Raw genomic sequence first — 57,104 nt, 5'->3', positions numbered from 1 at the left:
GGACGTCGAGGTCGAACAGCCGCGGCCGCGCCTGGTTGCCGATGCGCAGCAGGTCGGCGAAGCCGCGGTTGACCAGCAGCAGCACGCGCTCGCCCTTGCGCTCCAGCAGCGCGTTGGTCGCGACGGTGGTGCCCATCTTCACCGCGTCGATCGCGCCTTCCGGCACCGCCGTGCCGGGCGGCAGGCCGAGCGTCTCCCGGATGCCGGCCACGGCGGCGTCGCGGTAGCGTTCCGGGTTCTCGGACAGCAGCTTGCGGGTGGTCAGGCGCCCCTCCGGGTCGCGCGCGACAATGTCGGTGAAGGTACCGCCGCGGTCGATCCAGAACTGCCAGCCGGCCATGAGCATCCCGTCCATGTTGAAGCGGGGCGGAGAATGCGAGCGCGGCCGCCCCAGGACAAGCGGGGCGTCAGGCGGGGGCGAAGCTGTCCGGCCGCGCCAGCGCCCAGGCGTCGGCGAAGCGGGCGTCCCTGGTGCCCTCAAGCAGCGCGCCCGGCGGCAGCAGCGGATAGAGCGCGGCGAAGCTCGCGACCTCATGGTCCGAGATGCGGCGGAACAGGTGCTCGCGACGCACCTGGGTCGGAGACTGCAGCCCCGCCGCGGCCAGCAGCTCGGCCAGGGCGTGCATCGTCTGGGCGTGGAAATTGTGCACCCGCGGCGCCTTGTCGGCGATGACCAGGGCGCGCGCCCGCACCGGGTCCTGCGTCGCGACGCCTGTCGGGCAGCGGTCCGTATGGCAGGACTGGGACTGGATGCAGCCCAGCGCGAACATGAAGCCGCGCGCCGCGTTGCACCAGTCGGCGCCGAGCGCCAACGCGCGCACCATGTCGAAGCCGGTCACGATCTTGCCGCTGGCGCCGATCCGGATGCGATCGCGCAGCCCCGTGCCGACCAGCGCGTTGTGCACGAAGTCCAGCCCCTCGCGCAGCGGCGTGCCGAGGTGGTCCATGAATTCGAGCGGCGCGGCGCCCGTGCCGCCCTCCTTGCCGTCCACCACGATGAAGTCGGGCGTGATGCCGGTTTCGAGCATCGCCTTGCAGATCGCGAGGAATTCCCAGCGATGGCCGATGCAGAGCTTGAAGCCCGCGGGCTTGCCGCCCGACAGGCGCCGCATCTCGGCGATCGTCTCGAGCAGCCCGACCGGCGTCGCGAAAACCGAATGGAAGGCGGGCGAGATGCAGTCCAACCCCATCGGCACGCCGCGCGTGGCCGAGATCTCGGCGCTCACCTTGGCGGCGGGCAGCACGCCGCCATGGCCGGGCTTGGCGCCCTGGCTGAGCTTCAGCTCGACCATCTTCACCTGCGGGTTGGCGGCGGTCGCGGCGAAGCGCTCGGCCGAAAAGCGGCCCTCCGCGTCGCGCGCGCCGAAATAGCCCGAGCCGATCTCCCAGATGATGTCGCCCCCCGGCGCCAGGTGGTGCGGGCTGAGCCCGCCCTCCCCCGTGTCGTGCGCGAAGCGGCCGCGCCGCGCGCCCTCGTTCAGGGCGCGGATGGCATTGGCGCTGAGCGAGCCGAAGCTCATGGCCGAGATGTTGAGCAGCGACGCCGAATAGGGCTGCGAGCAGCCCTGGCCCCCGATCATGACGCGGAAATCCGCCGGCGGGACGGGCCGCGCCGCGACCGAATGGTGCAGCCATTCGTAGCCGCGGTCATAGACGTCGTTCTGCGTGCCGAAGGGGCGCTTGTCGAGCTGCGTCTTGGCGCGCTGGTAGACCACGGCGCGCTGGTCGCGGCTGAAGGGTGTGCCCTTCTTCTCGTCCTCGAAGAAGTACTGGCGCATCTCGGGCCGGATGCTCTCGAGCAGGAAGCGCAGATGCGCCGAGATCGGGTAGTTGCGCAGCACCGCATGGCGCGTCTGCGTCAGGTCCCGCACGCCGAGTGCCGTGAGCCCGCCGAACAGGCCGAGGCCCGTGACCCACCACTCCGCCGCGCCCGGGCTGGCGCCGAGCAGCACCAGGCAGAGCGCCGCCGCCGCCGCCGAGAGGCTGAGCGGCAGGAAGCGCGGCGTCAGGGCGAGCTGCCAGGGCGGCATGGGCGGGACCTCCGATATTACAATGACGCTAGCGCAACGCCCGGCGCGCGCCATCCGTCCGTTTGCCCGGACCGTGCGCCAGGACACGCCTGACGCGCGCCGCCCGCCATGCTAGGAACCCGCGGATATGAGCTTCTGGGGCAAGATCCTGGGCAGCATGGCGGGCTTCGCCATGGGCGGGCCCTTCGGCGCGATGGTGGGCGCGGCGGTCGGCCACGCGGCCGACCAGGGCGCAATGCCGGGCGCCGGCCGCATCCCGCCCAATGCCGCCGACATGGTCCACATGCTGGGCGGCAAGGAGAACCTGTTCTCCTTTTCGATCGTCGTGCTGGCTGCCAAGCTCGCCAAGGCGGACGGGCCCGTGAAGCGCGCGGAGATCGAGGCCTTCCGCCAGATGTTCCGCGTGCCCGAGGAAAGCCTCCGCGACGTCGGCCGCCTGTTCGACCAGGCGCGCGAGAGCGCCGAGGGATGGGAGCCCTTCGCCGAGCGCCTCGGCGAGGTCTTCGCCGACAACAAGGCGATGCTCGAGGACGTGCTGGCGGCCCTGGTACGGATCGCGCGCGCCGACGGGCCGGTGACGACATCCGAAGGCGCCATGCTGCGCGGCATCCATGCGCGCTTCGGCCTGGACGCCGCGGCCTGGCAACGCGCCAAGGGCGGCACGCCGCGCGGCGTCAGCGCGCAGGACTTCGAGGACCCCTACCCCGTCCTCGGCCTGACGCGGGAAGCCTCCGACGAACAGGTGCGCGCGGCCTGGAAGCAGTTGATGCGGGAGAATCACCCGGACAGCCTCGCCTCCCGCGGGGTGCCGGAGGAATTCGTCAAGCGCGCCACGGCCAAGGTCGCGGACATCAACGCGGCGTGGGACCGGATCAAGCGGGAACGGAAGCTGTGACGGCGCGCAGGTCGGGGGGAGGGAACGCCCCCCGAGCCCCCCTCCTTCTTTGGATGCCTGCACTTCCGTGGTGACCGTCACGGAGGCACCCAGCCCCAATCACGACGCGCGGCCCGACGGCACGCCGGTCGACATGCTGGTGCTGCACTACACGGGCATGCGCACGGGGCAGGACGCGATCGACCGGCTGCGCGACCCGGCGGCCAAGGTGTCCTGCCACTATGTCGTCGAGGAAGATGGCCGCATCCTCCGCCTTGTGTCCGAGGACAGGCGCGCGGCCCATGCCGGCGTCTCCCACTGGCGCGGCCACACGGGGCTCAATGCGCGCTCCATCGGGATCGAGGTCGTCAACCCCGGCCACGAATGGGGCTACCGCGACTTCCCGGCGCTGCAGATGGCGGCAGTCTGCGACCTCTGCCTCGACATCCTGGCACGCCACCCGATCCCGGCGCGCAACGTCGTCGGCCACAGCGACATCGCGCCGGACCGCAAGCAGGACCCGGGGGAGTTGTTCGACTGGGAAGGCCTGGCGCGCAACGGCGTCGGCCTCTGGCCCGACGGCGAGCCGGCGCCGCCGCCGGAGGCCGCGACGCTGCCGCTGCTCGAGGCCATCGGCTACCGCACGGACCTGCCGCTGCCCGTGCTGGTCACGGCGTTCCAGCGCCACTGGCTGCCGCCGCGCGCAGTTGGCGTCGCCGATGCCGCCACCCGCGCCCGCATCGCGGCGGTGGCGGCACTCTGCGGATAGGGCGTTGCGCGCGCGGCCGACCTCGCGCACTTCATCGCCGCACAGCCGCATCTGCACGCGGCGCTTGCCGCGGTCGCCGCGCATGGCCCGCCATGCGCCTGGATCGGCGCCGGCCTCCTGCGCAACGCCGTCCGGGACGCGCTGACCGGCGGCGACCCAGGCGACACGCCCCGCGCGCCCGCCGCCGCCCTGCACTAGCATCCCTCCGGGCGACCAGCCCAAAGGGAGAGACAACGCCATGACCATCACCCGCCGGGCATTCGGGGGCTCGCTGCTCGCCGCCCCGGCCCTGCTTGGAACGTCCGGGCGCGCCCGCGCCCAGTCCGCCTTCCCGTCCCGCGCCGTGCGCATCGTCGTCCCCTATACGCCGGGCGGCGTCTCGGACATCACCGCCCGGCTGATTTCCGAACCGCTCGCTGCCGCCTGGGGCCAGCCCGTGCCGGTCGAGAACCGCGCCGGCGCGGATGGCGTGATCGGCACCGAGTTGGTGGCGCGTGCGCCGGCCGATGGCCACACGCTCGGCCTGGTCTCGGTCGGGCATCCGGTCAATGCCGCCTTCTACCGGCTGCCCTTCGACACGATGCGCGACTTCACCTTCGTGACGCAGACCACGGCGACGCCGCTCGTGCTCTGCGCGCCGCGTGCCTTCGCGCCGAACACGCCGGCGGAGCTGGTGGACCACGCCAGGCGCAACCCCGGCGTCACCTTCGCCGGCACCGGCGGCGTGGTGCGCCTGGCACCCGTGCTGTTCGCGCAGCGCACCAGCATCACGCTGGAATACGTGCCCTATCGCGGCAGCACCCAGGCGCATCCCGACCTGATCGCCAACCGCGTGAACATCATGTTCGACACGGTGCCGGCGGCGCTGCCGCACATCCAGGCGGGCACGCTGAAGGCGCTGGCCACCACCGGCGCGCAGCGCAGCCCGCAGCTACCCGACGTGCCGACCATGGCCGAGGCCCTGCTGCCAGGCTTCGAGGCCGCGACCTGGGGCATGATCATCGCGCCGGCAAACCTGCCGCCGGCAGTGCTGGCGAAACTCAATGCCGACATCCGCGCGGCGCTGCGCACGCCGGCGGTGATCGAGCGCCACCGCACGCTCGGCGCCGAGATCGTGTCCAACTCACCCGAGGAGATGCGCCGCTTCGTTCAGGCCGAGATGGAGAAGTGGGGCGCCGCCGCGGGCGCCGCCGGCATCCGCCCGCAATGACGCGAAGCACCCGCGCGCGGGCTTGACGGAGGGCCCCGCGCGGGCGCAGACGACCCCCGGCGTCAGACGGCTGGGCGGCCGCTGGCGCGGGAGCGATCCCGCGCTGGAGGAAAGTCCGGGCTCCACGGAACCACGGTGCCGGTCAACGACCGGCGGGGGCGACCCCAGGGAAAGTGCCACAGAGAACAGACCGCCGCGGCGTGGCTCCCCTCGGGGCGACACCCCGCGGCAAGGGTGAAACGGTGGGGTAAGAGCCCACCGCGCTTCCGGCAACGGCGGCGGCACGGCAAACCCCACCGGGAGCAAGGCCGAATAGGGGCGGACGGCGAGGTGCCTTCGGGCGCTGTCGCAGGGGCGGTTCCGCCCTTCCGCCCGGGTTGGCCGCGCGAAGCCCGCAGCGATGCGGGCTCCAGAGGAATGGCCGTCCGTGGCCGCAAGGCCACGACAGAACCCGGCTTACAGGCCGCCTGACGCCGCCCTTCCCCTGCCGGAAGGCGCAAAACATTCGCCTTTGCTCAGAACCCCATGCAGACTCATGCGGCAATTCCCTTGATTCACTATGTTTTCCTGAACGACCCCGAAAACGACACCAGCGTTTCTCCCTTGCTGTCCCGCGTTTTCCCATGTTATCCCATGTCATCCCGTGATGATCCCAGGACGCTCGGGGGGGCGAGCGGGATCAGGAGCGGGATGGTCGGGCGAGCCGGCGGGGTCGGGGGGCCTCGCCGGCCGCTGAACCGGAACGGAACAGCAGGTTGGACGCGGCGCGCGTGGCCGCACGCGGGGGGCGATGACCCGGTTCCTGGGCACGCACAATGTCAAGCTGGACAAGAAAGGCCGCATCTCGGTGCCTGCGCCCTTCCGCGCCCGGCTCGAGGCCCAGGGCAGCGCGCAGATCGTGCTGTTCCGCTCGTACCAGCTCGAGTGCATCGAATGCTGGCCGGAGCCCGCCTTCGAGCTGCTCGCCGAAAGCCATGACCGCCTCGACATCTTCTCGGCCGGCGCCAACGACCTCGGCGCCTCGCTGTTCGCCGGCGCGCAGTATGCGCGCCCGGATGCGGAAGGCCGCCTGGTGCTGCCACCCGACCTCGTGGCCGGGCTCGGCCTGGGGGAGGCCGTGACCATCCTCGGCGCCAACCGGTCCTTCCAGATCTGGGACAGCGCGCGCGCCGCGGCGCACCTGGCCGAGGCGCGCGAGCGCGCCCGCGCCGGCAACCTGACGCTGCCCGCCCCCCGCGCGCCGGGGGCTGCGCCATGACCGGCCACCTGCCCGTCATGCTGGCCGAGGTGCTGGCCACGCTGGCGCCGCGCGACGACGCCACCTACCTCGACTGCACCTTCGGCGGCGGCGGCTACGCGGCCGCGTTCCTCGACGCAGCCCCGCACTGCACGCTCTACGCCATGGACCGCGACCCCGACGCCATCGCCCGCGGCGCCGGCCTCGTCGCGCGCCATGCGCCGCGCCTGCACCTGATCAAGGGCCGCTTCGGCGACATGCTCGACCTCCTCGCCGCGCGCGGCGTCACCGCGCTCGACGGCGTGGTGATGGACCTCGGCGTCTCATCGTTCCAGCTCGACGAGGCCGGGCGCGGCTTCTCCTTCCGCGCCGACGGGCCGCTCGACATGCGGATGGAGAAGCAGGGGCCGTCCGCGGCGGACCTCGTGAACACGCTGCCCGAGGCCGAGCTCGCCGACATCCTGTTCCGCCTCGGCGAGGAACGCTTCTCCCGCCGCATCGCCAAGGCCATCGTCGCCCGCCGCGCCGAGCAGCCCTTCGCGACGACCGGCGACCTCGCCGCCCTGGTACGGAGCAAGGTGCCGCGCGACCCGTCCGGCATCGACGGCGCGACGCGGTCCTTCCAGGCGCTGCGCCTCGCGGTGAACGACGAGCTGGGCGAGGTCGAGCGTGGCCTCGCCGCCGCCGCGCGGCTGCTGGCACCCGGCGGGCGGCTGGTCGTGGTCGCCTTCCATTCGCTGGAAGACCGCATCGCCAAGCGCTTCATGGCCGAAGCGGCGGGCCGCGGCACCGGCGCCTCCCGCCACGACCCTGGCGCGCTGGCGGCGCGCAGGGCACCGGGGTTCCGCCTCCTGACCCCGCGCGCACTCCGCCCCGCCGAGGCTGAGACCGCCCACAACCCCCGCGCCCGTTCCGCCCGCCTGCGCGCGCTGGAACGGCTGGAGGAGGCCGCATGATCCGCCCCCTGACGCTGCTCAGCCTCGCCGCCGCCGCGGGCGCCGGCCTGTATCTCTACCAGGTCAAGCACGCGGTCTCGCAGCTCGACCGCGAACTGCGGGAGATCCACCGCCACACCGAGCAAGCGCGCGAGCGTACCCAGGTGCTGACCGCCGAATGGGCCCTGCTGAACGAGCCCGAGCGGCTGCGCCAGGTCGCGCAGCGGCATCTCTCGCTCGAGCCCATGGCGCCCGCGCAATTCGCGCGCATGGCCGAGATGCGCCAGCGCCTGCCCGCGGCGCGCGACTTCGCGGGCCCGCCCTCCTTCCTGCCGCCGGCCGCGTCAGCCGCGACGGCGCTGGCCGCCGCCACCCCGCGCGCGCCGGTGGCACCGGCTCCCGCGGCGCCTGCCGCCCTGGCCGTCGTGCAGCCGGCCCCGCCGGCCGCGGAAGACCCGACCCGCACGGCCGAGGCGCCGGCGCGCGCCGCGGAACCGGCCCTCCGCCACGCGGAACGCCCGGCCGAAGGGGTCGCCGAGCCTGCCGTCCCGCCCCGCCGCCTCGCCGCCGCCGCGCCGCCGCGCCCGGCACGGGCCCCCGAAGCGCCGGTCCGGCGCGCGGTGCATGTCCAGCCGGCCGAGCCTCCGCCCGCGGCGCGCCGCGTCGTTGCCGCCGCGCCGCCCTCCGCGTCGATCTTCGGCGGCGGCCTCGGCCTCGCGCCGCCGGTGCCGGTCGCGCGCGCCGCCACGCTGCCCGCCGGCAGCGGCCGCTAGCCCGGCCGCGGCGGATGCATCACATCCCGACGCCACCGCCGGTCCCGGCGCCGGAGCCGCATTCGCCCCCGGCGCATGCGCCGATGCTGCGCCGCCCCGCCGCGACCGGGACGGAGCCGGCACAGTTCCCGGTGGTGCGCGTCACGCAGCCGGACCTCGCGCGCCGCGCCATCCTCGAACGCACGCGCGGGCGCCTCGTGCTCGCCGCCCTCGGCTTCTCGGTGCTGTTCGGCGCGGTGGCGCTGAAGCTCGCCTTCGCCACCGTGCTGAACCCGACCGAGGCACGCCGCGCGGCCCTGCTGTCCCGCCCGCCCACGCCGCCGGCCGAGGCCGCCGTCTCCCGCGCCACCGTCATGGACCGCAACGGGGAGATGCTGGCCGTCACGCTGCCGCTGACCGCGCTCTACGCGAACCAGCGCCACATCCTGAACCCCGAGGAGGCAGCCGCGCGACTGCAGCGGATCCTGCCGCAGCTCGACCGGGAACGCCTCGTGCAGCGCCTCACGGGCGACCGGCAGTTCTCCTACATCGCCCGCGCGCTGACCCCGCGGGAAGTCGCGCAGGTCAATGCGCTCGGCATCCCGGGCCTCTATTTCGAGGAAGCCGAGCGCCGCTTCTTCCCGCAGGGCCGGACCGCCGCGCACATCATCGGCGGCGTCGACGTGGATGGCCACGGCATCGCCGGCGTCGAGCGCGCCTTCGACGAGCGCCTGCGCCGCGACGCCTCGCAGGAGTTGCGCCTTTCGCTCGACATCCGGGTGCAGATCGCGCTGCGCGAGAGCATCCAGCGCGCGATCACCGAGTTCAACGGCATCGGCGGCGCCGGCGTGGTGATGGACGTCCACACCTCAGAAGTGCTGGCGATGGTCAGCCTGCCCGACTACGACGCCAACGACGTCGGCGCCGCCACCGTGGACCAGCGCTTCAACCGCGCGACGGTCGGCGTCTACGAACCGGGCTCGACCTTCAAGCTGCTGACGGCGGCGATGGCACTGGAATACGGCACGGTGCAGCCCTGGGGCGGCTATGACGCGTCCCGCCCGATCCGCGTCGGCCGCTTCGAGATCAACGACTTCCGCGGCAAGAACCGCTGGCTCGCCCTGCCCGAGATCCTCGCCTATTCGTCCAACCTCGCCTCCGCGCACATGGCGGCCGCGGTCGGCGTCAACCGCCACCGCGACTTCATGGACCGCATGGGCATGACGCGGCGCATGGGCATCGAGGTGCCCGAGAGCGCCCTGCCGCTGGTGCCCGGCCAGCGCACCTGGCGTGAGCTCAACACCATGACGATCGGCTTCGGCCACGGCATCTCGGTCACACCGCTGCATGTCGCGACCGCCGGCGCCACCCTGGTCAATGGCGGCATCCTCCGCCAGCCGACCATCCTGGCGCAGCCGCCCGGCACGGCGCGCGAGGGCACGCGCGTGATCAGCGAGCGAACCTCGGACCTCGTGCGCCGCATGATGCGCCTGGTCGTGACCGCGGGCTCCGGCCGCAGCGCCGAGGTGCCCGGCTACTATGTCGGCGGCAAGACCGGCACGGCGCAGAAGACCGGCCCGCGCGGCGGCTACCTGCAGAACAAGCGCATCGCCGCCTTCATCGGCGCCTTCCCGATGCATGCGCCGCGCTACGCCATCTACGTCATGGTGGACGAGCCCAAGCCCAATGCGCGCAGCCACGGCTACGCGACCGCGGGCTGGGTCGCCGCGCCGGCGGCCGGCATGGTGGTGCAGCGTATCGCGCCGATCCTCGGCCTGATGCCGGAGCCGATGACGCCCGCGATCGAGCGTGCGCTGGCCATGCCGATGAACGGGCGCGGCATCCCGGGCCTCGCGCCCGCGCCTGCCGCGCGCCCCGCCGCGCCGGCCGAGGCTGCCCCCACCGCCGCCCCGCGCAGCCCCGGCTCGCAGCGGGAGGCGCGCCTTGCGCCTCGGTGACGTCATGCGCCGCGCGGGCCTCCCCGTCCCGGCAGGGAATGGCGACATCGCCGGGCTGACGGCCGACAGCCGCGCCGTGGCTCCTGGCATGGTCTTCGCCGCCCTGCCCGGTGCGCGCGCCGACGGCCGCGCCTTCATCGCCGATGCTGTCGCGCGCGGCGCCGCCGCCGTCATCGCGCCCGAGGGCACCGACTGGCCGCCCGGCGTGCCGGTGCGCCCCATGATCGCGAGCCCCGATCCGCGCCGGACGCTGGCGCTCATGGCCGCGGCCTTCCATGGCGCGCAGCCGCGCACCGTCGTCGCGGTCACCGGCACCAACGGCAAGACCAGCACGGTCGATTTCCTGCGCCAGATCTGGACCATGGGCGGGGAGCGCGCCGCCTCGCTCGGCACCCTTGGCCTGGTGGCGGAAGGCTTCCCGCCCGGCCCTTCGCTGACCACGCCCGACCCGGTGGCGCTGCACGCGACGCTGGCCGCGCTCGCCCGCGCGGGCGTGGCCGCGGCGGCGATGGAGGCGTCCTCGCACGGGATCGACCAGCGGCGGCTGGATGGCGTTGTGCTCGCCGCCGCCGGCTTCACGAACCTGACGCGCGACCACCTCGACTACCACGGCTCGATGGCGGCCTATCGCGCCGCGAAACTCCGGCTGTTCGACACGCTGCTGCCCGCCGGCGGCGCCGCCGCCGCCTGCACCGAGATGGACCCGGCCGTACTGGCCGCGCTGCGCGACGCGGCGCGCGCCCGCCGCCTGCGGCTGCTGACGGTGGGCGAGGGCGGCGAGGCGGTGCGCCTGCTCTCCGCGCGCCCCCTGCCCGACGGCCAGGCGCTGGAGGTCATGGCCTTCGGCGCGCGGCGCGACCTCCTGCTGCCGCTGCCGGGCCGCTTCCAGGCGGACAATGCGCTGCTGGCCGCGGCACTCGCGGTCGGCGCCGGCCTCCCGGCGGACCGCGCCTTCGCCGCCCTGCCGCGCCTGGCCGGCGTGCGCGGGCGGATGGAGCGCGCCGCGGTGCTGGCCAACGGCGCCACCGTCTATGTCGACTACGCGCACACCCCGGATGCGCTCGCGCGCCTGCTCGCCGCGCTTCGCCCGCACACGTCGGGACAACTGCACGTCCTGTTCGGCGCGGGCGGCGACCGCGACCCGGGCAAGCGCCCCCTGATGGGCCAGGCCGCAGCCGAGGGCGCCGACCGCGTCTGGATCACCGACGACAACCCGCGCAGCGAGGACCCGGCCGCGATCCGCGCCGCCGTGCTGGCCGGCGCGCCTGGTGCCATCGACGCCGGCACGCGGGAGGCGGCGATCGCCGCGGCGCTGGCCGCGCTCGGCCCGGGCGACGTGCTGGCCGTCGCCGGCAAGGGCCACGAGAGCGGCCAGGAAATCGCGGGCGTCGTTCATCCCTTCGACGATGTCGAGGTGGTGCGGCGCCTCGCGGGGGTCGGGCCATGAGCGCGCTCTGGACCTCGGCCGAGTTGCGCGCCGCGACCGGCGGCACGATCGGTCCCGAGGTCGAGGTGCTGGGCATCTCGATCGACACGCGCAGCCTGGCGCAGGGCGACCTGTTCGTGGCGCTGCGCGACACGCGCGACGGGCACGCCTTCGTGGCGGATGCGCTGGCGCGCAGCGCGGCGGCGGCGATGGTCGAGCGCGAACCGCCCGACATGCCCGAGGACGCGCCCCTGCTGCATGTGGGCGACACGCTGGCGGGGCTCGCGGCGCTCGGCGCGGCGGCGCGTGCCCGCACCGACGCCCATGTCGTCGCCGTCACCGGCTCGGTCGGCAAGACCACGACGAAGGAGATGCTGCGCGTGGCGCTGGCGGCCTTCGGCCCGACGCATGCCTCGGCCGCGTCCTTCAACAACCACTGGGGCGTGCCGGTCACGCTGGCGCGGATGCCGCGCGATGCGGCCTTCGCCGTCGTCGAGATGGGCATGAACAACCGGGGCGAGATCGCGCCGCTGTCGTCCCTCGCCCGCCCGCATGTCGGGCTCGTCACCAACATCGGCACCGCGCATATCGGGCACCTCGGCAGCGAGGAGGCGATCGCCGAGGAGAAGGGCGACATCATCGCCGGCATTGCACCCGGCGGCGTGCTGGTGCTGCCGGCCGACAGCCGCTTCGCCGCCCGCCTCGCGGCCCGCGCGCGGGAGGCGGGGCTCGAGGTCCTCTCGCATGGGGAGGCGGCGGGTGCCGATGCGCGCCTGCTCTCCTACCAGGGCGAGGCCGAGGGCGGCCGCGCGGAGATCATGCTCGCGGGGGAGCGGCTCGGCGTCACGCTCGCCGCGCCGGGGCGGCACGTCGCGCTCAATGCCTGCGCGGTGCTCGCGGTGGTGCATGCGTTGGGCCTCGCGCCGCGCAGCGCCGCGGCGGCGCTGCCCGCCTTCGGCGCGCCGGCGGGGCGCGGGCGGCGGTCGCGCATCCGGGTCGAGGGCGGCGAGGCGCTGCTGATCGACGATTCCTACAACGCCTCGCCGCCCTCGATCCGCGCCGGGCTCGCGGTGCTGGCGGCGCAGGCGGCGACGCGACGGATCGCGGCGCTGGGCGACATGCGCGAACTCGGCTCGGAGGCGCCGGCGATCCACGCCGCGCTCGCCCCCGATGCCGCCACGGCCTGCGACCTCGTCTTCACCTGCGGGGAGATGATGGAGCACCTCCATCGCGCCCTGCCGGAGGCGCGGCGCGGCGCGCATTGCCCGGACAGCGCGGCGCTCGCGCCCGTGCTGCGCGGCGCGCTCCGGCCGGGGGACGCGGTGCTGGTGAAGGGTTCGCTCGGATCGCGCATGGCGGTCGTGGTGCAGGCGCTGTGCGGGGAGAGCGGCTCGTGATCTACAATTTCCTCGTTCCGCTGGCCGACGAGTTCCAGCTCTTCAACCTGGCGCGCTACCACACCTTCCGCGCCGGCGCAGCCTGCCTGACGGCGCTGCTGATCTGCCTCGTGTTCGGCGCGCCCATCATCCGCTGGCTGCGATCCTTCCAGCGCGGCGGCCAGCCGATCCGCGACGACGGGCCCGAGCGCCACCTGATCGAGAAGAAGGGCACGCCCACCATGGGCGGCGTCATGATCCTGCTGGCGCTGGTGGTCTCGACGCTGCTCTGGGCGGACCTCACCTCCGGCATGGTCTGGGCGGTGCTGCTGCTGACTGTCGGCTACGGCGCGCTCGGCTTCGCGGACGACTGGCTGAAGGTGACCAAGCGGAACAGCAAGGGCGTCTCCGGGCGGATGAAGCTCGCGGTGCAGGCGGCGCTCGGCCTCGTGGTCGCGGTCTGGATCACCTGGCTGATGCCCGGGCCGCTCTCCACCACCCTCGCGCTGCCGGTCTTCAAGGAGGTGCTGGTTCCCTTCGGGCTGCTGTTCCCGCTGGTCGGCATGCTCGTGATGATGGGCTCCTCCAACGCCGTGAACTTGACCGACGGCCTGGACGGGCTCGCGATCGTTCCGGTGATGATCGCGGCGGCCGTCTTCGCGCTGATCGCGTATCTCGTCGGCAACCGCGTCTTCGCCGACTACCTCCAGCTGCACTACGTGCCGGGCACGGGCGAGCTCGCCGTCCTCGCCTCGGCGCTGATCGGCGCGGCGCTCGGCTTCCTCTGGTTCAACGCGCCGCCGGCGGCGGTGTTCATGGGCGACACCGGGTCGCTCGCTCTGGGCGGCGCGCTCGGCGCACTGGCGGTGGCGACGAAGCACGAGATCGTGCTCGCCATCGTGGGCGGGCTTTTCGTGGTCGAGACCGTCTCGGTCGTGATCCAGGTCTTCTGGTACAAGCGGACGGGCCGGCGCGTCTTCCTGATGGCGCCGCTGCACCACCACTTCGAGAAGAAGGGCTGGGCGGAGGCCACCATCGTCATCCGCTTCTGGATCATCGCGATGATCCTGGCGCTCGTCGGCCTCAGCACGCTGAAGATCCGATGACCCCGCCCCCACCGCCATTCACCCCCTTCCCCGGCGCGCGCATCGCGGTGGTCGGGCTCGGCCGCGCCGGGCTGCCCGCGGCGCTGCGGCTGCGCGACTGGGGCGCGGAGGTGACGGCCTGGGACGACGACCCGGCGCGGCGTGCCGAAGCCGAGGCCGCCGGCATCACGCTGCGCGACCCCGCCGCGGGGCGCCTCGCGGCCGATGCGCTGCTGCTCTCGCCCGGCATCCCGCACCGCCTGCCCACGGCGCACCCCGCGGCGGCGGCGGCGCAGGCGGCCGGCGTGCCCATCCTGTGCGATGCGGAATTCCTCTATCGCGCCGTCCTTGCCGCGCAATCCGGCGCCTGTTTCGTGGGCGTCACGGGCACGAACGGCAAGTCCACCACCACGGCGTTGATCGATCACATGCTGCACGCCGCCGGGCGCAGCGCCGAGGCCGGCGGCAATCTCGGTCCCGCCGCCCTCGGACTCAACATGTTGGGGTCGGACGGGGTCTACACCCTCGAAATGTCGTCCTACATGTTGGAGCGAATCGCCACGCTGCGCTTCAACGTGGCTGTGATGCTGAACATCAGCCCCGATCACCTCGACCGCCATGGCGACATGGCGGGCTACGCTGCTGCGAAGGCGAACATCTTCGCCCGGCAGACGGCCGAGGACGTGGCGGTGCTGGGCCAGGACGACCCGGTGACGCGCGGCATGGCGCCCCTGGTGGCGGCGCGCATCGTTCCGGTCTCGGGCCAGGTGCCGCAGCTAGGCGGCATCTGGGCGGAGGAACGGATGCTGCGCGACGACGGGGGCGCAATAATCGACCTCGACGCTGCGCGCACGCTGCCAGGCACGCACAACGCCCAGAACGCCGCCGCGGCCGCCGCAGCGGGCTTCGCCCTCGGCCTGTCGCGCGCCGAGATCGCGCAGGGCATCGCAACCTATCCCGGCCTGCCGCACCGGCAGGAAGTGGTGGGCACGACGCGGGGCGTGGCCTTCGTGAACGACAGCAAGGCGACCAATGCGGACAGCGCGGCGCGCGCCCTCGCCTCCTACGACCGCGTCGTCTGGATCGCGGGCGGCCAGGCGAAGGCCGGCGGCATCGAGAGCCTTTCGCCCTTCTTCCCGCGCATCGCGAAGGCCGTCCTGATCGGCCGCGACGCGCCCGCCTTCGCCGCGACGCTCGCCGCGCACGGCGTGCCGCACGAGGTGGCGGGAACACTCGACGCCGCGCTGCCTGCCGCCGCCGCCGCCGCCTTCGCGGGCGCGGCGCCGGTCGTGCTGCTCTCCCCGGCCGCGGCGTCCTTCGACCAGTTCACGGGCTTCGATGCGCGCGGCGACCGCTTCCGCGACCTCGCGCGCGCCATGATCGCGGGGGGGCGCGCCTGATGGCCCTGTCGCGCTCCGACACCTCCGTCCTCGGTCGCTGGTGGTGGACGGTCGACCGCTGGACGCTGGTCGCGCTGCTCGTGCTGGTGGGCTTCGGCTACGTGATGATGCTGGCGGCCTCGCCGGCGGTGGCCGAGCGCATCGGCGCCTCCTCCCGCCACATGTTCTTCATCAAGCAGGTCGCCTATCTCGGGCTGGCCACGCTGCTGATGGTGGCGGTCTCACTGCTGTCGGTGCGCGGCGTCCGGCGGCTCGCGCTGCTCGGCTTCGCGGCGGCGGTGGTGCTGACGGCGGCGACGCTGGTGGTCGGGACCGAAATCAAGGGCGCGCGGCGCTGGCTGCCGATCCCGGGCTTTTCGCTGCAGCCGTCCGAATTCCTGAAGCCCTTCTTCGCCGTCGTCGCCGCCTGGCTGATCGCCGAGGGCAAGATGCCGGGCTCGAAGGTCTGGGGCGCGTCGATCGCGGTCGTGCTGTTCGTGCTGGTCGCCGGCATCCTGAAGAGCCAGCCCGACATCGGCATGCTGCTTGTGGTCGCGGCGGTGTTCTTCGCGCAGTTCTTCGTCGCGGGGATGAACCTGTTCATCGTCGGTGCGGTGGGCGGGCTCGGCGTGCTCGGCGCGGTCGGGGCCTACATGATCTTCCCGCACGTGCAGTCGCGCGTGCACCGCTTCCTCGACCCGGAATCGGGCGATTCCTACCAGGTCAGCGTGGCGCTCGAGGCCTTCGCGAACGGCGGCCTGCTCGGCCGCGGCCCGGGCGAGGGCCGCGTCAAGAACGTGCTGCCCGACGCCCATGCCGACTTTGTCTTCGCCGTTGCGGCCGAGGAATACGGCATGGTCGTCTGCATGGTCATCATCGCGCTGTTCGCCTTCGTGGTGGTGCGCGGGCTGATGCGGCTGCTGGGCGAAAGCGACCTGTTTGTCATGCTGGCCGGCACCGGGCTGCTCACGCAGTTCGGCCTGCAGGCCTTCGTCAACATGGGCTCGACCCTGCACCTCATTCCGACCAAGGGCATGACGCTGCCCTTCGTGTCCTATGGCGGCTCCTCGGTCCTCGCGATCGCGGTCGGGATGGGGATGCTGCTGGCGCTGACGCGCCGGCGCACCGGCGCGCGCGCCGAGGACGGGCAGGCGGCGCCGGCCTCGGCGGTCGCCGCCGGGGGGCTCGGGTGAGGGGCCCGGCCGTGCATCCGATCGTCATCGCCGCCGGCGGCACCGGCGGGCACCTTTTCCCGGCCGAGGCGCTGGCGGCGGAACTGCTGCGCCGCGGGGAACGCATCGCGCTGATGACCGATGCACGGTCGGCCGCCTATGACAGCTCCGCCTTCGCCAATGCGGAACGCTTCGTGCTGCGCGGCGCGGGCCTGTCCGGGCGCGGCGCGAAGGGCGCGCTGACGGGCGCCGCGGCGCTGGTGGCCGGCACCGTGCAGGCGCGCCGGCACCTGGCCGCGCTGCGACCCTCGGCCGTGGTCGGGTTCGGAGGCTATGCCTCCTTCCCGCCGCTCGCGGCGGCACGGATGATGGGTGCGTCGCGCCGGCCCGCCATCGTGCTGCATGAGCAGAACGCGGTGCTCGGCCGCGCCAACCGGCTGATGGCGCGCGTGGCGGACCTGCTGGCGCTGTCCTTCGAGGGCACGGCGAAGGTGCCCGACGGCGCGCGGGTCGCGGTCGTCGGCAACCCGGTGCGGCCGGCGCTGGCCGCGCTGGCCCGGGAGCCCTATCCCACGCCGATCGAGGGCGGCGCGCTCCGCCTGCTCGTCACCGGCGGCAGCCAGGGGGCGCGCATCTTTGCCGATGTCGTGCCGGCCGCCATCGCCGCCCTGCCCGAAGCGATCCGTGCCCGGCTGCTGGTCACGCAGCAATGCCGGGCGGAGGACCTCGCGCGCACCGAGGCAGCCTACCGCGCCGCGGGCGTCGTGGCGGACCTCGCACCCTTCTTCCCCGACATCGCGGGACGGCTCGCCACCGCACACCTGGTCGTCGCGCGCGCCGGCGCCTCCACCGTGGCGGAACTCGAATGCGCGGGTCGCCCGGCCGTGCTGGTGCCACTGCCCTCGGCGATCGACGACCACCAGAACGCCAATGCGCGCGCGCTTGCCGAGGCCGACGCGGCCTGGGTCTACCCGCAGCCGGCCTTCACGTCGGCCGCGCTGGCGGAGCGGCTGGTCGGGCTGTTCGCCGTGCCGGCGCGCCTCGTCTCCGCCGCCGCCGCCGCCGCCGCGCTGGCCCGCCCGCATGCGGCGCGCGACCTCGCGGACCGCGTCCTTTCGCTCGCCCGCCACGACGCGATGGGGGCCGCCTGATGCGCGCACTTCCGCTCAACATCGGCCCCATCCACTTCACCGGCATCGGCGGCATCGGCATGTCCGGCATCGCCGAGGTGCTGCACACCCTCGGCTACCAGGTGCAGGGCAGCGACATCGCCGACAGCGCCAATGTCCAGCGCCTGCGCGGCGCCGGCATTCCCGTGGCCGTCGGCCACGACGCCGCCAACCTCGGCGCCGCCCAGGTCGTCGTCGTCTCGACCGCCGTGAAGCGCGACAACCCCGAGGTCGCGGCCGCGCGCCAGCGCTTCATCCCCGTGGTCCGCCGCGCCGAGATGCTGGCCGAGCTGATGCGCCTCAAATGGTCCATCGCCATCGGCGGGACGCACGGCAAGACCACCACCACCTCCCTCGTGGCCGCGGTGCTGGAAGCCGCGCGCCTCGACCCCACCGTGATCAACGGCGGCATCATCAACGCCTACGGCACCAACACCCGCATGGGCGAAGGCGACTGGATGGTCGTCGAGGCCGACGAGAGCGACGGGTCCTTCCTGAAGCTCCCCGCCGTCGTCGCCGTGGTCACGAACATGGACCCCGAGCATCTCGACCACTGGGTCACCGGGGAGGCGATGAAGGAGGCCTACGCCCAGTTCGTCGGCAACATCCCCTTCTACGGCTTCGCCGTGCTCTGCATGGACCACCACGAGGTGCAGGCGATGATCCCGCGCCTGTCCGACCGGCGCATCGTCACCTACGGCTTCTCGCCCCAGGCCGACGTGCGCGCGGACCGCCTCATCACCGACCGCATGGGCGCGACCTTCGAGGTGACGGTGACCGACCGTGCCACCGGCCGGTCGCGCCTCATGAAGCCCTTCCGCCTGCCGATGCTCGGGCAGCACAACGTGCAGAACGCGCTCGCCGCCATCGCCATCGGCGTCGAGATGGAGGTGGACGAGGGCACGATCCGCAGCGCGCTCGCGGGTTTCAAGGGCGTCAAGCGCCGCTTCACCCGCACCGGGGAAGCGGGCGGCATCGCCGTGATCGACGACTACGGCCACCACCCGGTCGAGATCGCAGCCGTGCTCAAGGCCGCCCGCCAGGCCGGCGCGCGCGACGTCGTCGCGGTCGTGCAGCCGCACCGCTATTCTCGCCTGCAATCGCTGTTCGAGGACTTCTGCACCTGCATGAACGACGCCGGCACGGTCATCGTGGCGGACGTCTACGCGGCCGGCGAACAGCCGATCGACGGCTTCGACAAGGACGCGCTGGTCGAGGGGCTGCGCGCGCGCGGCCACCGCTCCGTCGTGCCGCTGCCGGGGCCGGACAGCCTGCCGGAGATGATCAACGCCATCGCCAAGGCCGGCGACTACGTGGTCTGCCTGGGTGCCGGGAACATCACGGCCTGGGCGCATGCACTGCCGGGGCAGCTGCAGGAACTGCAGAGCCGCAGCCGCGGGCGGCTCGCAGGGGCGATGAAATGATGGCGGCGGCAATCGGGAGGGGCCCTGCCCCGCCCGGACCCACCCCGCCAAAGGCCGAAGGGCCTTTGGGAACCTTGATTCCGGCCATCCGGGGGCGGGTGCGGCATGATGAGCCGCTCGCGCCCTCGACCTGGTTCCGCGTCGGCGGGGCGGCGGAGACGCTGGTGCGGCCGGCGGATGCCGACGACCTGGTCGCGCTGCTGCGCGACCTGCCGGGCACGGTGGCGGTCACCGTCATCGGCGCGGCATCGAACATGATCCTGCGCGACGGCGGCATCGCGGGCGTCACCATCCGGCTCGCGCGCGGCTTCGGCGACATCACGGTGGAAACGGATGGCATCGTGGCCGGCGCCGCGGCGCTCGACGTCACCATCGCCGAAACCGCGGCCGCGCAGGCGCTGGGCGGGCTCGAATTCCTCGTCGGCATCCCGGGCACGATCGGCGGCGCGGTCGCGATGAACGCCGGCGCCTACGGCACCGAGGTCAAGGACGTGCTCGACTGGGCCGAGGTCGCGACACCCGCGGGGCTGAAGCGCCTCGCCGCCGCCGACCTGCGCTTCGCCTATCGCCGCGCCGAACTGCCGCCGCGCGGCGTCGTCACCCGCGCGCGCCTTCGCGCGACGCCGGGGGAGGCCGCCGCCATCGCGGCGCGGCTGCATGAGATCCGCGCGGCCCGCGAGGCGACGCAGCCCGTCCGCGCGCGCACCGGCGGCTCCACCTTCAAGAACCCGCCCGGCGCGCGGAAGGCGTGGGAGCTGATCGACGCCGCCGGCTGCCGCGGGCTCAGGATCGGGGCCGCCGAGGTCAGCGAGAAGCACTGCAACTTCCTGATCAACACCGGCGGCGCCACCGCCGCCGAGATCGAGGCGCTGGGCGAGGAGGTGCGCGCGCGCGTCCTCGCCGCCACGGGCGTCGCGCTCGAATGGGAAATCCGGCGCGTGGGGAGGCCGGCATGACGCAGCACGTGGCCGTCCTCTACGGCGGCATCTCGGCCGAGCGCGAGGTCTCGCTCTCCTCCGGCCGCCAGGTCATCGCCGCACTGCGCGAGGCCGGCTTCGAGGTGACGCCGGTCGAGGTCGGCCAGGACCTCGGCGCCGTCATCGAGGCACTGGCGCATCCGCGCCCCGATGCGGTGTTCAACGCGCTGCACGGCCGTTTCGGGGAGGATGGCTGCATACAGGGCGTGCTAGACTGGCTCGGCCTGCCCTACACGCATTCAGGGCTGCGCGCCTCGGCGCTGGCCATGGACAAGGCCGCCGCCAAGGCCGTGTTCCGCGAGGCCGGGCTGCCGGTCGCGGAGCACCGCCTGGTCACGCGCGACGAACTGGAAGCCGCCGACCCGCTGCCGCGGCCCTATGTCGTGAAGCCGGTCAACGAGGGCTCCTCCGTCGGCGTGCACATCGTGACCGAGGGCGACAACCGCCGCGCCGAGATCGCGCGCGACTGGCGCTATGGCGCCCATGCCATGGCGGAATCCTACGTGCCGGGCCGCGAACTCACGGTCGGCGTCATGGGCGACCGCGCGCTCGCCGTGACGGACATCATTGCCGATGCCGGCACCTTCTACGACTACGACAGCAAATACGCCGCCGGCGGCTCGCGCCACGTGCTCCCGGCGCAGATCCACCCGGATGCCTATGCGCGCGCCATGGACATCGCGCTGCGCGCGCACCAGGCGCTCGGCTGCCGCGGGGCGTCGCGCGCCGACCTCCGCTACGACGACGCGGCGGGCGAGCCCGGCCGCCTCGTGCTGCTGGAGGTGAACACCCAGCCGGGCCTGACGCCGACCTCCCTGCTGCCCGAGCAGGCGGCGCATTGCGGCATGCCCTTCCCCGCGCTCTGCGCCTGGATGGTGCGGGAGGCGCGGCATGGCGCGTGACCCGCTTTCCCGCCCGCGGCGCGAACGCCTGTCGACCACCTCCGCCGTGCGGAAGGACCCGGAGCGCCCGTCGCGCCTGCGCATCTGGCTGCGCCGTCGCCGCGGGCTGGCGCGGCCGCTGCTGCTGGGCGGGCTCGGCCTCGGCGCCATGGCGCTCCTCGTCGTCGCGGTGCGCGCGGCGGACCCGCTGCAGCGCCTGCGCGACCTCGCCGGCGCGGTCGGTGCCTTCGGCGAGATCGGGGAAGGCACGGGCCTTGCCGTCGGCCTCGTGATCCTGGAAGGGCGCGAGCACACGCCGCGCGACCTCATCGTCTCGGCGCTCGGCGTCTCGCGCGGGGACCCGATCCTGGACTTCTCGCCCGAGGCGGCGCGCCGCAGGCTCGAGACCATCTCCTGGGTCGCGCGCGCCGAGGTGTCGCGCCAGCTGCCCTCGACCATCCTGGTGCGGATCGAGGAAAGGCGCCCCTTCGCCATCTGGCAGCACAACGGCCGCTTCGCGATCGTCGACCGCAGCGGCCAGGTGATGGCGACCGAGCATCTCGGCCAGTTCGAGACGCTGCCCCTGCTGGTCGGCGCCGGCGCCGAGACCGCCGGCGCCGCGCTCTACGACGAGTTGCGCCGCCACGAGGCGGTCCGCGACCGCGTGCAGGCGCTGATCCGCATCCAGGAACGGCGCTGGAACCTCCGGCTGCACAATGGCACCGACGTGCTGCTGCCCGCCGGCAACGAGCGCGTCGCCCTCGAGCGGCTTGCCGAACTGCAGCAGGAGGCGCGGCTGCTCGACCGGCCGCTTGCCGCCATCGACCTTCGCCTGTCCGACCGCCTCGTGCTGCGCCCCTCGCGGGAGCCGGAGCCCGCCGAGGCGCCCGCGCCGCGCGACGGCCGCACCGCGAGGCGCGGATGAACGAGATGTCGCGCCTCCCCGCCCCCGTCGAGCCCGGCGCGCCGCCCCGGCGGCGGCGCCAGGCGCGATCGGGCACCTTCGGCGTGCTCGACATCGGCTCGACCAAGGTGGTCTGCCTGATCGCGCGCATCGAGAGCGACGGCTCGCCGCGCGTGCTCGGCTTCGGCTGGCAGCGCGGGCGCGGCGTGAAGGGCGGCTCGATCACCGACCTCGAGGAAGCAGACCGCGCCATCCGTGCCGCCGTCGGCCAGGCGGAGGAGATGGCGGACACGCGCCTTTCCGGCGTCATCGCGAACCTGTCCTGCGGCCAGCCCGACTCGCGGCAGCTCAACATCCAGTGGGGCATCGGCGGGCGCGCCGTGACCGAGGGCGACCTGCGCGCCATCCTGCACGAGGGCCGCCGCCGCACCGCGGAAGACGGGCGCGAGACGGTGCACGCCATCCCGCTCGGCTTCACGGTGGATGCGACGCCGGGCGTCGAGGACCCGCGCAGCATGATCTGCGACACGCTGGGCGCGCGGCTGCACATGGTCAGCGCGGCGCAGGCGTCGCTCCGCAATCTCGGCGCCTGCCTGCTGCGCTGCGACCTCGAGGTGGAGGAACTCGTCTCCGCCCCCTTCGCCGCCGGCCTCGCGACGCTGGTCGAGGACGAGAAGCAACTCGGCGCCACCGTCATCGACATGGGCGGCGGCACCACGAGCCTTGCGGTGTTCAGCGAGGGCCATCTGGTCCACACCGCGCAGATCGCGGTCGGCGGCGGCCAGGTGACGAACGACATCGCGACGGTGCTGTCGACGCCCGTGGCCCATGCCGAACGCATCAAGACGCTGCATGGCAGCGTGCATGGCGGCGCCGACGACGACCGCGAGTTCCTCCCCGTGCCGCTGCTGGGGGAGGACGAGCACGCCATCGCGCGCATCCCGCGCGCTATGGTGGTCGGTATCATCAAGCCGCGCATAGAGGAGACCTTCGAGCTGGTGCGCGAACGGCTCGAGGCCGCGGGCCTCGGGCGGGAGGGCGGCGCGCGCGTCGTGCTGACCGGCGGCGCGAGCCAGCTGGTCGGCGTGCGCGAGATGGCCGCGCGCATCCTCGACCGCCAGGTGCGGCTCGGCCGGCCCCTCGCCGTGCGCGGGCTGGCCGAGGCCGCCTCCGGCCCCGCCTTCGCCGGCGCGGTCGGGCTGCTGCTCTGGGGCGCCGGCGAAGGCCGCCCCGTGCTCGACATCGCGCCCGGGCCGCTCAGGTCCGAGAACGCCTTTCGTCGCTTCGTGAATTGGGTGCGGGATCGCGTGTGATGCGTCTCGCCCCGAATCGGATCCGCCGCGTAGAGAACCTCATCGAGGAGACACGCCCATGACCCTGAACCTGACCGTGCCGCAGAGCGCGCACACGGATTTCAGCCCGCGCATCACGGTTGTGGGCGTCGGCGGCGGTGGCACCAACGCGGTCAACAACATGATCTCGATGGGCCTCGACGGCGTCGAGTTCCTCGTCGCCAACACCGACAGCCAGTCGCTGTTCCATTCCCGCGCGGAACGCCGCGTGCAGCTTGGCCCGCATTTGACGCAGGGCCTCGGCGCCGGCGCCAAGCCCGAGATCGGGCGCGCCGCGGCCGAGGAGGCGATGGAGGAGCTCGCCCGCCACATCGAGGGCGTGCACATGATCTTCATCACCGCCGGCATGGGCGGCGGCACCGGCACGGGCGCGGCGCCGGTCATCGCGCGCATGGCGCGCGAACGCGGCATCCTGACCGTCGGCGTCGTGACGCGGCCCTTCGACTTCGAGGGCCCGAAGCGGAAGAAGTCCGCCGATGCCGGCATCGAGGAACTGCAGTCCTTCGTCGACACGCTGATCATCATCCCGAACCAGAACCTGTTCAGGCTGGCCAACGAACGCACCACCTTCCAGGAAGCGTTCAAGATGGCCGACAACGTGCTCTACATGGGCGTGCGCGGCGTGACCGACCTGATGGTCAACCCGGGCATGGTCAACCTCGACTTCGCCGACATCCGCACCGTGATGGCCGAGATGGGCAAGGCGATGATGGGCACCGGCGAGGCCGAGGGCGAGGACCGCGCCCGCAAGGCCGCCGAGAGCGCGATCAACAACCCGCTGCTCGAGGACATCTCGATGCAGGGCGCGCGGGGCGTCCTGATCAACATCACCGGCGGCTACGACATGACGCTGTTCGAGGTGGACGAGGCCGCGAACCGCATCCGCAAGGAAGTGGACGAGGACGCGAACATCATCTTCGGCACCTCGGTCGATGAAGGCATGAACGGGCACATCCGCGTCTCGGTCGTCGCGACCGGCCTCGACGTCGCGGCGAAGCAGCAGGAGATGCCGGTGAAGCTGGTCGCGATGGGCGGCGGCGCCGCGCCGGTCGCGGCGGTCTCCACGCAGCAGGTTCCGCAGGCCGGCGCGACCAATGTTCGCCAGGCGCAAGGCTTCCTGCGCGCCGCGACGACGCCCGGCATGGCCCCGCAGATGCGCCCCGCCGTGGTCGAGGCCGCGCCCGAGTCCGCCGAGCCCGCCCCGGCCGAGCCCGTCGCGATGGAAACCTGGCAGCAGCCCGCCCAGGTCGCCGCACCGGTCGTGATCGGCGAGCCCGCGAGCTTCGCCGAACCGCAGCCGCAGCGCCCGTCCGCGGAGCCCGCCCGCCCCGCCGGCGGCGCGCTGCGCGGCCTGTTCCAGAAGGCGACCGGCATCGGCTTCCCGAAGCCGGGTGCGATCGGCGGCATGATGCGCCGCAGCCTGCCCGAGGCGCAGGCGCAGGCGCCGGCGACGGCGCCGACGCTGCGAGTCGAACCCTCGGTCGCCGCGCCGGCGCAGCCGCGCCCGGCGGCGCGCGCCGTGCAGCAGGACGAGATGGGCCTCGAGATCCCCACCTTCCTGCGCCGGCAGTCGAACAACTGACGCCGCTGCCCCGCCGCGGCACAGTCGCGGCGGGGCGCGCGAGCCGGCCAGCAAGACCACAACCACACATTGTGCCGCCACTTCGGTAAACGCCGCGTGTCGATCTTGGCGCGACCAAGGCATCCAGCCTCATTTTTGCCCTATTTTGCGCCGCAATAATGCAATCAAATCAATGCCTTGCGCAGTAATATGGAGAAACAAGGCTTGAATGGCGCGCGCCGGCCCATGGTGCTTTTGTGACCCTGGGCGTTGTGCAGCGCCGCATCCGAGTGGGGACCTCTTGCCGCCCCGGGTGCAGCCGCCGGCACAACCGCCTCGAAAGGCACGATGGCGATGGACGGTTTTCTCCCGGCTGAGCACGGACGGCGCAGGACGCTGAAGGCACCCATCGGGTGCGTCGGCACCGGCCTGCATTCCGGCCGCCGCGTCGCGCTCACGCTTCGTCCCGCCGCCGCCGGCACCGGCATCGTCTTCCGCCGCATCGACCTCGGCATCGACATCCCCGCTCTCTTCGACCGCGTCGTGGACACGCGCCTCTGCACTGCGATCGGCGAAGGCGAGGCCAGCGTCTCGACCATCGAGCACGTGATGGCGGCCCTGGCCGGCACCGGCGTGGACGACGCCATCGTCGAGGTCGACGGCCCGGAAGTGCCGATCATGGACGGGTCCTCCGCGCCCTTCGTCTTCCTGATCGACTGCGCCGGCATCGCCACGACCGCCGCCCCGCGCGCGGCGATCGAGGTCCTGCGCCCCGTCCGCGTCGAGGAAGCGAACGGCGCCTTCGCCGAGATCCTGCCCGGCCGCGAGAACGCCTTCGACGCCGAGATCGAGATCGACTTCCCGAACACCGCGATCGGCCGCCAGGCGCTCGCCATGCGCATCTCCGCGCACGGCTTTCGCGAAACCCTGGCCGATGCGCGCACCTTCACCCTGGCCGAGGACGTGGCCCGGCTGCGCGCCGCCGGCCTCGCGCAGGGCGGCAGCCTCGCCAATGCCGTGGTGGTGGACGGGCCGCTGGTGCTGAATCCGGGCGGACTCCGCCACGCCGACGAATTCGTCCGCCACAAGCTGCTCGACGCAGTGGGCGACCTCGCGCTCGCCGGCGCGCCCATTCGCGGCCGGTTCCGCGGCGCCAGGTCCGGCCATGCGTTGAACAACCGCCTGCTGCGCGCCCTGTTCGCCGATGCCGCCAACTGGCGCATGACCGGCCTGCCCACCATGACCGAGGGCACGGCCGCGACCCCGCTCCGGGCCGCTGCGGCGCCCGCCATCGCCTGACGCCGGGCCGGGCATCGCGACCCGGCTTGGCGCCGGGCCCGCGGGCCATGATATAGAGCGCCCGACATCATGGCCCAGACGATGATTCGCCCGATCCTGCCCGTACTCCTCCTCGCGCTGTTGGCCGCCTGCGGTTCGTCGTCGCGCTTCCAGCAGGGGACGGGCGCCGACCCGTCGCTCACGCGGTCCGCCGCGCCGGCCGATGCCGCCGACCAGTCGCCCGAGGCGCTCTACGCCGCCGGCATGCAGGAGTTGCGGCAGAACCGCTTTCAGCGCGCCGTGGACCTGTTCGATTCCGTCGAGCGCGAGCACCCCTATTCGACCTGGGCCACCAGCGCGAAGCTCATGGCCGCCTATGCCGACTACCAGCGCAACCGCTACACGGAATCGATCGGCGCGCTCGACCGCTTCATCCAGCTCCATCCCGCGCATCGCGACATCGCCTATGCGTACTACCTGCGCGCGCTGGCGCAGTACGAACAGATCAACGACGCCCAGCGCGACCAGCAGCAGACCATCATCGCCATGACCGCCCTGCAGGACGTGGTGAACCGCTTCCCCGACACCGCCTATGCCCGCGACGCGCGGCTCAAGATGGACCTCGCGCGCGACCACCTGGCGGGGCGCGAGATGCATGTCGGCCGCTTCTACCAGCGCCAGGGCCTGCTCTCGGCCGCCATCGGCCGCTTCCGCCGCGTGGTCGAGGAATACCAGACCACCAACCACGTGCCCGAGGCGCTGCACCGCCTGACCGAGATCTACATCGCCCTCGGCCTCACCGAGGAAGCGCGCCGCACGGCGACCGTGCTCGGCCACAACTACCCTGGCAGCACCTGGTACCAGGACAGCTACGCGCTGCTGGTGGAAGGCGCGCAGCCAGCCACGATCGACCGGCCGGGCTTCATGACCCGCACGCTCAACTGGCTGTTCTGAGCAGCGGCACGGCGCACCCGTGCTCGCCAGCCTCGCCATCCGGGACGTGGTGCTGATCGAGCGCCTCGACCTTGCCTTCGGCCAGGGCCTGACGACGCTGACCGGCGAGACCGGCGCCGGCAAGTCGATCCTGCTCGACAGCCTCGGGCTTGCGCTGGGCGCCCGCGCGGAGGCCGGCATGGTCCGTGCCGGGCAGCCCCAGGCGAGCGTCGCCGCCGCCTTTCACCCGCCCGCCGGCCACCCCGCCTTCGACATCCTGCGCGAACAGGGCATCGAACCGGAGGAAGACCTCGTGCTCCGCCGCGTCGTGCAGGCGGATGGCCGGTCCCGCGCCTTCGTCAACGACCAGCCCGTGGGCGTCGCGCTGCTGCGCCGTCTCGGCGCCACGCTGGTCGAGGTGCAGGGCCAGCACGACCAGGTCGGCCTCGCGGACCCCGCCACGCATGCCGGGCTGCTCGACGCCTTTGGCGGCCTCGATCCGCGCCGCGCCGCCGCCGCCGAGGCCTGGGGCGCCTGGCGCACCGCCACGAAACGCCTGGCCGAGGCTCGCGCCGCCATCGCCGCCGCGCAACGGGAGGAGGAATGGCTCCGCCACGCCGTGGCCGAACTCGCCGACCTCAAGCCGGAGGAGGGCGAGGAGGACAGTCTCGCCACCGAGCGCCAGCGCCTGCAGCAGGGCGAGCGCCGCGCCGAGGCCATCGCCGCCGCCATCGCCGAGCTCACGCCCCGCGACCGCCGCGCCGCCACGCCCGCCCGCGCGCTGCGCGAGGCCGCGCGCGCGCTCGAACGCCTGCCACCGCCGAACGATGAAGCGCAGCCCGCCATCGCAGCACTCGCCGCCGCGCAGGACGCGCTGGCCGAGGCCGAGAGCGCGCTGTCCCGCCTGCTGCAGGACGGCGGGCCCGACCCGCGCCGGCTCGAGACCGTCGAGGAACGGCTGTTCGCGCTGCGCGCCGCGGCGCGGAAGCATTCCGTCGCGGTCGTCGAGCTGCCCGCCCTGCTGGCCGACCTCCGCGCGCGGCTCGAGGCGCTCGATGCCGGCTCGGGCCGCGTCGCCGCACTGGAACGGGACGAGGCCGCGGCGCGACGCGCTTACCTCGGCGCTGCCGTGGCGCTCACCGAGGGCCGTCGCGACGCCGCGGCGCGGCTCGAAAAGGCGGTGGCGAAGGAACTGCCGCCGCTGAAGCTCGACCGCGCGCGCCTCGCGATCGACATCGCGGCCAGGGACGAGGCCGCCTGGGGGCCGGACGGGCAGGACCGCATCGCCTTCCTCGTCGCCACCAATCCGGGCCAGGTCCCGGGGCAACTGGCGAAGATCGCGTCGGGCGGCGAACTCTCCCGCCTCATGCTCGCGCTCAAGGTGGTGCTGGCGCGCGGATCACCGGTGCCGACCCTGGTGTTCGACGAGGTCGATTCCGGCATCGGCGGCGCCACCGCGGCCGCGGTCGGCGAACGACTCGCGCGCGTCGCCGAACGGCTGCAGGTGCTGGTGGTGACGCATTCGCCGCAGGTCGCGGCACGCGGCGCGGCGCATCTGCGCGTCGCCAAGCAGGTGAAGGGCGGGCGCGCGGAGACGCGCGTCGAAACCCTGCCGGACGGCGAACGGCGGGAGGAACTGGCGCGCATGCTGGCCGGGGAACGGGTGACAGACGCGGCCCGCGCGGCGGCGGACCAGCTGCTGGCAGATGGGCGCTGACAGGACGCCCGGGGGAGGAGAACCTCCCCCGGTCCCCCTCCCTTCCTTGGCACTCCGCCCTGCCCGAAGGGCTGCGCCATGATCCTGCGGCGGGCACATGCGAACGATGCCGGCGCGCTGCACGCGCTGATGCTGGCGCTCAACGCGGACCAGGGGGATCCGACCGATCTGCTGACGCCAGGCCATGTGGCGCGCGACATCATCGCGAACAACGCCTGCGTCGTGATCGTCGCGGACCACGGCGACGGCACGCTGCTCGGCTACGCCACGGGGCACCCGACCTACGAGACGGGGCACGCGGAACATGGGCTCTATGTCGGCGACCTCTACGTGGCGCCCTCGCATCGCCGCCAGGGCATCGCCCGCGCGATGCTGGCCGCCCTGGCGCGCGCGGGGCACGCGCAGGGCGCCCGCCACCTCTGGCTGACGGCGAAGGACGGCAACCGCGCCGCGCACGCCTTCTACCGACGCCTCGGCGCGCGCGGCGAAGCCGTGATGGCCTTCGCCGTCGCCGAACAGGATTTCCGCAACCTCGCCGCCGAGCCGCCGCCATGACCGACGATCCCGCGCGCCGCGCCCGCGACCCCGCCACCCTGACCGAGGATGAGGCCGCCGCCGAACTCGAGGCGCTGGCGGCCGAGATCGCACACCACGACGCGCTCTACCACGGCCGCGACGCGCCCGAGATCACCGACGCGGAATACGACGCGCTGGTGCTCCGCAACCGCGCGATCGAGGCGTGCTTCCCGGCGCTGGTGCGCGACGACAGCCCGTCGCGCCGCGTCGGCGGCACCGTCGCGGAAGGCTTCGCCAAGTCCCGCCACGGGGAGCCGATGCTCTCCCTCGACAACGTCTTCTCGGCCGAGGAATTCGCGGAATTCTGCGCGCGCATCCGCCGCTTCCTCGGACTGGCGGCGGAAGAACCGCTCGCCTTCGTCGCCGAGCCCAAGATCGACGGCCTGTCGATCAACCTCCTGTACGAGGACGGCGCCTTCGTGAAGGGCGCCACGCGCGGCGACGGCACGGAGGGCGAGGACGTCACGCAGAACCTGCTCACCATCCCGGACCTGCCGCGCCGCCTGCACCCCCCCTTCCCCGCCAGCATCGAGATCCGCGGGGAGGTCTTCATGGACAAGGCGGATTTCCTCGCCTTCCGCGCCACGCAGGAACAGGCCGCCGAGGCGCGCGAGGCACGCCGCGCGCGCGGCGAGAAGCTCGGCGACGCGATCGTCGTGCCCGCCAATCCGCGCAACGCCGCGGCGGGGTCGGTGCGCCAGCTCGATGCGCGCATCACGGCGTCGCGTCCGCTCAAGCTCTTCGCCTATGCCATGGGCCGCGCGAGCGAGGCGCCGGCGGACACCCACCACGCCTTCCTGAAGCGCCTGGAAGCCTGGGGCTTCGCGGTGAACCCGCTCTCGGAACTGCTCGGCAGCGAGGCGGAGGCCGCTTCCTTCCAGGCGCGCATCGGGGAGCAGCGCGCGGCGCTCGGCTACGACATCGACGGCGTGGTCTACAAGCTCGACCGGCTGGACTGGCAGAAGCGCCTCGGCTTCGTCGGGCGCGCGCCGCGCTGGGCGACGGCCTGGAAATTCCCCGCCGAGCAGGCGACGACGGTGCTGCTCGACATCGAGATCCAGGTCGGGCGCACGGGCGCGCTGACGCCGCGCGCGGTGATGCAGCCCGTCACCGTCGGCGGCGTTACGGTGCGCCACGCGACGCTGCACAACGAGGACGAGATCGCGCGCAAGGACGTCCGCATCGGCGACACCGTCATCCTGCAGCGCGCCGGCGACGTGATCCCGCAGATCGTGGGCGTGGTGCCGGAGAAGCGCCCGGCCGGCGCCGTGCCCTTCGCCTTCCCGACCACCTGCCCCGCCTGCGGCAGCCACGCCATCCGCGACGGGGAGGACGTGGTGCGCCGCTGCACCGGCGGCCTCGTGTGCCCGGCCCAGGCGGTCGAGCGCCTGCGCCACTTCGCCTCCCGCCGCGCGATGGACATCGAGGGGCTGGGCGAGGAGAACGTGCAGCTGCTGTTCGACCGCGGCCTGGTCCGCAGCCCCGCCGACATCTTCCGCCTGCACGCCCGCCGCGACGCGCTGCGCGCGCTGGAGGGCTGGGGCGAGCGCAAGGTCGCGAAGCTGCTCGACGCGATCGAGGCCCGCCGCCACGCCCCGCTGGAACGCTTCATCTTCGGCCTCGGCATCCGACGCATCGGGGAGCAGAACGCGAAGCTGCTGGCGCGCCACTACCATTCGCTGGAGGAGTGGCGCGCGAAGATGATCGCCGCGCGCATCGTGGGCTCCGAGGCGCGAGAGGAGCTCGGCTCGATCCAGGGCATCGGCCCTGCCATCGCCGAGGAGCTGGTCGAGGCCTTCGCCGAGCCCCGCATGCTGGCCGCCCTCGACGAGCTGGCGGCCGGGGCGCCGCCGCTGCCCGCCGAGGCCCCCGCCGCCGCCGACAGCCCCTTTGCCGGCCGCACGCTCGTCTTCACCGGCACGCTCGAGACGCTGACGCGCGACGAGGCGGAGGCGCAGGCCGAGCGCCTCGGCGCCAAGGTGACGAAGTCGGTGTCGAAGAAGACGGATTTCGTGGTCGTCGGCGCGGATGCGGGATCGAAGGCGGCGAAGGCGGCGGAGCTCGGCGTGCGCGTGCTGAGCGAGGCGGAGTTCCGGGAGATGGCAGGGCTGTAGGCGGGGGGAGAAGGGAACTTCTCCCCCCGGAACCCCCCCGCAACCTTCTTTGGCACCTGGCGCCCCGCCTTCCAGGACAGGCGCCAAGGGCCAAGGGCCAAGGGCCAAGGGCCAAGGAAGGTAGGGCTTGGGGCCCCTGCGGCGCTGCAAAGCAACGCCGTGGGGTCCCGGCGCGGGGGAAGTCCCCTCTCCCGTCATTTCATCAGCACCACTGATCCCCCGCATCAACCCAATGCGTTGGACGAATGCCCGCCCGCGCGGCACCACCACCCCATGCCCGTCGATCCGAACCTCCTTGCCGGCTTCCTCCTTGCCTGCCTGATCCTGGTGGTGACGCCGGGGCCGGACATGGCCTTCGTGCTGGGCCAGACGCTCTCGGGCGGTGCCCGCCGCGGCTGGGCGGCGACGGCCGGCGTCTATGCCGGGGTGCTCGTGCATATCGGGCTCGCCGCGGCGGGGGTGGCCGCGCTGGTCGCGGCGCATCCGGCGCTGTTCGCGGCGCTGCGCCTCGCGGGCGCCGCCTACCTCGTCCATCTGGGCATCCAGGGGCTGCGCGCGGCGTTCCGGCCGGCGGGCGCGGCGCCTGTGGCCGCGCTGGCAACCGGCCTCGGCGCCGCCTTCCGCCAGGGCTTGGTGACGAACCTGCTGAACCCGAAGGTCGGGCTGTTCTTCCTGGCCTTCGTGCCGTTGTTCGTGGATCCGGCCCGCAGTGCGCCGTGGCTGCAGATGCTCGTGCTCGGCCCGATGCTGCCGCTGATGGCGATGCCCTTCTACGCGGTGCTCATCGCGACCGCCGCGCGGGTCGCGGGGCGCGTGCGCGGCGGGGCGGCGGGGCGCTGGCTCGACGGCGCGGCCGGCGCACTCTTCCTCGGCCTCGGCCTCAGGCTGCTGGCGGGCTCTCCGCGCTGAACATCGCCGCGAGCCCGGCCCGCAGCATCGCCACCGGGTCCCGCCCCGGCCCACCCGAGACCGTCGCGATATGGCTGCCCGGCAGCACCAGGTGGCGCGCGCCGGGGATCAGCGCGCTCTCCACCGGCACCAGCCCGTCATTGGGGCCATGGCCGCGCTTTTCCATCCAGCGCGCGGCGGCCAGGTGCAGCCTCTCCCGCCCGCGCGCATGCGCCTCGTCCAGTTCGGTCGCCAGGCAGACGACCGGAAGCGACGCGACCAGCCGCGCGACCGGCTCCGCCGCCGCCGCCATCCAGAGGCGCCGCGCGCCCGTGGTCAGGTCGCGCACGCCCTCCTCCGAGCCGATCCCGAGCAGCCGCGCGAGCCCGCCGGCCGCGGCCTCCAGCGGCTTCGCGGCGACCACGGCATCGGCCACCGGGCTGCCGTAGAAGGGCGACTGCATCGCGAGGAAGCCCAGGCAGCGCGCCTGCGCCTCGGGGTCGAGCAGCGCCGCCAGCGCCTCGAGCCCGCCCTTGCTGTGCGCGACGATCAGCGCCGGCCGCGGGTCGGCCAGCAGCACCGCGCGCAGCCGCGCCGCATTGGCCGAGACCGCCTCGGCCGTGCGCAGCGCCACGACCGAGACGTCGTCGCCCTGCGCGGCCAGCCAGTCGCGCAGCGGATGCATGTAGTCGAGCCCAATCGGATGCAGCGCCGCGACCAGGTCCCCCATCAGGCCATAGACGAGCAGGACGCGGCGCGGCGCGGCCGTCATCGGCGATGCGCGCCCGCCACCTGGACGCAGCGCATCGTCAGCCCGCACCGCCGCCGATCGGCGCGCAGGCCCGCTCCAGCCAGGCGGCCGTTGCCGCGTCCACCAGCGGCGCCACCTCCCGCAGCACCCGCGCGTGATAGGCGTCGAGCCAGGCGCGTTCCGCCGCATCCAAGAGCGCGGGGTCGAGCAGCGCGCGGTCGAAGGGGGCCAGCGTCAGCGTCTCGAATTCCAGGAAGGGCTTCGGCGCGCCGGGCATTTCGGCCGGCACCACCAGCAGCAGGTTCTCGAGCCGGATGCCGTATTCGCCGGTGGCGTAGAAGCCGGGCTCGTTCGACAGGATCATCCCTTCGCGGATCGCGACCGGCTTCGCCGCACGGCTGAAGGCGACCGGCCCCTCATGGACCGACAGGAACGACCCGACGCCGTGCCCGGTGCCGTGGTCGTAGTCGAGCCCCGCCTGCCACAGCGCCCGGCGCGCGAAGGCATCGAGGTGCGGCCCCGCGACGCCGGCCGGAAAGCGCGCGGTCGCCAGCGCGATATGGCCCTTCAGCACGCGCGTCGCGCGGTCGCGCAGCGCCGCCGGCGCCGGGCCGGGCCCGGTCCAGAGCGTGCGCGTGATGTCGGTGGTGCCGTCGAGGTACTGCCCGCCGGAATCGATCAGGTAGACCTCCTCGCGCCCGATCGCGCGGTCGGTCGCCGGCGTCACGCGGTAATGCACGATCGCGCCGTGCTCCCCGGCGCCGGAGATGGCGGGGAAGGATTCGCCGCGGAAATGCTGGCCCTCCCGCCGGAAGTCGAGCAGGCGCGCGGCGGCCGAGATCTCCGTCAGCCCGCCCGCCGGCGCGGTCGCGGCGAACCAGGCAAGGAAGCGCGCCATGGCGGCGGCGTCGCGCCGATGCGCGGCGCGCGCGCCGTCGCGCTCCACCGTGTTCTTGCAGGCGCGCGGGATGCGGCAGGGGTCCTCCCCCGCGCTCGCCTCGGCGCCGGCGGCGCGCAGCCAGTCGGCGAACCAGGCGGGCGTCGCATCGGCATCGACGCGCACGCGCCGGCCGCGCAGCGCATCGAGCGCGCGGGGCAGCTCCTCGCGCGGGCGGACCACCACCTCGTTGCCCAGGTGCTGGCGCGTGGCCGGCGGCACCTTGGCCGGGTCCATGAACAGCTCGACGCGCTCGTCCGCATGCAGCAGCGCGAAGCCGAGGGCGAGCGGCGTATGCGCGAGGTCGCCGCCGCGGATGTTGAGCAGCCAGGCCAGCGAATGCGGGTCGGACAGCACGACCGCTTCCTCGCGCGCCTCGCGCAGCTGGGCGGCGGCCTCCGCGCGCTTCTCGGCGGCGCTGCGGCCTGCGAAGGCCGACGGGTGCGGCACGGCCTCGGCGACCGGCGGCGGCGGGCGGTCGTGCCAGGCGGCATCCAGCGGGTTTGCGGCGAGCGGCACGAGATGCACGCCCGGCACCGCGAGGCGCTCGATCGCCGGCGCCGGGTGCAGCCAGGGGTCGTAGCCGATGGTCATGTCCTGCGCGTGCGCGCGCAGCCATTCGGCGGCCGGTTCCTCGGTCAGGTGGCGGCATTCCCAGAGTGCGGGGTCGGTCTGTTCGCGCACCTGCAGGGTGTAGCGGCCGTCGGTGAAGACCGCCGCGCGGCCGGGCAGCACGATCGCCATGCCGGCCGAGCCCGTGAAGCCCGTGAGCCAGCCGAGGCGCTCGGCCGAGGGCGGCACGTATTCGCCGAGATGCTCGTCCGAGCGGGGGATGACGAAGCCCTGGACGCCCGCTTCGGAAAGGCGGGCGCGCAGAGCCGAGAGGCGTTCGCGGGGTGACAGGGTCGTGATCTCCGTTACTGCATTATTGCATCCATCCACAGGAAGTCCCGCACCTGACGCATAGCTCAGCTGTGGCCTTGGCGCATCACCTGTGATGTCCACGCACCTAGATTGCCAATCCGAAAGGACGGGCGGCGCCAAACGGACGCCTCCCGCGCACAGGACACTTACCATGGACGCCCGCATCACCAAGGCCGAGGCCGCGCTGCTCCTGCCCAACGCCACCATCCCTTCCCGCCGCATGGCCGAGGTCGAGGCCATCCGCCTCTCCGCCGCCGCGGCGCGCGATGCCGCCATCGCCGACGGCATCCGCCGAGCCGCCCGCGGCGTGTTCCGCTTCTTCGTCGCGCTGGGCCAGGCGGTCCGCGCCTATCCGACGCGGATCTCGACCTACCGCGCGCTGCGGGCGCTGTCGGACCGCGAACTGAACGACATCGGCATGACGCGCTTCGACATCGGCCGCGTCCTCGCCGCCGACATCGCCCCGCGCCCGGCGAACGACGCCGGCGAGCGGCCCACCCCCCGGGCCGCCTGACGCAGGCGGGGCAGCACCGGGTCCGCGGCTCCCCCCGGCCGCGGACCCGCGTGACCTGGATCGCAGGTGTCACGGCGGCGCCGCGATATCGGTTGGTGCAATCGCCACGCGCGGCCTAGCCTCCCCCGGCGACACACACCGGGAGAGACGACCATGCTTCGAGTCCTTGCGATTCTAGGCTTCATGGCGCTCGGCGCCGCGCCGGCCGCGGCCCAGGCGCCCTGCCCGGCGAATTTCCAGGGCCAGAACGCGCCCGTCACCTGCCTCTGCGAGGCGCAGGCTGCGCTGTCAGGCTCCGTCTGGGGCACCGGCACCTACACCACCGACAGCCGCGTCTGCCGCGCCGCCGTCCATTCCGGCGCCATCCCGGCAACCGGCGGTACCGTGACCGTGACGCCCGCGCCCGGCCTGCCCGCCTATGCCGGCAGCGCGGCGAACGGCATCACAACCTCGAACTACGGGCCCTGGAGCGCGTCCTTCACCGTGGCCGCGCCCGGCACCAAGGGCGCGGACGGCCAGACCGTCGCCGCCTGCCCGAACACCTTCCAGAACCAGTCCGGCGCGCTGACCTGCAGCTGCGAGACGCAGGCCGCGCTGTCCGGCTCGGTCTGGGGCACGGCGATCTACACGACCGACAGCCGCATCTGCCGCGCCGCCGTCCATGCCGGCGCCATCCCCGCCACGGGCGGCATCGTGACCGTGACGCCAGCGCCGGGCCTGCCCGCCTATCCCGGCAGCGCGGCGAACGGTATCACCACGTCGAACTACGGGCCCTGGAGCGCGTCCTTCACCGTGGCGACGGCCAGCGCCGCGCCGGCCGCTGCCGCCGGCCCCGCCGCCTGCCCGGCCAACTTCCAGGGCCAGAGCGCACCGATCTCCTGCGCCTGCGCGCCGGAGGCGGCGATGTCGGGCTCGGTCTGGGGCACGGGCGTCTACACGACCGACAGCCGCGTCTGCCGCGCCGCCGTCCATGCCGGGATCATCCCGGCGACCGGCGGCGTCGTGAACGTGGTGCCCGCACCGGGCCTGCCGTCCTATGTCGGCACGCCGGCCAACGGCATCACCACGTCGAACTACGGGCCCTGGAGCGCGTCCTTCACCTTCCGGCGCTGATGCGCCGCATGCCCCGGCCGGGCCTCGCGCCCGGCCGGGCGGTTTTCCTCCGTCCGCCCCTGCCCTAGCCTCGCGCAGGACCGACCGGAGGACGCCCGCATGCATCTCGGCCTCTTCATGATGCCGCTGCACCCGCCGCAGCGCCCGATGCACGAGACGCTCGCCGAGGACACCGAGAAGTCCCTCCTCGCCGACCGCCTCGGCTTCGACGAGCTCTGGGTCGGCGAGCATGTCTCGGCCACCTCGGAGCCCATCGCCTCTCCGCTCATGTTCATGGCGGGGCTGATCCACCGCACGCGGCTGACCTTCGGCACGGGCGTCGTCAACCTGCCGCACCGCCACCCCGCCATCGTCGCCGCCGAGGTCGCGCAGTTCGACCACATGTCGGGCGGGCGGCTGATGTTCGGCATCGGCTCGGGCGGCCTCGCCTCCGACTTCGAGCTGTTCGGCGACATCGCGCCGATGGAGCGCGGCAAGCGGATGCTCGAAGCCATCGGGACCATCCAGGCGATCTGGGCGCAGGACCCGCCCTACGACCTGCCCGGCCCCACCTGGCCGATCCGCCTGAGCCGCACCGTGCTGCCCGACTACGGCGTGGGCTTCATGCCGAAGCCCTTCCGGCCCGGCGGGCCTTCCATTCACATCTCCGCCCGCCAGCCCGAGAGCTTCGGCGTGACGGTCGCGGCCGCGCGCGGCTGGGGCGTCATCAGCGCGAACTTCGTGGCGCACCGGGTGCTGGCCGGCCATTGGCGCAGCATGGCCAAGGGCCTGGCCGAGGCCGGCCGCCCCGTGGACGGCGCCAACTGGCGCGTCGCGCGGAACATTGTCGTGGCGGCGACCGACGCCGAGGCCCTCGCCCGCGCCACCGCCCCCGAGGGCGCCACGCGCTACTACTTCGACTACCTCGGCAGCCTGGCCAAGCGCGGCGGCCTGGCCGGCACCATGACCCCGCGGGAGGACATGGACCCGATGCAGGCGACGCCCGAGGACATGATCGAGGCCTGCGTCATCGCGGGGTCCCCGCGCACGGTGCTGGACCGGCTGGTGGCGCTGCGCGAGGAAGCCGGGCCCTTCGGCCATCTGCTGATGCCGGGGCTCGACTGGTCGGGCATCAACGCGGCCTGGGAGGCGGAGAGCATGCGCCGCCTGGCGGAGGAGGTGATGCCGCGGCTGCGCCAGCATGCGGGAGCGACCGCGAAGGCGGCGGAGTGAAGGACGGGGGCGTGGGGGAGATTCTCTCCCTCCCCCGGCTCCTCGCCCACCGTTCCAGTCATACCTGGCGCACGAAGGTTTCACCTTCGTGCCCCTCAAACGCCGGGCGGGCCGCATCCGCGGCCCTTGGCTTCGCCGGACAACCGGCGGGCCGCAGCCGCGGCCTCGGCCCTTCGGGCCGAACGTTGGAACTTCGTGCGCCTGGTATCAGAAGCAGGTCGGGGGCGGCCCCAGGACGAAGGGCCGGCGGATCGCTCCGCCGGCCCTTGCCGCATTGTCGCGCTTCACGCCTCCAGGTGCTCGGCGCCTCGCGGCGCCTGCGCCCTTCGGCGATCGCGGGGATCAGGAATGCGCCAGCATCGCGAGCAGCAGCAGTGCCACGATGTTGGTGATCTTGATCATCGGGTTCACGGCGGGGCCCGCCGTGTCCTTGTACGGGTCGCCGACGGTGTCACCCGTGACGGCGGCCTTGTGGGCATCGCTGCCCTTGCCGCCGTGGTGGCCGTCCTCGATGTACTTCTTGGCGTTGTCCCAGGCGCCGCCGCCGGTGGTCATGGAGACCGCGACGAAGAAGCCCGTGACGATCACGCCGAGCAGCATGGCGCCCAGCGCCTCGAAGGCCGCGGCCTTCCCGCCGATCGCCAGGATGCCGAAGTAGACCACGACCGGGGAGAGGACCGGCAGCAGCGACGGGATGATCATCTCCTTGATCGCGGCCTTGGTCAGCATGTCCACCGCGCGGCCGTAATCCGGCTTCTCGGTGCCTTCCATGATGCCCGGCTTTTCCCTGAACTGGCGCCGGACCTCCTCGACCACGCTCATCGCCGCGCGGCCGACCGCCGTCATCGCCATGCCGCCGAACAGGTAGGGCAGCATGCCGCCGAACAGCAGGCCGACCACGACGTACGGGTTGGACAGCGAGAAGGTCAGCGACCCCATGCCCTGGAAGTACGGATACTGCGCGGAATTCGCCGCGAAATACGCGAGGTCCTGGGTATAGGCCGCGAACAGCACCACCGCGCCGAGCGCCGCCGAGCCGATCGCATAGCCCTTCGTCACGGCCTTGGTCGTGTTGCCGACGGCGTCGAGCGCATCGGTCGTCTGGCGGATTTCCTTGGGCAGGCCTGCCATCTCGGCGATGCCGCCCGCGTTGTCCGTCACCGGGCCGAAGGCGTCGAGCGCGACCACCATGCCGGCCAGCGCCAGCATCGTCGTCACCGCGATGGCGATGCCATAGAGCCCCGCCAGCCCATAGGCGACCAGGATGCCGAAGATGATGACCAGCGCCGGCAGCGCCGTCGATTCCATCGACACGGCCAGGCCGCGGATCACGTTGGTGCCGTGGCCGGTCTCGGAGCTTTTCGCGATCGCCTGCACGGGCCGGAAGTTGGTGCCCGTGTAGTATTCCGTGATCCAGATGATCAGCGCCGTGACGACCAGCCCCACCACGCCGCACAGGAACAGCGAGAAGGCACCGAAGGATGCGCCCGCCGCGGTCGCCGTGCCGAAGCCGAAGATCATGTAGGACAGCGGCAGAAGTGCGACCAGCGACAGCACGCCGGTCACCGCGAAGCCGCGGTACATCGCCCCCATGATGTTGTTGGAGGCCGGCAACTTCACGAAATAGGTGCCGACGATGGACGTCACCACGCAGACCGCGCCGATCGCCAGCGGGAAGATCATGCCGGCCTTGAGGTAGTCCGTGCCCGCGAAGGCGATCGCCGCCAGCACCATCGTGGCCACCATCGTAACCGCGTAGGTCTCGAACAGGTCGGCCGCCATGCCGGCGCAGTCGCCCACGTTGTCGCCCACGTTGTCGGCGATGGTCGCGGGGTTGCGGGGGTCATCCTCGGGGATGCCGGCCTCGACCTTGCCGACCATGTCGCCGCCGACATCCGCACCCTTGGTGAAGATGCCGCCGCCGAGCCGCGCGAAGATGGAAATCAGCGAGGCGCCGAAGCCGAGCGCCACCAGCGCGTCGATCACCGTGCGGCTGTTCGGCTCGAGCCCGCCGAGCACCACGAGGATGAAGAAGTAGACGGCCACGCCGAGCAGCGCGCCGCCGGCCACCAGCATGCCGGTGATGGCGCCCGACTTGAACGCGACGTCGAGTCCGCCGGCCAGCGAGCCGATCGCCGCCTGCGCCGTGCGCAGGTTGGCGCGCACCGAGACGTTCATGCCGATGAAGCCGGCCACGCCCGACAGCACGGCGCCGAGCAGGAAGCCGACCGCGACAGCGATCCCGAGCCGCCAGGCGACCAGCACGAACAGCACCGCGCCCACGATCGCGATGGTGGTGTACTGGCGCTTCAGGTAGGCGCTCGCGCCTTCCTGGATGGCCTTGGCGATTTCCTGCATGCGCTCGTTGCCCGGATCGCGCGAGAGCACGTCCTTGGCGGTGATGACGCCGTAGGCGATGGACAACGCCCCGAGCGCGATCACGATGATCAACCAGACGGTCAGCAACTTAAGGACTCCCCCAAAAGGACGCGGTCTCGCGGCCGCATGGCGCCCGCCAGCGGGCGGGCGGCACACTCTCTAGAGGGGGAAGGGGAGGACGCGCAACCGGGGCCGGGGCCGCTAAAGGCCCGCCCCGGCGTGCCTTCAGGCCGTCCGGGCCCGCTCGATGGCCTCGACGATCAGTTGCTTCGCCTCGACCGAGCCGCCCCAGCCGATGAACTTCACCCACTTGCCGGGCTCGAGATCCTTGTAGTGCTCGAAGAAATGCTGGATCTGCTCGATCGTGATCTTCGGTAGGTCCGTGTATTCGTGGACATGCTCGTAGCGCAGGGTCAGTTTCGGCACCGGCACGGCAATGATCTTTTCATCGCCGCCGCCATCGTCTTCCATCTTCATGACGCCGACCGGGCGCACGCGGATGACGGCGCCGGGCACGATCGGGCGGGTATTGGCCACCAGCACGTCGATCGGGTCGCCATCGGCCGAGAGCGTATGCGGAACGAAGCCGTAATTCCCCGGATAGCGCATCGGCGTGTGCAGGAAGCGATCGACGATGAGCGTCCCGGCCGCCTTGTCGAGCTCGTACTTGATCGGCTCGCCGCCGATCGGGACCTCGATGATGACGTTGACGTCGTTCGGCGGGTCCTTGCCGATGGAAATGGCGTCGATGCGCATGGGGCGGGTGCTCCGGGGCCGGGGGCGGCGAGGTAGCAGAGGTGAGGCGCCGCGCCAAACTTGAAAGACCCGGCGCCACCCGGCGGCTTGTGCGGCCGGCGCGCGGCGGCCACGCTCGGCGCATGGATGCCCGCACACGCTTCGCCACCGCCGCCACCACCCGCGCGCCCGAGGTCACCGCCCTGGCGCGCCGCCTGATGGCCGTGCCCTCCCCCAATCCGCCGGGCGATGTCCGCGCCTCAGCCGAGGAAGCCGCCGCCATGCTGCGCGACCTGGCGCCGGAGGCCGCGATCAGCCTGCACGCGACCTCGCCCGAGGTGACGAACCTCGTCGCCCGCATCGCCGGCGCCGGGCCGGGCCGGGTGCTCGCCTTCAACGGCCATCTCGACACCTACCCGGTGAACGAGGCGCTGCCCTGGACCGTGGACCCCTTGCGCGGGGAGGTCCGCGACGGTCGCCTCTACGGCCGCGGCGCAGCCGACATGAAGGGCGGCATCGCCGCCTCCATGCTCGCCTTCGCGCTGCTGGCCGCGCACCGCGACGCCTGGCGGGGGGAGGCGATCCTGACGCTCGCGGGCGACGAGGAATCGATGGGGCCGCTCGGCACGCAGTGGCTGATCGAAAACATCCCGGGCCTCGCCGCGGCAGACGGCGTGATCATCGGCGATGCAGGATCCCCGCGCGTGCTCCGCTTCGGCGAGAAGGGCTTCCTCTGGGTCGAGGTCGAGGCCTCGGGCCGCGCCGCACACGGCGCGCATGTCCATCTCGGCGAGAACGCGGTCGACCGGCTGCGGGCCGCGCTCGATGCCGTGGCGGCGCTGCGCGACCTGCCGGTGGACGCGCCGCCGGCAGTCACCGCGGCCATCGCGGCGGCGAAGCCGGTCAGCGAGCCGCTCGCCGGGGCGGGGGAGGCGCGGGTGCTCGGCGCCGTCACGGTCAATATCGGGCAGGTCTCGGGCGGCACGGCGCCGAACCTGGTGCCGGCCTCGGCGCGCGCCTTCTGCGACATCCGCCTGCCGGTCGGGCTGTCCTGCGCGCAGGCCGAGGCGGCGCTCGCCGCTGGACTAGACGCCCTGCCCGGCATCGCCTGGCGCGTGCTGCGCCGCTTCGAGCCGAACCACACCGACCCCGCCGCCGACATTGTCCGCCTGACCCACGCGGCGGCCGAGGAGGTGCTGGGCGGCACCGTCGCCGTGAACATGCGGGTCGGCGGCTCGGATGCGCGGCTGTTCCGCATGGCCGGGCGCCCGACAGTCGTCTACGGCCCGACGCCGCACAACATGGGCGGCGCGGACGAATGGGCCGATGTGGCGGAGCTGGAGGCGGTGGCGCGGGTGCATGCGCTGGCGGCGTTTGATTTCCTCGCCGGCTGACGGCAATCAGGGACCCGCATGGGCCTGTAGCTCAATGGTCAGAGCGGGCCGCTCATAACGGTCTGGTTGCAGGTTCGAGTCCTGCCGGGCCCATGCGGACCGCACGCCGGAGCCGCCTTGGACGACGCCCCCGCCCTCAGAATCCTCGTCCTCGGCGCCTATGGGCTGATCGGCGGCGTTGTGGCGGACCGGCTGGCGCTGGCGGGGCACCGGGTGACAGGCCTCGGCCGCGCCGTGGCCGCGCCGGCGCTGGCCCGCCCGCACGTCGCCTGGGTCGCGCGCGACATCGCCACCTGCCGCGCCCCGGCCGACTGGGCGCCGGTCCTGGCCGGCATCGACGTCGTGGTAAACTGCGCCGGCGCGCTGCAGGACGGCCCGCGCGACGATGTCCGCGCCGTGCAGGCCGAGGCCATGGTCGCGCTGTTTGCCGCCTGCGCGCCGGCCGGGGTGCGGCGCATCGTGCAGGTCTCGGCCGCCGGCGCCACGCCCGACGCGCCGACCGAATTCATGCGCAGCAAGGCCGAGGCCGATGCCGCGCTCGCCGCCTGCGGCGTGGACTGGGTGGTGCTGCGCCCGGGCCTGGTGCTGGCGGCCGAGGCGTATGGCGCGACGGCGCTGCTGCGCGCGCTGGCCGCCTGGCCGCGCGCACTGCCCCTGCCGCTGCCGCTGGCCGGCGCCCGCGTGCAGACCGTGGACGTGGCGGAGGTGGCCGACGCGGTCCTTGCCGCCGCCGAGGCGCGCATCCCGATGCGCCGCGCCTACGATCTGGTGGAGGACGCGGCGCAGACCCTCGCTGGCCTTCTGGCCGCGCTGCGCGCCTGGACCGGGCGAGCGCCATTGCGCCTGCTGCCGGCGCCGGCGCTGCTCGGGCGTGCCATGGCGGCGGCAGGGGATGCGGTGTCGCGCCTGGGCTGGCGGCCGCCGCTGCGCAGCACCGCGCTGGCCGAGATCGGCCGCGGCGTGACCGGCGACCCCGGACCCTGGCGCGCGGCGACGGGGCGCGGCCTGCGCCCGTTGGCCGAAACGCTGCGCCGCCGCCCGGCCACCGTGCAGGACCGCTGGTTCGGTCGGCTCTGGCTGCTGAAGCCACTGCTGGTCGGCGGGCTGTCGGCCTTCTGGCTGGCGAGCGGCGCGCTCGCACTCGCCAGCCCCGCAGCCGCCGCGTCCGTGCTGACCGCGCGCGGCATGGCGGAAGGCCCGGCGCTGGCGCTGGTGGTCGCAGGCGCGGCGGTCGACCTCGTGCTCGGCGCGGCGGTGCTCGCGCGCCGGTTCATGGCGCCCGCGGCACTCGGCATGGTGGCGACCAGCCTCGCCTATCTCGCCGGCGGCACGTTGCTGGCGCCGGACCTCTGGGCCGATCCGCTCGGGCCGCTGGTGAAGGTGGTGCCGGCGATGCTGCCGGCGCTGGTGCTGCTCGCCACCGCCGAGGACCGATGAGTCTCGCCGCCGAACTGCTGCGCTGGCTGCACGTGATCGGCGCGGCGGTGCTGCTCGGCACCGGGGCGGGCATCGCCTTCTTCATGCTGATGGCGCATCGCACGAGGGACCCCGCGCTGGTGGCGCATGTGGCCGGCACCGTGGTGCTGGCGGACACGCTGTTCACCGCGACCGCGGTCGTGCTGCAGCCGATCACGGGCGCGCTGCTGGCCTGGCAGGTCGGCTGGAGCCTGACCGAGCCGTGGATCCTGCTGTCGCTCGCGCTCTATGTCCTGACCGGGCTGTTCTGGCTGCCGGTCGTCGCGATCCAACTCCGGCTGAGAAACCTGGCGCGCGCGGCGGCGGCCGATGGGATGCCGCTGCCGCCCGCCTACCACCGGCTGTTCCGCACCTGGTTCGCCTGCGGCGTGCCGGCCTTCGCCGCTGTGCTCGCGATCTTCTGGCTTATGCTGGCGCGGCCGTCGCTCGGCTGATCGGAGCGGAACCGGTCGGCGACCCGGGGCGTCCTTTGCGAAGGGCGGGGGGAGAAGGGGACTTCTCCCCCCGCCCCCCCCCTCAACCTTCTTTATCATTTGGCGCCGGACCGATCAGGATCGGCGCCAAGTCCCAGAGAAGGGAGGGGGCTCGGGGGAGGTTCTCCTCCCCCCACCTTTCGCCCGCCATGTCCGGTCGATGGAAGCACCGCCCTGTCGCGCTTGGCGTGCGCGGGGCCGGCCTGTAGAACCCGCGCGAACCCCCGAACCGCAGGTCGATTGCCCCATGGCCGCCTACCAGTACGTCTATGTCATGAAGAACCTCACCAAGTCCTATCCGGGCGGGCGCGAGGTCTTCAAGGGCATCACGCTGTCCTTCCTGCCCGGCGTGAAGATCGGCGTGCTCGGCCCGAACGGCGCCGGCAAGTCCACGCTGATGCGCATCATGGCGGGGCAGGACAAGGATTTCGGCGGCGAGGCCTGGGCGGCGGAAGGCGCGCGCGTCGGCTACCTGCCGCAGGAGCCGCATCTCGACCCCGCGCTGACGGTGGGCGAGAACGTCCGCCTCGCCTTCGCCGAACTGAACGGCTGGCTCGCCCGCTTCAACGCCATCTCCGAGAGGTTCATGGAGGAGATGGGCGAGGAGGAGATGAACACCCTGCTCGCCGAGCAGGCCGAGTTGCAGGAGAAGATCGACGCCGCGAACGGCTGGGAGATCGACCGCCAGGTCGAGATCGCGCTCGATGCGCTGCGCTGCCCGCCGCCCGATGCGGCCGTGACGAACCTGTCGGGCGGCGAGCGCCGGCGCGTGGCGCTCTGCCGCCTGCTGCTCGAGAAGCCGGACATGCTGCTGCTCGACGAGCCGACGAACCACCTCGACGCCGAAAGCGTCGCCTGGCTCGAGCGCACGCTGAAGGACTATCCGGGCACGGTGCTGATCGTGACCCACGACCGATACTTCCTCGACAACGTCACCTCCTGGATCCTCGAGGTCGATCGCGGCCGGGGCATCCCGTACGAGGGCAACTACTCCACGTATCTCGAGCAGAAGCGCAAGCGCATGGCGCAGGAGGAGCGCGAGGAGAGCGCGCGCCAGCGCCAGCTCGCCGAGGAACGGGACTGGATCGGGCGCAGCCCGTCGGCCCGCCAGGCGAAGTCGAAGGCTCGCATCGCGGCCTATGAGGACCTGCTGCGCGCGAGCCAGGACAAGGCGCCCGACCCGACCGAGATCGCCATCCCGCCGGCGCCACGCCTCGGCAATACGGTCATCGTGGCCGAGGGCCTGTCGAAGGGCTACGGGGACCGGCTGCTGATCGACGACCTGTCCTTCAAGCTGCCGCCGGGCGGCATCGTCGGCGTGATCGGGCCGAACGGCGCGGGCAAGACCACGCTGTTCAGGATGATCATGGGGCGCGAGACGCCGGACGCCGGTACGCTGGTGGTCGGCGAGAGCGTGCAGCTCGGCTATGTCGACCAGAGCCGCGACAGCCTGGACGACAAGAAATCCGTCTGGGAGGAGATCTCGGGCGGCGACGACACCATCACCATCGGCAAGCGCTCGGTGCCGTCGCGCGCCTATTGCGCGGCCTTCAACTTCAAGGGCGGCGACCAGCAGAAGCGCGTGGGCTCGCTCTCGGGCGGCGAGCGCAACCGCGTCCATCTCGCGAAGATGCTGAAGACCGAGCACAACGTGCTGCTGCTCGACGAACCGACGAACGACCTCGACGTGGAGACGCTCCGCGCGCTGGAAAACGCGCTGATGGATTTCGCTGGCTGCGCGGTCATCATCTCGCACGATCGCTTCTTCCTCGACCGGCTGGCCACGCACATCCTCGCCTTCGAAGGGGACAGCCACGTCGAGTGGTTCGAGGGGAACTTCGAGGCCTACGAAGAGGACAAGCGACGTCGTCTCGGCGAGCACGCGACCGACCCGCACCGCATCAAGTACAAGCCGCTGGCGCGGTGACCGCGCGCCAGTCGCCCCCCATGCCCAAGGCCAGGGAAGGGCGGGGGTTCGGGGGAGGTTCTCCTCCCCCGACCTTCTTCCCCGCGCCATGACGCTCGCCGCGCTGCGTTCGCCCCGCCTGCTCACCACGGATCGCCTGATGCTGATCCCGCCGGGCCGCGAGAACCTGCCCGACCTCATCCGCCTCAAGGCCGATGAGCGGGTCTTCGGCTGGATGCTGCACGGCACCCGCAGTGCCGAGCGCACGCGCGAGGAACTGGAGGACGATGCCGATTTCTGGGAGGTGCGCGGCTACGGCACCTGGTGCGTCTTCGAGCGCGCGAGCGGCGACTTCCTCGGCATCTGCGGCTTCATGGAGCGGCCGGACGGCCGCGGCGTCGCGCTGCGCTATGCGCTCTGGCCGGAATGCCGCGGCCGCGGCTATGCGCGGGAGGCGGCGCGCGCGGCGCTCGCCTTCGGCCACCGGGCGGGCCTCGCGCGCATCATCGCCGTGGCGCGGGAGGAGAATGCCGCGTCGCGCGCCGTCCTGACGGACATCGGCATGGCCCCGGCCGGCGAGTTCCTGCACCAGGGCCACAGGATGCTGGTGTTCGAAAGCCGGGGCTGACCGTGCCCTGCCGGGCGCTGCGCCTGCCCCCCGGGTTCAGTCGAGCGTCTGTGGCCAGCCGATGAAGATGCCGACATCGCCCGGCATGCCGCCCGGGTAGTCGATGATGCGGGCGGCGAAGGTGAAGCCGCCCGGGGCGAGGTCCTTCTCCCACCACTCGTAGATCTTGTGCATCACGCCGGGCAGCGTGTCCTGCCAGCCTTCCAGGTGGTTGTTGATCCGCCGCCCGCCATCCTCGCAGAGCATCGATGGAAACTTGACCAGCATGAGTTCCCGCTCGCCGGCCTCGAAGGCGCGCCGGATGCGCGTCAGGGCGCGTTCGCGATCCTCGTCCGTGATCTGGTAGGTCTGCACGCGCTCGGAAAACAGCGCGAGATCGGCCTTCTTCTGCGCATCGACGGCCTCGGCCTCGGCGCGGCGGCGCTCGGCCGCGGCGGCCTTCGCGGCAAAGAGGTCCCTGAGCGTCAGGGCGGGCTTCGGGTCGGTCACGGGCAACGTCCTCCGTGGCGGTGGCGGTGGCAGCCGGACCTTACCGCCGCCACGGGCTGCGGCGCTTGATCGCCGTCAAGCGCGGGGCCTCAGCCCCGGCCTTCCCGCGCCGCGAGCTGCGCGATCTGGTTGCGCATCGCCTCGAGCAGGGATGCGACGCTGCCGCCGTTGCGCTGGATCACGGCCGAATATTCGCTACGCGTGGTCAGGCGCAGCGAGGTCCCCTCGGCGATCACGTCCACCACCCTGGGCTGGCCGTTGATCTCGCTGACCCGCCAGTCGAGCGAGAAGGCCGGGCTGTTCGGCCGCTCGATGATGGTGTTGACAAGCGCGTCCTCCTCGGTCCGCTGCTGGCTGCGGCCGAGGGTGAAGCGCACCCCCTGGTATTCCCCGAAGCGGGCCGAGAGGTTGCGCACGATGATGTCGTCGAACAGGCGGTTGTATTCCGCGAGTTCCGCGGGCGTGGCGCGGCGCACGTGGCGGCCGAGGATGAAGCGGCCGGTGCCCTCGATGTCGACGGCCCGGCGCAGGATGCCCGCGACCTTGTCCCGCCGCGCCGGCAGGTTCAGCCGCTGGTCGTTGATCGCGGCCACGAGGTCGTTGCCGGTCGCCTGGACGAAGGCGGTGGCGCGCGCCAGGTCCATCTCGGCCCGGCCGGGGCGCGGCAGCGCGACCAGCGCCGCCGCGAGGAAGGGGGAGGTGAGGAGGAGGCGTCTTTGCATGGCGGGAATATGGGTCATGGCGGGGGAATTCCGAGTCACGGCGCCGCGCCGCGGGGCGGCGTCGGGGCCGCATCGGGCCGCGGCGGCTGCGTCACGCCCTGTCCGAAGCCGGTGACGCCGGCCGGGGCCACGGTGCCGACGCCCGGGGTCTCCTGGTTGCGGATCTCGAAGGCGCGCCGCTGCCGGTAGGCGGACCGGAGCGTGGAATAGGGGTCGAGGGAGGTGGCCCGCACCTGGTCGATCGGCTCCAGCAGCGCTTCGCGCGTGTCGACCACCGTCAGGCCAAGCCGCACCCAGCCGGCGGCGTCCACCGCCGCGCCCTGGCCGAGCCAGGTCAGCGGGTTCATCGCGATGTCGACGCCCTGGCCGACCAGGTCGCGGGGGGAGGACGGGCCGAACAGGGGGACGAACATGTAGAACCCCTCCCCCGCGCCCCAGACCGCCAGCGTCTGGCCGAAATCCTCGGAATGGCCGGGCACGCCCCAGTCCCGCGCGACGTCCAGGATGCCGCCCAGGCCGAGCGTCGAGTTGACCATGAAGCGCCCAAGGGTGATGCGCGCGCGCGTCACCTCCCCCTGCAGCAGGTCGTTGGCCAGGATGACCGGCGCGCGCAGGTTGCCGAGCGCATTGCGGATGCCGTTGCGCACGGGCTGCGGCAGGATGTCGCGATAGGCCTCGGCCACGGGTTGCAGCACGAAGCGGTCGGCGACCTCGTGGATCTCGAACAGCGCGCGGTTGGCGGGCTCGAAGGGGTCGTTGACCTGCCGGAACTCGGCCAGGGCCTCGGGGTCGTCGGCCGGCGGGCGCTCCGCGCAGGCCGCCAGGCCAAGGGCGAGGGCCAGCGCCAGGGACGCGCTGCGGAAGGCGGGGCGGGCGAGCATGGCGCCCGAATACAGGTTTCGCGCCGCCCTTGGAACGGGTCGCGTGCGGGTCTTGTGGCGGGGGCGCATCGACCCAGTCTAGCAGGGGCGCCTTGGCGCGCGATGAAGAGCTTCGTGACCCTGCGCAACGAAGTCTTGCCAGCACGCGCCGGACGGGCGAGACGGGCGCCCCCGGGTCGGGGGATCGCCGGGACGAAGGATGCACGCGATGAACCATGCCATGAGCGGAACGCTCGCCCGCTGGCTGACCGGGCCCCGGGTGGCCGGGCTGCCCGCGCCGTCCGACCTGCCGCCGCCGCGCCTGTCCTTCGAGTTCTTCCCGCCCAAGACCGAGAAGCTCGAGGACCAGCTTTGGGCCTGCATCCGGCGGCTGGAGCCGCTGGCGCCGCGCTTCGTCTCGGTGACCTACGGCGCCGGCGGGTCGACCCAGGAACGGACGCACCAGACGGTCGCGCGCCTGGCCGCCGAGACCGCCCTGACGCCCGCCGCCCACCTGACCTGCGTGGCCGCGACGCGGGAGGAGGTGGACGCCGTCGCCCGCCGCTACTGGGAGGCCGGCGTGCGCCACATCGTGGCCCTGCGCGGCGACCCGCCGGCCGGCGCGAGCACCTACACGCCCCACCCCGGCGGCTACGCCCAGGCCGAGGACCTGGTGCGCGGCCTGAAGCGGATCGCGGATTTTGAAATCAGCGTCGGCGCCTATCCCGAGACCCACCCGGCCGCGACCTCGGCCGAGGCGGACCTCGACTTCCTCAAGCGCAAGATCGACGCCGGCGCGACCCGCGCCATCACGCAATACTTCTTCGACACCGACGTCTTCCTGCGGTTCATCGACCGCTGCCTGGCCAAGGGCATCACGGTGCCGATCGTGCCCGGCATCCTGCCGGTGTCGAACTTCCAGCAGGTGGTGAAGTTCTCGGCCATGTGCGGCGCGTCCGTGCCCGCCTGGATGGGCCGCCTGTTCGAAGGCCTGGAGGAGGACGCCGAGACGCGCCGCATGGTCGCCGCCGTGGTCGCGGCCGAGCAGGTGCGCCTGCTGCAGGCCAACGGCGTGGACGAGTTCCATTTCTACACGCTGAACCGGCCGGACCTGACCTATGCCATCGCGCATATCCTGGGGGCACGGCCGAAGGCGCCCACCAAGGGCTGACGGCGAGCCGGCGGCGGCGCCACCGGCGGTTTCGGACAAATTCCGCGGCTCCACCGCGCGGGACGGTTTCGGACGCTTCCAGCCCGGCCGGGGCTGCGCGTCGGTTTCGGACAAATGGCCGGCGGACAGCGCGGACCGACGGACGGGCGGGCGCCGGCTGGGCGTCGCATCGGGCACGGTGCGGGCGCATGGGCGCATCGCGGGACCTCCTCTGCCGGCGGGCAGGATAGCCGTCGGCATCGCCTGGGACAAGAATATATTCCTGTACTGCGGCGCCGCTGAAGGCGGGGGGAGAAGGGAACTTCTCCCCCCCCCCAACCTTCTTTATCATTTGGCTCCCGGCCTCCCGGGGTCGGCGCCAGGTTCCAAAGAAGGGAGGGGGACCGGGGGGAGGTTCCCCTCCCCCGGCCTCACCCCGACCGCACCCGCGCATAGACCGGCCGCAGCAGGAACGGGCTCAGGAATAGCGGGAACTGGCACAGCGCGAAGAACAGCAGGATGCGGTCATCCGTCGCCGCCGGCAGCACCGCCAGGTACAGCGCCATGTTCCGGTTGCCCGAGAGCAGCCCGCCCGCCAGCGCCACCCGCCGCCCGGCCGGCAGGAACGCCAGGGCCGTCACGAGGTTGAGCCCGAGGTTGCCCGCGAAGGCGAGCGCCAGGCCGCCCACGACCCAGGCCGGCTCGGCCAGCAGCTTCGCCAGCATCCCGTCCATCACGCCGAAGCCGTAGAACACCACGAGCCACACCACTGCCCCGTCCACGGCGGGGCCGGCGCGTTCCAGCGCCGCACGCGCCACGACGCCGCGGATCGCGATGGAGAGCAGCAGCGGCAACCCGACCACGAGCACGAGCCGCAGCATGAGCCCGGGCAGCGAGATGGCGAGGTCGATCCCCATCAGGCCGAGCGCGATCGGCGGCGCGGTGAACGGGACCAGCAGCGTCGTCACCAGCGCGACGAGCAACGAGACCTCCCCGTCCAGCCCGACCAGCCGTGCGAAGGCGGGGGAGGAGGTGGCGGCGCAGCCTGCCGCCATGATGACGAGCCCCGCGCCGAGCGGCCCGTCCAGGCCCGTGGCCCAGGCGACGCCGAAGGCCAGCAGCGGGCAGGCGAGCAGCACCCAGGCCGAGAGCGCCGCCACCATGACCGGCCGCCGCAGGTAGGACAGCAGCCGCGCGGGATCGACGCGCAGCAGCACGAGCGTCATCAGCCCCGCGACAGTGATGGTCACGACATCGCGGAACAGCGCGGCCAGCGGCGGGGCCAGCAGCCCCGCGAAGATGCCGAGCGCCAGCAGCCCGCTGCCCTGCCGGGCCGACCAGGAAAGGGCGCGGAGCAAAGCGCTCAGCCGCGGAGCAGCCGCCGGTAGGCGGGCTTGAGCAGGAAGGGGCTCAGGAACATCGGGATCTGCCCGAGCGCGAAGAACATCAGGATGTCGGGGTCCGCGCCGGCCGGCAGCACGGCCAGGAAGACCGCCTGGTTGCGGTTGCCCGCGAGCAGTCCCGCCGTCAGCGCCGCCCGCGCGCCGAGCGCGGGCGCGAGTGCCGCCGCCGTCAGCGCGTTCAGCCCGAGATTGCCGCCGAAGGCCGCGGCGATGCCGCCCAGCACCCAGAGCGGGTCAAGCAGCAGGCGCGCCTGCACGCCGTCCATGACGCCGAAGGCGAAGACCACGAGGGTCAGCACCGCAGCACCGTCGATCGGCCGTGCCGCGCGCTCGAGACGCGCCGCGCCGGCGATGCGGCGGACCAGCAGCGCCACGAGCGCCGGCAGCCCCACGATCAACAGCAGCCGCAGCATCAGCCCGGGGACCGAGATGGCGAGGTCGAGCCCGAGCAGCCCGAGCGCCAGCGGCGGCGCCGTGAAGGGCAGCAGCGCGGTGGTGACGACCGCGACGACCAGGCTGACCTCGGCGTCGAGCCCGACCAGGCGCGCGAAGGCGGGGGCGGAGGTGACGGCGCAGCTCGCCGCCACCAGCACCACGCCGGCGCCGAGCGGCCCGTCCATGCCGAGCGCGCGCGTCGCCGCGAAGGCGATCAGCGGGCAGGCGAGCAGCAGCCAGGCCGAGAGGAAGGCGACGACGCGGGGCCGGCGCAGCCAGGCCATGACCTGCGCGGGCTCGATGCGCAGCAGCACGAGCGTCATCAGCACGGCGACGGCAGGTGTCACGACGTCGCGCAGCGCGGCGGCCAGGGGGGCGACCGCGATGCCCGCGAAGATGCTGGCCGCGAGCAGTGGGCCGCCGTGCCGGGCCGGCCATTCCAGGAGGCGGAGCAGTGACAGGGTCGGGCGGCCCCGGCGGTTGGAGGTCTGGCCCCGAGGTTCTATATGCCATGGCGTGCGTACGCCATCCTCGCTCCTCACCCTGCTTGCGGGGCTGGTCCTTTTCGCCGGGCCGGTTGTCGCCGGCTGCACCGATCCACCCACGCCCGGCGTGGAGTGGCGACGATGCCTGCTCGATTCCGCGGACCTGCCCGGCGCCGACCTGACAGGGGCGCATCTGCGCGATGCGTCGTTCCAGCGGGCGGCGATGGCCGGGGCGAGGCTGGTGGAGGCCGATGCGCAGAATGCGCGGTTCGTCTCGACCAATCTGGAAGGGGCGGATCTGTCGCGGGCGGTGCTGCGATCGGGCGACTTCACGCGCGCCAACATGCGCGGGGCGACGCTGGTCGGGGCCGACCTTCGCCGCGCCACGTTGTTCCGTGCCGACCTGACGGGTGCCAACCTGACGGGCGCGGATCTCGGCGGGGCGAACCTGTCCGGTGCGCTGCTGGGTGGCGCGCGCTGGACCGACGGCCGCCGCGTCTGCTCCGCCGGGTCGGTCGGAAACTGCCAGTGATGCCCCGCGCCCCGGGTCCCGAAGAAGGGAGGGGGCTCGGGGGAGGTTCTCCTCCCCCCACCTTGCTGCCGTGAGCACCGATTATCTCGCCCGCCTGAACCCGGAACAGCGCGCCGCGGTCGAAGCTGTGGACGGCCCCCTGCTGGTCCTGGCCGGTGCCGGCACCGGCAAGACGCGCGTGCTCACCACGCGCTTTGCCCACATCCTGTTGCAGGGCAAGGCGTTCCCGTCGCAGGTCCTGGCCGTGACCTTCACGAACAAGGCGGCGCGGGAGATGCGCGAGCGCGTCGCCGCCATCCTCGGCCAGCCGGCCGAAGGGCTGTGGCTCGGCACCTTCCACGCGCTGGCCGCGCGGATGCTGCGCCGCCATGCCGAACAGGTCGGGCTCACGTCCAGCTTCACGATCCTCGATGCCGACGACCAGGCGCGGCTGCTGAAGCAGGTGATGGAGGCCGCGCGCGTCGACACCAAGCGCTGGCCCGTGAACGGGCTGATGGCGGTGATCCAGCGCTGGAAGGATCGCGGCCTGGAGCCGGCCGCGGTGACGCCGGCCGAGGACAGCGACTATGCCGGCGGCCGCGCGAGGGAGATCTACGCCGACTACCAGGCGCGGCTGCGTGCGCTCAACGCCTGCGATTTCGGCGACCTGCTGATGCATGTGGTGACGCTGCTGCGCGGCAACCCCGACATCCTGGCCGAGTACCACCGCCGCTTCCGCTACATCCTGGTGGACGAATACCAGGACACGAACCTGGTGCAGTACTACTGGCTGCGGCTGCTGGCGCAGGCGCACCGGAACATCTGCTGCGTCGGCGACGACGACCAGTCGATCTATTCGTGGCGCGGCGCCGAGATCGAGAACATCCTCCGCTTCGAGAAGGATTTCCCGGGCGCGGCGATCGTGCGGCTGGAGGCGAACTACCGGTCCACGAAGCCGATCCTGGCCGCGGCCGCGGCGCTGATCGCGCACAACACGGGGCGCCTCGGCAAGACGCTGCGTGCCGGGCGGGCGGATGCGGAGGGGGAGAAGGTCCGCATCGTCTCGCTCTGGGACAGCGAGGAGGAGGCGCGCATGGTCGGCGACCGGATCGAGGCCGCGCGGCGGTCCGGCCAGTCGCTCGGCGAGGTCGCGATCCTGGTGCGTGCCGGCTTCCAGACGCGCGCCTTCGAGGAACGGCTGATCGTGCTCGGCCTGCCCTATCGCATCGTGGGCGGTGCCCGCTTCTACGAGCGCGCCGAGATCCGCGACGCCATGGCGTATCTGCGCGTGGTGGCGCAGCCGGCCGACGACCTCGCCTTCGAGCGGATCGTGAACCTGCCCAAGCGCGGGCTCGGCGACACGGCGATGCAGGCGATGCACGCGATCGCCCGGGTCGAGGCGATCCCGCTGTCGCTGGCGGCGGCGCGGGCGTTGGAGACGGGCGCGATCAAGCAGGCCAAGTCGCGCGAGGCGCTGCGCGAGCTGCTGCAGGGCTTCGCGCGCTGGCGCGCGCAGGCCGGGGCCGAGGGCCATGTGGTGATGGCGGCGACGCTGCTGGACGAGAGCGGCTACGCCGCGATGTGGCAGCAGGACAAGTCGCCCGAGGCGCCGGGGCGGCTCGACAACCTCAAGGAACTCGTGCGCGCCATGGGGGAGTTCGAGACCCTGGCGGGCTTCCTCGAGCATGTCGCGCTGGTCATGGAGAACGACGAATCCGCGCAGGGCGAGCGCGTGTCGCTGATGACGCTGCACGCGGCCAAGGGGCTCGAATTCGACATGGTCTTCCTGCCGGGCTGGGAGGAAGGGCTGTTCCCGTCCCAGCGCAGCCTGGACGAAGGCGGCGAGAAGGCGCTCGAGGAGGAACGGCGGCTCGCCTATGTCGGCATCACGCGGGCGCGGCGGGTGGCGGTGATCAGCCATGCGGCGAACCGGCGCATCTACGGCACCTGGCAGGCCTCGATCCCGTCGCGCTTCCTCGACGAACTGCCGGCCGGCGAGATCATCCGCGAGGGGGCCGCGCAGCGTGAGGCCCGCGGCCACGCCTCGGTCTTCGCGGGCGGGGGCATGTTCGCGCAGCGGCCGCGCCGCATGATCGAGGCCGGCGCCTGGGAGGTGAAGGAACGCCCCGCCGCCGCGTCCTCCTTCGCCGTGGGGGACCGCGTCTTCCACCAGAAATTCGGCTATGGCCGCATCACGGCGGTCGAGGAGGACCGCCTCGACATCGCCTTCGACAAGGCGGGGGACAAGCGCGTGCTCGACCGTTTCGTGGAGAAGTCGTGATGCGCGCCGCGGGCCCCGACGGTGCCGGCGCGCTGTCCCGCCGGCGGGCCGAGCCGCTGGAGGCGCTCGTCATCGACAACCTGCCCGAGCACGCCGTGCCGGTCTTCGAGGCGGCACTCGAGCAGGTCTGCGCGACCGTCGCCTATTTCCGCGACGAGGCGACCGACACCTGGCGCGTGGAAGGCGTGCGCGAAGCGGGCGCGGAGGACGATGCGCTCGACGCCGCGCTCGCGCTGGCCGCGGCCGTCGCGGGGATCGATCCGCCCGTCGTACAGGCCGCGCCGGTCGAGGCCGAGGGCTGGCTCGCGCGCACCGTGCAGGCCTTCCCGGAGATGCCGGTCGGCCGGCGCTTCCTGATCCGGCCCACGCATGTGCCGGACACGATCACGCATGGCCGCGTCGTGCTGCGGCTCGATGCCGGGCTCGCCTTCGGCTCCGGCGAGCATGCCTCCACCCAGGGGTGCCTGCGCGCCTACGAGGGCATGGCGCACCGGCGGCCGCGCAGCGTGTGCGACCTCGGCAGCGGATCGGGCATCCTGGCGATGGCGGCGGCGAAGACCGTGCCGTGCCGCGTGCTGGCGACCGACATCGAGCCGTGGTCGGTCCGTGTGTGCGAGCAGAATGCGCGCATGAACGGGCTGATGCCGCGGCGGATGCGCGCCATCCTGGCGGATGGCTGGAAGCCGCGGCTGATGAAGGGCGTGCGCTACGAGCTCATCTTCGCGAACATCCTCGCGCGCCCGCTGTGTGCCATGGCGCGGGACCTGGCGCTGCACCTGGCGCCGCGCGGCACGGCGATCCTGGCCGGGCTGCTTGGCACCCAGGCGCGCATGGTGCTGGCCGCGCACCGCCGTCAGGGGCTGGTGCTGGAACGCCGGATCGACGTCGGGCCGTGGACGACGCTGGTGCTCAGGCGCCGCGGTTGAGCAGCGCGCGCTCCGTCTCCGCGTTGCGGTCCAGGGCCTTCGCGTTCGCTTCGTAGGCGCGGCGCGCCAGCAGGCTGTCGACCATGGCGCGTTCCAGGTCGCCGCTCGCCTGCGCGGCGGTCAGGCCCTGGTTGCCGGTGGGCGGCGCGGGCGAGGGGTCGGCCGCGCGCGCACTGCCCGGTGTCGGGTTGGCGATGACGGCGGCAGCCTCGCCGAGGCGCTCCGCCGCCCGCTGCATGCCTTGGACGGATGTGGTGAGGGCGACCTGCATCGTCGCAGTCTGCGTGACGGGGGTTGAGGAAAGGTGAAGACGTGGGGAAGGGAACTTCCCCCCGGCTCCCCAACCTTCCTTGGATTCCTGATGCGGGCTGTCGTGGTCGGTTCCCAGGCGCCGGCAAGGGTAGCGTTCGGGGTCGTCCCCGCGCGTCCGGGGCGTCGGGAACCGCGGAGGGCAGCGCCCCGGTCCCATCGTCCCCGTGACCGTCGTCCGTCCGTGCTGCCGCGCGCCCGGGTCCTTTCTGCGTCGCGCCGCAGTGAGCATCGGGTCGCAGCCAGCGTCAGGCCGACGGTCGCCGCCGGAGGAACGCGATCAGGATCACCCCGGCAAGGCCGAGGAGGGCCACCACCGCGACCGGAACCCTGTGGCTGCCCAGCGTCTCCATGGCGAAGCCGGCGGCAAAGGGCGTGGCCAGCAGCGCGATCGCCCGGCCGGTGTAGAGCATCCCGATCATGGTGCCGGCCCGCCGCGCTCCGAACTGATCGGCGACGAAGGCGGGCAGCAGCGCCACGAAGCCGCCCCAGCCGAGCCCGAACAGGAGGGCGAAGGCGGTCAGCGCCACGAACGTCGTGCCCTGCGACCAGAGCATCGTCGCCGCGACCAGCATCATCGTGCAGGCGAGGAAGGTCTCGCGCCGACCTACGAGGTCAGCCACCGCCCCCAGCACGAAGCGGCCCGCAATGGAGCCGATGCCGATGACCCCGAGAAGGCCCAGCGCATCCGCCCTGTCGAAGCCGAGGCTGCGCGCCGATGCCACCAGATGCGCGAAGGGCAGGGCGACCGTTATCGAGACCAGGAGCACGCCGAGGTACAGCGCGGCGAACCCGTCATTCTCGGGGGCTCCGGCCCCAGGCGATTTGTCCGGCGCATGGCCGGCGATCTCCTCGGCCGCTTCCCGGAGGCCGCTTGCGCCGCGCCGCTGCGGCATGCCGGGGATGAGCATCGCGCCCATCAGCCCGACGATGCCGGCGCCGAGGCCAGAGAATCCGAAGGCGAATCGCCAGTCGCCGTAGTCCGCCAGCAGGTTCGCCATGGGCGGCACCAGCGCGGTGCCGACGCCGACGCCGCCGGCCGCAATGCCGGAGGCGAGGCCGCGCCCCACGACGAAGCACCGTTGAATGGCGACCATGGCCGGCACATGCGCGA

Annotated in this window: 50 protein-coding genes, 1 tRNA gene and 1 other RNA gene (2 of these 52 only partly in view); 39 read left to right on the top strand and 13 right to left on the bottom strand. The window is 73.0% G+C overall.

Translation table 11 applies throughout. The features are described from left to right. Positions 1 to 346 carry the 5' end (the start) of a hydantoinase B/oxoprolinase family protein gene (locus E8M80_RS15180; RefSeq protein ID WP_408906273.1) on the bottom strand. It extends 3,266 nt beyond the left edge of the window, so 346 of the gene's 3,612 nt are visible here — the first part of the coding sequence; the start codon lies at positions 344 to 346; its stop codon lies off the left edge, out of view. A gap of 61 nt (positions 347 to 407) precedes the next feature. After that, positions 408 to 2,030 carry an FMN-binding glutamate synthase family protein gene (locus E8M80_RS15175; protein WP_137126541.1) on the bottom strand — a complete coding sequence of 541 codons (1,623 nt, stop codon included), beginning with the start codon at positions 2,028 to 2,030 and terminating at the stop codon, positions 408 to 410. A gap of 127 nt (positions 2,031 to 2,157) precedes the next feature. On the opposite strand from E8M80_RS15175, the gene E8M80_RS15170 reads away from it, so the two are divergent. The 26 genes from E8M80_RS15170 (at position 2,158) to E8M80_RS15045 (ending at position 31,998) form a co-directional block, all read left to right on the top strand. Further along, a complete protein-coding gene (locus E8M80_RS15170) occupies positions 2,158 to 2,925 on the top strand; it encodes a TerB family tellurite resistance protein (RefSeq protein WP_137126540.1) in 768 nt (255 codons plus the stop codon). A 70-nt stretch (positions 2,926 to 2,995) separates the two neighbouring features. Next, positions 2,996 to 3,673: an N-acetylmuramoyl-L-alanine amidase gene (locus E8M80_RS15165; RefSeq protein WP_255467531.1), complete on the top strand. Its 678-nt coding sequence runs from the start codon at positions 2,996 to 2,998 to the stop codon at positions 3,671 to 3,673. 238 nt (positions 3,674 to 3,911) lie between these two features. After that, a complete protein-coding gene (locus tag E8M80_RS15160; protein WP_137126539.1) occupies positions 3,912 to 4,883 on the top strand; it encodes a tripartite tricarboxylate transporter substrate binding protein in 972 nt (323 codons plus the stop codon). A gap of 62 nt (positions 4,884 to 4,945) precedes the next feature. Next, an RNA gene (gene rnpB, locus E8M80_RS15155) (RNase P RNA component class A) lies at positions 4,946 to 5,358 on the top strand. Positions 5,359 to 5,673: 315 nt separating this feature from the next. Then, positions 5,674 to 6,141, top strand: coding sequence for a division/cell wall cluster transcriptional repressor MraZ (locus E8M80_RS15150; protein ID WP_137126538.1), 468 nt, complete (start codon positions 5,674 to 5,676; stop codon positions 6,139 to 6,141). Continuing rightward, complete coding sequence (gene rsmH / locus E8M80_RS15145) at positions 6,138 to 7,076, top strand: 16S rRNA (cytosine(1402)-N(4))-methyltransferase RsmH (RefSeq protein ID WP_137126537.1); 939 nt, start codon at positions 6,138 to 6,140, stop codon at positions 7,074 to 7,076. Before E8M80_RS15150 ends, rsmH begins: the two co-directional genes overlap by 4 nt. Further along, positions 7,073 to 7,828 (top strand): hypothetical protein, encoded by a 756-nt coding sequence (locus E8M80_RS15140; protein ID WP_137126536.1) that lies wholly within the window; start codon positions 7,073 to 7,075, stop codon positions 7,826 to 7,828. The genes rsmH and E8M80_RS15140 overlap by 4 nt, the downstream gene beginning before the upstream one ends. A gap of 83 nt (positions 7,829 to 7,911) precedes the next feature. Continuing rightward, a complete protein-coding gene (locus E8M80_RS15135; RefSeq protein WP_137126535.1) occupies positions 7,912 to 9,765 on the top strand; it encodes a penicillin-binding protein 2 in 1,854 nt (617 codons plus the stop codon). A 4-nt stretch (positions 9,766 to 9,769) separates the two neighbouring features. Continuing rightward, positions 9,770 to 11,212, top strand: coding sequence for a UDP-N-acetylmuramoyl-L-alanyl-D-glutamate--2,6-diaminopimelate ligase (locus tag E8M80_RS15130; protein WP_137126597.1), 1,443 nt, complete (start codon positions 9,770 to 9,772; stop codon positions 11,210 to 11,212). Beyond that, entirely contained in the window at positions 11,209 to 12,588 is a 1,380-nt protein-coding gene (gene murF, locus E8M80_RS15125) for a UDP-N-acetylmuramoyl-tripeptide--D-alanyl-D-alanine ligase (protein WP_137126534.1), read from the top strand. The genes E8M80_RS15130 and murF overlap by 4 nt, the downstream gene beginning before the upstream one ends. Further along, positions 12,588 to 13,673, top strand: coding sequence for a phospho-N-acetylmuramoyl-pentapeptide-transferase (gene mraY / locus E8M80_RS15120; protein ID WP_370287451.1), 1,086 nt, complete (start codon positions 12,588 to 12,590; stop codon positions 13,671 to 13,673). The genes murF and mraY overlap by 1 nt, the downstream gene beginning before the upstream one ends. Beyond that, positions 13,670 to 15,052, top strand: coding sequence for a UDP-N-acetylmuramoyl-L-alanine--D-glutamate ligase (gene murD / locus E8M80_RS15115; RefSeq protein ID WP_137126532.1), 1,383 nt, complete (start codon positions 13,670 to 13,672; stop codon positions 15,050 to 15,052). Before mraY ends, murD begins: the two co-directional genes overlap by 4 nt. Beyond that, complete coding sequence (locus E8M80_RS15110) at positions 15,052 to 16,224, top strand: FtsW/RodA/SpoVE family cell cycle protein (protein ID WP_170979437.1); 1,173 nt, start codon at positions 15,052 to 15,054, stop codon at positions 16,222 to 16,224. Before murD ends, E8M80_RS15110 begins: the two co-directional genes overlap by 1 nt. 11 nt (positions 16,225 to 16,235) lie before the next feature. Continuing rightward, on the top strand, positions 16,236 to 17,354 hold the full coding sequence (murG, locus tag E8M80_RS15105) for an undecaprenyldiphospho-muramoylpentapeptide beta-N-acetylglucosaminyltransferase (RefSeq protein WP_240790056.1): 1,119 nt from the start codon (positions 16,236 to 16,238) through the stop codon (positions 17,352 to 17,354). Further along, positions 17,354 to 18,796 (top strand): UDP-N-acetylmuramate--L-alanine ligase, encoded by a 1,443-nt coding sequence (gene murC / locus E8M80_RS15100; RefSeq protein ID WP_137126530.1) that lies wholly within the window; start codon positions 17,354 to 17,356, stop codon positions 18,794 to 18,796. The genes murG and murC overlap by 1 nt, the downstream gene beginning before the upstream one ends. A gap of 98 nt (positions 18,797 to 18,894) precedes the next feature. Beyond that, on the top strand, positions 18,895 to 19,752 hold the full coding sequence (gene murB / locus E8M80_RS15095; protein ID WP_370287449.1) for a UDP-N-acetylmuramate dehydrogenase: 858 nt from the start codon (positions 18,895 to 18,897) through the stop codon (positions 19,750 to 19,752). Then, the gene (locus E8M80_RS15090) at positions 19,749 to 20,675 is read left to right on the top strand and encodes a D-alanine--D-alanine ligase (protein WP_137126529.1); all 927 of its coding nucleotides are present in this window, start codon (positions 19,749 to 19,751) and stop codon (positions 20,673 to 20,675) included. Before murB ends, E8M80_RS15090 begins: the two co-directional genes overlap by 4 nt. Continuing rightward, positions 20,665 to 21,579, top strand: a complete 915-nt coding sequence (locus E8M80_RS15085) for a cell division protein FtsQ/DivIB (RefSeq protein WP_240790054.1) — start codon at positions 20,665 to 20,667, stop codon at positions 21,577 to 21,579. Before E8M80_RS15090 ends, E8M80_RS15085 begins: the two co-directional genes overlap by 11 nt. Next, positions 21,576 to 22,871 carry a cell division protein FtsA gene (ftsA, locus tag E8M80_RS15080; protein ID WP_137126528.1) on the top strand — a complete coding sequence of 432 codons (1,296 nt, stop codon included), beginning with the start codon at positions 21,576 to 21,578 and terminating at the stop codon, positions 22,869 to 22,871. Before E8M80_RS15085 ends, ftsA begins: the two co-directional genes overlap by 4 nt. A 58-nt stretch (positions 22,872 to 22,929) precedes the next feature. Beyond that, entirely contained in the window at positions 22,930 to 24,492 is a 1,563-nt protein-coding gene (gene ftsZ / locus E8M80_RS15075) for a cell division protein FtsZ (protein ID WP_137126527.1), read from the top strand. Between the two features lie 333 nt (positions 24,493 to 24,825). After that, a complete protein-coding gene (lpxC, locus tag E8M80_RS15070; RefSeq protein WP_137126526.1) occupies positions 24,826 to 25,770 on the top strand; it encodes a UDP-3-O-acyl-N-acetylglucosamine deacetylase in 945 nt (314 codons plus the stop codon). A gap of 69 nt (positions 25,771 to 25,839) precedes the next feature. Beyond that, positions 25,840 to 26,703 carry an outer membrane protein assembly factor BamD gene (locus tag E8M80_RS15065; RefSeq protein ID WP_137126525.1) on the top strand — a complete coding sequence of 288 codons (864 nt, stop codon included), beginning with the start codon at positions 25,840 to 25,842 and terminating at the stop codon, positions 26,701 to 26,703. 19 nt (positions 26,704 to 26,722) lie between these two features. Next, positions 26,723 to 28,399, top strand: coding sequence for a DNA repair protein RecN (gene recN, locus E8M80_RS15060; protein WP_137126524.1), 1,677 nt, complete (start codon positions 26,723 to 26,725; stop codon positions 28,397 to 28,399). A 78-nt stretch (positions 28,400 to 28,477) separates the two neighbouring features. Next, positions 28,478 to 28,954: a GNAT family N-acetyltransferase gene (locus E8M80_RS15055; RefSeq protein WP_137126523.1), complete on the top strand. Its 477-nt coding sequence runs from the start codon at positions 28,478 to 28,480 to the stop codon at positions 28,952 to 28,954. Beyond that, positions 28,951 to 31,089, top strand: coding sequence for an NAD-dependent DNA ligase LigA (gene ligA / locus E8M80_RS15050; RefSeq protein WP_137126522.1), 2,139 nt, complete (start codon positions 28,951 to 28,953; stop codon positions 31,087 to 31,089). The genes E8M80_RS15055 and ligA overlap by 4 nt, the downstream gene beginning before the upstream one ends. A gap of 273 nt (positions 31,090 to 31,362) precedes the next feature. Then, positions 31,363 to 31,998, top strand: a complete 636-nt coding sequence (locus E8M80_RS15045; protein WP_137126521.1) for a LysE family translocator — start codon at positions 31,363 to 31,365, stop codon at positions 31,996 to 31,998. Here E8M80_RS15045 and E8M80_RS15040 read toward each other — a convergent pair. Beyond that, positions 31,970 to 32,749, bottom strand: a complete 780-nt coding sequence (locus tag E8M80_RS15040; protein ID WP_137126520.1) for a hypothetical protein — start codon at positions 32,747 to 32,749, stop codon at positions 31,970 to 31,972. The two genes, E8M80_RS15045 and E8M80_RS15040, sit on opposite strands and share 29 nt — an antisense overlap. Positions 32,750 to 32,786: 37 nt before the next feature. After that, complete coding sequence (locus tag E8M80_RS15035; RefSeq protein WP_240790053.1) at positions 32,787 to 34,607, bottom strand: aminopeptidase P family protein; 1,821 nt, start codon at positions 34,605 to 34,607, stop codon at positions 32,787 to 32,789. Between the two features lie 133 nt (positions 34,608 to 34,740). On the opposite strand from E8M80_RS15035, the gene E8M80_RS15030 reads away from it, so the two are divergent. The 3 genes from E8M80_RS15030 to E8M80_RS15020 all read left to right on the top strand — a co-directional run bounded on the left by E8M80_RS15030 (position 34,741) and on the right by E8M80_RS15020 (position 37,428). Continuing rightward, positions 34,741 to 35,103 (top strand): DUF1127 domain-containing protein, encoded by a 363-nt coding sequence (locus E8M80_RS15030; protein ID WP_240790052.1) that lies wholly within the window; start codon positions 34,741 to 34,743, stop codon positions 35,101 to 35,103. A 153-nt stretch (positions 35,104 to 35,256) separates the two neighbouring features. Then, the gene (locus tag E8M80_RS26955; protein WP_137126518.1) at positions 35,257 to 36,216 is read left to right on the top strand and encodes an LCCL domain-containing protein; all 960 of its coding nucleotides are present in this window, start codon (positions 35,257 to 35,259) and stop codon (positions 36,214 to 36,216) included. Between the two features lie 99 nt (positions 36,217 to 36,315). Then, complete coding sequence (locus tag E8M80_RS15020) at positions 36,316 to 37,428, top strand: LLM class flavin-dependent oxidoreductase (RefSeq protein WP_137126517.1); 1,113 nt, start codon at positions 36,316 to 36,318, stop codon at positions 37,426 to 37,428. A 342-nt stretch (positions 37,429 to 37,770) separates the two neighbouring features. Here the strand turns inward: E8M80_RS15020 and E8M80_RS15015 are convergent, their stop codons facing one another. Both E8M80_RS15015 and ppa read right to left on the bottom strand, forming a co-directional pair. Continuing rightward, positions 37,771 to 39,891: a sodium-translocating pyrophosphatase gene (locus E8M80_RS15015; RefSeq protein WP_370287450.1), complete on the bottom strand. Its 2,121-nt coding sequence runs from the start codon at positions 39,889 to 39,891 to the stop codon at positions 37,771 to 37,773. Between the two features lie 141 nt (positions 39,892 to 40,032). Beyond that, positions 40,033 to 40,563 carry an inorganic diphosphatase gene (ppa, locus tag E8M80_RS15010; protein ID WP_137126515.1) on the bottom strand — a complete coding sequence of 177 codons (531 nt, stop codon included), beginning with the start codon at positions 40,561 to 40,563 and terminating at the stop codon, positions 40,033 to 40,035. Between the two features lie 122 nt (positions 40,564 to 40,685). On the opposite strand from ppa, the gene E8M80_RS15005 reads away from it, so the two are divergent. The 6 genes from E8M80_RS15005 to E8M80_RS14980 all read left to right on the top strand — a co-directional run bounded on the left by E8M80_RS15005 (position 40,686) and on the right by E8M80_RS14980 (position 46,419). Further along, positions 40,686 to 41,936: a M20/M25/M40 family metallo-hydrolase gene (locus E8M80_RS15005; protein WP_137126514.1), complete on the top strand. Its 1,251-nt coding sequence runs from the start codon at positions 40,686 to 40,688 to the stop codon at positions 41,934 to 41,936. Between the two features lie 20 nt (positions 41,937 to 41,956). Continuing rightward, positions 41,957 to 42,029, top strand: a tRNA-Ile gene (locus E8M80_RS15000). A 24-nt stretch (positions 42,030 to 42,053) separates the two neighbouring features. Further along, on the top strand, positions 42,054 to 43,373 hold the full coding sequence (locus E8M80_RS14995; protein WP_137126513.1) for an SDR family oxidoreductase: 1,320 nt from the start codon (positions 42,054 to 42,056) through the stop codon (positions 43,371 to 43,373). Then, positions 43,370 to 43,846 (top strand): DUF2269 domain-containing protein, encoded by a 477-nt coding sequence (locus E8M80_RS14990; RefSeq protein ID WP_137126512.1) that lies wholly within the window; start codon positions 43,370 to 43,372, stop codon positions 43,844 to 43,846. Before E8M80_RS14995 ends, E8M80_RS14990 begins: the two co-directional genes overlap by 4 nt. A 286-nt stretch (positions 43,847 to 44,132) precedes the next feature. Next, complete coding sequence (gene ettA / locus E8M80_RS14985) at positions 44,133 to 45,812, top strand: energy-dependent translational throttle protein EttA (RefSeq protein ID WP_137126511.1); 1,680 nt, start codon at positions 44,133 to 44,135, stop codon at positions 45,810 to 45,812. 88 nt (positions 45,813 to 45,900) lie between these two features. After that, complete coding sequence (locus E8M80_RS14980) at positions 45,901 to 46,419, top strand: GNAT family N-acetyltransferase (RefSeq protein ID WP_137126510.1); 519 nt, start codon at positions 45,901 to 45,903, stop codon at positions 46,417 to 46,419. Positions 46,420 to 46,455: 36 nt separating this feature from the next. Here E8M80_RS14980 and E8M80_RS14975 read toward each other — a convergent pair whose 3' ends face one another. The 3 genes from E8M80_RS14975 to E8M80_RS14965 form a co-directional block, all read right to left on the bottom strand. Further along, positions 46,456 to 46,908, bottom strand: coding sequence for a hypothetical protein (locus E8M80_RS14975; protein WP_137126509.1), 453 nt, complete (start codon positions 46,906 to 46,908; stop codon positions 46,456 to 46,458). An 89-nt stretch (positions 46,909 to 46,997) separates the two neighbouring features. Then, a complete protein-coding gene (locus tag E8M80_RS14970) occupies positions 46,998 to 47,630 on the bottom strand; it encodes a phospholipid-binding protein MlaC (protein WP_137126508.1) in 633 nt (210 codons plus the stop codon). 35 nt (positions 47,631 to 47,665) lie between these two features. Then, on the bottom strand, positions 47,666 to 48,511 hold the full coding sequence (locus E8M80_RS14965) for a VacJ family lipoprotein (protein ID WP_170979436.1): 846 nt from the start codon (positions 48,509 to 48,511) through the stop codon (positions 47,666 to 47,668). A 220-nt stretch (positions 48,512 to 48,731) separates the two neighbouring features. On the opposite strand from E8M80_RS14965, the gene metF reads away from it, so the two are divergent. Then, positions 48,732 to 49,661 carry a methylenetetrahydrofolate reductase [NAD(P)H] gene (gene metF, locus E8M80_RS14960; protein WP_240790051.1) on the top strand — a complete coding sequence of 310 codons (930 nt, stop codon included), beginning with the start codon at positions 48,732 to 48,734 and terminating at the stop codon, positions 49,659 to 49,661. Positions 49,662 to 50,071: 410 nt separating this feature from the next. Here metF and E8M80_RS14955 read toward each other — a convergent pair whose 3' ends face one another. Together E8M80_RS14955 and E8M80_RS14950 are read right to left on the bottom strand one after the other, a co-directional pair. Next, on the bottom strand, positions 50,072 to 50,998 hold the full coding sequence (locus E8M80_RS14955) for a hypothetical protein (protein WP_240790050.1): 927 nt from the start codon (positions 50,996 to 50,998) through the stop codon (positions 50,072 to 50,074). Positions 50,999 to 51,003: 5 nt separating this feature from the next. Then, the gene (locus tag E8M80_RS14950) at positions 51,004 to 52,020 is read right to left on the bottom strand and encodes a bile acid:sodium symporter family protein (RefSeq protein WP_137126504.1); all 1,017 of its coding nucleotides are present in this window, start codon (positions 52,018 to 52,020) and stop codon (positions 51,004 to 51,006) included. Here E8M80_RS14950 and E8M80_RS14945 point away from each other — a divergent pair. From E8M80_RS14945 to E8M80_RS14935, 3 genes are all read left to right on the top strand, one after another. Next, positions 51,995 to 52,495: a pentapeptide repeat-containing protein gene (locus tag E8M80_RS14945; RefSeq protein ID WP_170979422.1), complete on the top strand. Its 501-nt coding sequence runs from the start codon at positions 51,995 to 51,997 to the stop codon at positions 52,493 to 52,495. The two genes, E8M80_RS14950 and E8M80_RS14945, sit on opposite strands and share 26 nt — an antisense overlap. 70 nt (positions 52,496 to 52,565) lie before the next feature. Then, positions 52,566 to 54,755: an ATP-dependent helicase gene (locus E8M80_RS14940; RefSeq protein WP_206035641.1), complete on the top strand. Its 2,190-nt coding sequence runs from the start codon at positions 52,566 to 52,568 to the stop codon at positions 54,753 to 54,755. Next, the gene (locus E8M80_RS14935) at positions 54,755 to 55,681 is read left to right on the top strand and encodes a 50S ribosomal protein L11 methyltransferase (RefSeq protein WP_137126501.1); all 927 of its coding nucleotides are present in this window, start codon (positions 54,755 to 54,757) and stop codon (positions 55,679 to 55,681) included. The genes E8M80_RS14940 and E8M80_RS14935 overlap by 1 nt, the downstream gene beginning before the upstream one ends. Here the strand turns inward: E8M80_RS14935 and E8M80_RS14930 are convergent. Then, positions 55,665 to 55,952 (bottom strand): hypothetical protein, encoded by a 288-nt coding sequence (locus E8M80_RS14930; RefSeq protein WP_137126500.1) that lies wholly within the window; start codon positions 55,950 to 55,952, stop codon positions 55,665 to 55,667. The two genes, E8M80_RS14935 and E8M80_RS14930, sit on opposite strands and share 17 nt — an antisense overlap. A gap of 286 nt (positions 55,953 to 56,238) precedes the next feature. Next, positions 56,239 to 57,104, bottom strand: the 3' portion of a protein-coding gene (locus tag E8M80_RS14925) for an MFS transporter (RefSeq protein WP_137126499.1). The gene runs 421 nt beyond the window's last position; the window shows 866 of its 1,287 coding nt (coding positions 422–1,287); its start codon lies off the right edge, out of view; the stop codon is at positions 56,239 to 56,241.

This window comes from Roseomonas sp. HF4, from assembly GCF_005222755.1.
GTDB lineage: Bacteria > Pseudomonadota > Alphaproteobacteria > Acetobacterales > Acetobacteraceae > Neoroseomonas.
The sequence above is the reverse complement of the archived record's forward strand: the minus strand, read 5'-3'. Positions and strand labels throughout refer to the sequence as shown.

Coding starts and splice junctions, on each gene's coding strand:
- E8M80_RS15045 (WP_137126521.1), top strand. CDS start 31,363: ATGCCCGTCGATCCGAACCTCCTTGCCGGCTTCCTCCTTGCCTGCCTG.
- E8M80_RS15020 (WP_137126517.1), top strand. CDS start 36,316: ATGCATCTCGGCCTCTTCATGATGCCGCTGCACCCGCCGCAGCGCCCG.
- E8M80_RS14990 (WP_137126512.1), top strand. CDS start 43,370: ATGAGTCTCGCCGCCGAACTGCTGCGCTGGCTGCACGTGATCGGCGCG.
- E8M80_RS15040 (WP_137126520.1), bottom strand. CDS start 32,749: ATGACGGCCGCGCCGCGCCGCGTCCTGCTCGTCTATGGCCTGATGGGG.
- E8M80_RS15130 (WP_137126597.1), top strand. CDS start 9,770: ATGCGCCGCGCGGGCCTCCCCGTCCCGGCAGGGAATGGCGACATCGCC.
- ftsA (WP_137126528.1), top strand. CDS start 21,576: ATGAACGAGATGTCGCGCCTCCCCGCCCCCGTCGAGCCCGGCGCGCCG.
- E8M80_RS14935 (WP_137126501.1), top strand. CDS start 54,755: ATGCGCGCCGCGGGCCCCGACGGTGCCGGCGCGCTGTCCCGCCGGCGG.
- E8M80_RS14970 (WP_137126508.1), bottom strand. CDS start 47,630: ATGCAAAGACGCCTCCTCCTCACCTCCCCCTTCCTCGCGGCGGCGCTG.
- E8M80_RS15005 (WP_137126514.1), top strand. CDS start 40,686: ATGGATGCCCGCACACGCTTCGCCACCGCCGCCACCACCCGCGCGCCC.
- E8M80_RS15055 (WP_137126523.1), top strand. CDS start 28,478: ATGATCCTGCGGCGGGCACATGCGAACGATGCCGGCGCGCTGCACGCG.
- rsmH (WP_137126537.1), top strand. CDS start 6,138: ATGACCGGCCACCTGCCCGTCATGCTGGCCGAGGTGCTGGCCACGCTG.
- metF (WP_240790051.1), top strand. CDS start 48,732: ATGAGCGGAACGCTCGCCCGCTGGCTGACCGGGCCCCGGGTGGCCGGG.
- E8M80_RS15175 (WP_137126541.1), bottom strand. CDS start 2,030: ATGCCGCCCTGGCAGCTCGCCCTGACGCCGCGCTTCCTGCCGCTCAGC.
- E8M80_RS26955 (WP_137126518.1), top strand. CDS start 35,257: ATGCTTCGAGTCCTTGCGATTCTAGGCTTCATGGCGCTCGGCGCCGCG.
- E8M80_RS15170 (WP_137126540.1), top strand. CDS start 2,158: ATGAGCTTCTGGGGCAAGATCCTGGGCAGCATGGCGGGCTTCGCCATG.
- E8M80_RS15140 (WP_137126536.1), top strand. CDS start 7,073: ATGATCCGCCCCCTGACGCTGCTCAGCCTCGCCGCCGCCGCGGGCGCC.
- ppa (WP_137126515.1), bottom strand. CDS start 40,563: ATGCGCATCGACGCCATTTCCATCGGCAAGGACCCGCCGAACGACGTC.
- E8M80_RS14980 (WP_137126510.1), top strand. CDS start 45,901: ATGACGCTCGCCGCGCTGCGTTCGCCCCGCCTGCTCACCACGGATCGC.
- E8M80_RS15065 (WP_137126525.1), top strand. CDS start 25,840: ATGGCCCAGACGATGATTCGCCCGATCCTGCCCGTACTCCTCCTCGCG.
- E8M80_RS15110 (WP_170979437.1), top strand. CDS start 15,052: ATGGCCCTGTCGCGCTCCGACACCTCCGTCCTCGGTCGCTGGTGGTGG.
- ligA (WP_137126522.1), top strand. CDS start 28,951: ATGACCGACGATCCCGCGCGCCGCGCCCGCGACCCCGCCACCCTGACC.
- E8M80_RS15085 (WP_240790054.1), top strand. CDS start 20,665: ATGGCGCGTGACCCGCTTTCCCGCCCGCGGCGCGAACGCCTGTCGACC.
- ettA (WP_137126511.1), top strand. CDS start 44,133: ATGGCCGCCTACCAGTACGTCTATGTCATGAAGAACCTCACCAAGTCC.
- ftsZ (WP_137126527.1), top strand. CDS start 22,930: ATGACCCTGAACCTGACCGTGCCGCAGAGCGCGCACACGGATTTCAGC.
- E8M80_RS15090 (WP_137126529.1), top strand. CDS start 19,749: ATGACGCAGCACGTGGCCGTCCTCTACGGCGGCATCTCGGCCGAGCGC.
- murC (WP_137126530.1), top strand. CDS start 17,354: ATGCGCGCACTTCCGCTCAACATCGGCCCCATCCACTTCACCGGCATC.
- E8M80_RS15150 (WP_137126538.1), top strand. CDS start 5,674: ATGACCCGGTTCCTGGGCACGCACAATGTCAAGCTGGACAAGAAAGGC.
- E8M80_RS15030 (WP_240790052.1), top strand. CDS start 34,741: ATGGACGCCCGCATCACCAAGGCCGAGGCCGCGCTGCTCCTGCCCAAC.
- E8M80_RS15135 (WP_137126535.1), top strand. CDS start 7,912: ATGCTGCGCCGCCCCGCCGCGACCGGGACGGAGCCGGCACAGTTCCCG.
- lpxC (WP_137126526.1), top strand. CDS start 24,826: ATGGACGGTTTTCTCCCGGCTGAGCACGGACGGCGCAGGACGCTGAAG.
- E8M80_RS14930 (WP_137126500.1), bottom strand. CDS start 55,952: ATGCAGGTCGCCCTCACCACATCCGTCCAAGGCATGCAGCGGGCGGCG.
- murF (WP_137126534.1), top strand. CDS start 11,209: ATGAGCGCGCTCTGGACCTCGGCCGAGTTGCGCGCCGCGACCGGCGGC.
- E8M80_RS15160 (WP_137126539.1), top strand. CDS start 3,912: ATGACCATCACCCGCCGGGCATTCGGGGGCTCGCTGCTCGCCGCCCCG.
- murD (WP_137126532.1), top strand. CDS start 13,670: ATGACCCCGCCCCCACCGCCATTCACCCCCTTCCCCGGCGCGCGCATC.
- E8M80_RS14965 (WP_170979436.1), bottom strand. CDS start 48,511: ATGCTCGCCCGCCCCGCCTTCCGCAGCGCGTCCCTGGCGCTGGCCCTC.